This window comes from Crocinitomix algicola (assembly GCF_001661595.2).
Lineage (GTDB): Bacteria > Bacteroidota > Bacteroidia > Flavobacteriales_D > Crocinitomicaceae > Crocinitomix > Crocinitomix algicola.
In genome coordinates this window covers 1-57671 of record NZ_LYPF02000028.1, presented here as the reverse complement: position 1 = coordinate 57671, position 57671 = coordinate 1, and the positions used below count along the sequence as shown (strand labels likewise).

At 36.2% G+C, this 57671-nt stretch carries 53 protein-coding genes (1 of these 53 running past the window's edge); 23 read left to right on the top strand and 30 right to left on the bottom strand.

Annotated elements, in window-relative coordinates; genetic code table 11:
- The 3 genes from A8143_RS15460 to pth form a co-directional block, all read left to right on the top strand.
- Positions 1-735: the 3' portion of a ribose-phosphate diphosphokinase gene (locus A8143_RS15460; protein WP_066759860.1), read on the top strand. 198 nt of this gene lie to the left of the window's left edge; the window shows 735 of its 933 coding nt (coding positions 199-933); its start codon lies off the left edge, out of view; it ends in the stop codon at positions 733-735.
- Positions 736-779: 44 nt separating this feature from the next.
- On the top strand, positions 780-1394 hold the full coding sequence (locus tag A8143_RS15455) for a 50S ribosomal protein L25/general stress protein Ctc (RefSeq protein ID WP_066759858.1): 615 nt from the start codon (positions 780-782) through the stop codon (positions 1392-1394).
- Between the two features lie 87 nt (positions 1395-1481).
- Positions 1482-2045 carry an aminoacyl-tRNA hydrolase gene (gene pth, locus A8143_RS15450; protein ID WP_066759856.1) on the top strand — a complete coding sequence of 188 codons (564 nt, stop codon included), beginning with the start codon at positions 1482-1484 and terminating at the stop codon, positions 2043-2045.
- A gap of 167 nt (positions 2046-2212) precedes the next feature.
- On the opposite strand, the gene murA is transcribed toward pth, so the two are convergent.
- The 3 genes from murA to A8143_RS15435 form a co-directional block, all read right to left on the bottom strand.
- Positions 2213-3520, bottom strand: a complete 1308-nt coding sequence (gene murA / locus A8143_RS15445; protein ID WP_066759854.1) for a UDP-N-acetylglucosamine 1-carboxyvinyltransferase — start codon at positions 3518-3520, stop codon at positions 2213-2215.
- 5 nt (positions 3521-3525) lie between these two features.
- Positions 3526-4191: a DUF4290 domain-containing protein gene (locus A8143_RS15440; protein WP_066759852.1), complete on the bottom strand. Its 666-nt coding sequence runs from the start codon at positions 4189-4191 to the stop codon at positions 3526-3528.
- A 106-nt stretch (positions 4192-4297) separates the two neighbouring features.
- Positions 4298-6433 (bottom strand): thioredoxin domain-containing protein, encoded by a 2136-nt coding sequence (locus tag A8143_RS15435; RefSeq protein ID WP_083261417.1) that lies wholly within the window; start codon positions 6431-6433, stop codon positions 4298-4300.
- A gap of 97 nt (positions 6434-6530) precedes the next feature.
- On the opposite strand from A8143_RS15435, the gene A8143_RS15430 reads away from it, so the two are divergent.
- Positions 6531-9548, top strand: a complete 3018-nt coding sequence (locus A8143_RS15430; protein WP_066759851.1) for a M1 family metallopeptidase — start codon at positions 6531-6533, stop codon at positions 9546-9548.
- A gap of 1 nt (position 9549) precedes the next feature.
- On the opposite strand, the gene A8143_RS15425 is transcribed toward A8143_RS15430, so the two are convergent.
- Positions 9550-10125 (bottom strand): tetratricopeptide repeat protein, encoded by a 576-nt coding sequence (locus A8143_RS15425; RefSeq protein WP_066759845.1) that lies wholly within the window; start codon positions 10123-10125, stop codon positions 9550-9552.
- Positions 10126-10135: 10 nt separating this feature from the next.
- Positions 10136-10564, bottom strand: coding sequence for a RidA family protein (locus A8143_RS15420; protein ID WP_066759844.1), 429 nt, complete (start codon positions 10562-10564; stop codon positions 10136-10138).
- A 123-nt stretch (positions 10565-10687) separates the two neighbouring features.
- Between A8143_RS15420 and A8143_RS15415 the strand changes: the two genes are divergently transcribed.
- From A8143_RS15415 to A8143_RS15400, 4 genes are all read left to right on the top strand, one after another.
- The gene (locus A8143_RS15415; RefSeq protein ID WP_066759843.1) at positions 10688-11143 is read left to right on the top strand and encodes a hypothetical protein; all 456 of its coding nucleotides are present in this window, start codon (positions 10688-10690) and stop codon (positions 11141-11143) included.
- Between the two features lie 126 nt (positions 11144-11269).
- A complete protein-coding gene (locus A8143_RS15410; protein WP_066759842.1) occupies positions 11270-11956 on the top strand; it encodes an energy transducer TonB in 687 nt (228 codons plus the stop codon).
- Between the two features lie 307 nt (positions 11957-12263).
- Positions 12264-12614, top strand: a complete 351-nt coding sequence (locus A8143_RS15405) for a hypothetical protein (RefSeq protein ID WP_139134393.1) — start codon at positions 12264-12266, stop codon at positions 12612-12614.
- A 9-nt stretch (positions 12615-12623) separates the two neighbouring features.
- Positions 12624-15998: a PKD domain-containing protein gene (locus A8143_RS15400; protein ID WP_083261416.1), complete on the top strand. Its 3375-nt coding sequence runs from the start codon at positions 12624-12626 to the stop codon at positions 15996-15998.
- Between the two features lie 182 nt (positions 15999-16180).
- Here the strand turns inward: A8143_RS15400 and A8143_RS15395 are convergent, their stop codons facing one another.
- The 5 genes from A8143_RS15395 to kynU form a co-directional block, all read right to left on the bottom strand.
- Positions 16181-16561 carry a hypothetical protein gene (locus tag A8143_RS15395; protein WP_139134392.1) on the bottom strand — a complete coding sequence of 127 codons (381 nt, stop codon included), beginning with the start codon at positions 16559-16561 and terminating at the stop codon, positions 16181-16183.
- A 345-nt stretch (positions 16562-16906) separates the two neighbouring features.
- Positions 16907-17743 carry a hypothetical protein gene (locus tag A8143_RS15390; protein WP_139134391.1) on the bottom strand — a complete coding sequence of 279 codons (837 nt, stop codon included), beginning with the start codon at positions 17741-17743 and terminating at the stop codon, positions 16907-16909.
- Position 17744: 1 nt separating this feature from the next.
- The gene (locus A8143_RS15385) at positions 17745-19100 is read right to left on the bottom strand and encodes an FAD-dependent oxidoreductase (protein WP_066759835.1); all 1356 of its coding nucleotides are present in this window, start codon (positions 19098-19100) and stop codon (positions 17745-17747) included.
- A gap of 6 nt (positions 19101-19106) precedes the next feature.
- Positions 19107-19415 (bottom strand): hypothetical protein, encoded by a 309-nt coding sequence (locus A8143_RS15380; protein WP_066759827.1) that lies wholly within the window; start codon positions 19413-19415, stop codon positions 19107-19109.
- A gap of 1 nt (position 19416) precedes the next feature.
- A complete protein-coding gene (kynU, locus tag A8143_RS15375) occupies positions 19417-20700 on the bottom strand; it encodes a kynureninase (RefSeq protein ID WP_066759825.1) in 1284 nt (427 codons plus the stop codon).
- 64 nt (positions 20701-20764) lie between these two features.
- Here kynU and hemL point away from each other — a divergent pair, with 64 nt between their 5' ends.
- The gene (gene hemL / locus A8143_RS15370; protein ID WP_217494822.1) at positions 20765-22060 is read left to right on the top strand and encodes a glutamate-1-semialdehyde 2,1-aminomutase; all 1296 of its coding nucleotides are present in this window, start codon (positions 20765-20767) and stop codon (positions 22058-22060) included.
- Here hemL and A8143_RS15365 read toward each other — a convergent pair.
- A complete protein-coding gene (locus A8143_RS15365) occupies positions 22048-22884 on the bottom strand; it encodes a UbiA prenyltransferase family protein (RefSeq protein ID WP_066759823.1) in 837 nt (278 codons plus the stop codon). The genes hemL and A8143_RS15365 overlap by 13 nt on opposite strands.
- A gap of 4 nt (positions 22885-22888) precedes the next feature.
- Positions 22889-23578 carry a hypothetical protein gene (locus tag A8143_RS15360; protein WP_066759821.1) on the bottom strand — a complete coding sequence of 230 codons (690 nt, stop codon included), beginning with the start codon at positions 23576-23578 and terminating at the stop codon, positions 22889-22891.
- Positions 23579-23825: 247 nt separating this feature from the next.
- Between A8143_RS15360 and gcvP the strand changes: the two genes are divergently transcribed.
- Positions 23826-26699 carry an aminomethyl-transferring glycine dehydrogenase gene (gene gcvP, locus A8143_RS15355; protein WP_066759819.1) on the top strand — a complete coding sequence of 958 codons (2874 nt, stop codon included), beginning with the start codon at positions 23826-23828 and terminating at the stop codon, positions 26697-26699.
- A gap of 94 nt (positions 26700-26793) precedes the next feature.
- Here gcvP and A8143_RS15350 read toward each other — a convergent pair whose 3' ends face one another.
- The 3 genes from A8143_RS15350 to A8143_RS15340 form a co-directional block, all read right to left on the bottom strand.
- Positions 26794-27108, bottom strand: coding sequence for a DUF4296 domain-containing protein (locus A8143_RS15350; protein ID WP_066759812.1), 315 nt, complete (start codon positions 27106-27108; stop codon positions 26794-26796).
- A gap of 37 nt (positions 27109-27145) precedes the next feature.
- Positions 27146-28480 (bottom strand): dihydroorotase, encoded by a 1335-nt coding sequence (locus A8143_RS15345; RefSeq protein ID WP_066759806.1) that lies wholly within the window; start codon positions 28478-28480, stop codon positions 27146-27148.
- Between the two features lie 71 nt (positions 28481-28551).
- Positions 28552-29262 carry a polyprenol monophosphomannose synthase gene (locus A8143_RS15340; protein WP_083261415.1) on the bottom strand — a complete coding sequence of 237 codons (711 nt, stop codon included), beginning with the start codon at positions 29260-29262 and terminating at the stop codon, positions 28552-28554.
- Between the two features lie 194 nt (positions 29263-29456).
- Between A8143_RS15340 and A8143_RS15335 the strand changes: the two genes are divergently transcribed.
- On the top strand, positions 29457-30794 hold the full coding sequence (locus A8143_RS15335) for an LVIVD repeat-containing protein (RefSeq protein ID WP_139134390.1): 1338 nt from the start codon (positions 29457-29459) through the stop codon (positions 30792-30794).
- Between the two features lie 98 nt (positions 30795-30892).
- Positions 30893-31858: an OmpA family protein gene (locus A8143_RS15330; protein ID WP_066759803.1), complete on the top strand. Its 966-nt coding sequence runs from the start codon at positions 30893-30895 to the stop codon at positions 31856-31858.
- 153 nt (positions 31859-32011) lie between these two features.
- Here A8143_RS15330 and A8143_RS15325 read toward each other — a convergent pair whose 3' ends face one another.
- On the bottom strand, positions 32012-33997 hold the full coding sequence (locus tag A8143_RS15325) for a fibronectin type III domain-containing protein (RefSeq protein ID WP_066759802.1): 1986 nt from the start codon (positions 33995-33997) through the stop codon (positions 32012-32014).
- Positions 33997-36840, bottom strand: a complete 2844-nt coding sequence (locus tag A8143_RS15320) for a hypothetical protein (protein WP_066759801.1) — start codon at positions 36838-36840, stop codon at positions 33997-33999. Before A8143_RS15320 ends, A8143_RS15325 begins: the two co-directional genes overlap by 1 nt.
- A 29-nt stretch (positions 36841-36869) precedes the next feature.
- Here A8143_RS15320 and A8143_RS15315 point away from each other — a divergent pair, with 29 nt between their 5' ends.
- Together A8143_RS15315 and A8143_RS15310 are read left to right on the top strand one after the other, a co-directional pair.
- Positions 36870-40454: a hypothetical protein gene (locus A8143_RS15315; RefSeq protein WP_066759799.1), complete on the top strand. Its 3585-nt coding sequence runs from the start codon at positions 36870-36872 to the stop codon at positions 40452-40454.
- Positions 40454-42193 (top strand): hypothetical protein, encoded by a 1740-nt coding sequence (locus tag A8143_RS15310; protein ID WP_066759797.1) that lies wholly within the window; start codon positions 40454-40456, stop codon positions 42191-42193. The genes A8143_RS15315 and A8143_RS15310 overlap by 1 nt, the downstream gene beginning before the upstream one ends.
- 2 nt (positions 42194-42195) lie before the next feature.
- On the opposite strand, the gene A8143_RS15305 is transcribed toward A8143_RS15310, so the two are convergent.
- From A8143_RS15305 to A8143_RS15295, 3 genes are read right to left on the bottom strand one after another with little or no spacing between them, the layout of a single operon-like run.
- Positions 42196-42774 (bottom strand): NAD(P)H-dependent oxidoreductase, encoded by a 579-nt coding sequence (locus A8143_RS15305; protein WP_066759795.1) that lies wholly within the window; start codon positions 42772-42774, stop codon positions 42196-42198.
- A gap of 4 nt (positions 42775-42778) precedes the next feature.
- Positions 42779-43105: a hypothetical protein gene (locus A8143_RS15300; protein ID WP_066759867.1), complete on the bottom strand. Its 327-nt coding sequence runs from the start codon at positions 43103-43105 to the stop codon at positions 42779-42781.
- Positions 43106-43160: 55 nt separating this feature from the next.
- The gene (locus tag A8143_RS15295) at positions 43161-43742 is read right to left on the bottom strand and encodes a Crp/Fnr family transcriptional regulator (protein ID WP_066759793.1); all 582 of its coding nucleotides are present in this window, start codon (positions 43740-43742) and stop codon (positions 43161-43163) included.
- Between the two features lie 58 nt (positions 43743-43800).
- On the opposite strand from A8143_RS15295, the gene A8143_RS17400 reads away from it, so the two are divergent.
- The 5 genes from A8143_RS17400 (at position 43801) to A8143_RS15265 (ending at position 46597) form a co-directional block, all read left to right on the top strand.
- Positions 43801-44145, top strand: a complete 345-nt coding sequence (locus tag A8143_RS17400) for a DUF2490 domain-containing protein (RefSeq protein ID WP_394332120.1) — start codon at positions 43801-43803, stop codon at positions 44143-44145.
- A 51-nt stretch (positions 44146-44196) separates the two neighbouring features.
- Complete coding sequence (locus tag A8143_RS15285; RefSeq protein ID WP_066759790.1) at positions 44197-45084, top strand: alpha/beta hydrolase fold domain-containing protein; 888 nt, start codon at positions 44197-44199, stop codon at positions 45082-45084.
- 267 nt (positions 45085-45351) lie between these two features.
- A complete protein-coding gene (locus tag A8143_RS15275; RefSeq protein WP_217494821.1) occupies positions 45352-45609 on the top strand; it encodes a YcxB family protein in 258 nt (85 codons plus the stop codon).
- Entirely contained in the window at positions 45606-45848 is a 243-nt protein-coding gene (locus A8143_RS15270; protein WP_066759787.1) for a hypothetical protein, read from the top strand. Before A8143_RS15275 ends, A8143_RS15270 begins: the two co-directional genes overlap by 4 nt.
- Positions 45849-45922: 74 nt before the next feature.
- Positions 45923-46597: a hypothetical protein gene (locus A8143_RS15265; protein ID WP_066759785.1), complete on the top strand. Its 675-nt coding sequence runs from the start codon at positions 45923-45925 to the stop codon at positions 46595-46597.
- A 58-nt stretch (positions 46598-46655) separates the two neighbouring features.
- Here A8143_RS15265 and A8143_RS15260 read toward each other — a convergent pair whose 3' ends face one another.
- Positions 46656-46901 carry a hypothetical protein gene (locus tag A8143_RS15260; protein ID WP_066759783.1) on the bottom strand — a complete coding sequence of 82 codons (246 nt, stop codon included), beginning with the start codon at positions 46899-46901 and terminating at the stop codon, positions 46656-46658.
- Between the two features lie 193 nt (positions 46902-47094).
- On the opposite strand from A8143_RS15260, the gene A8143_RS15255 reads away from it, so the two are divergent.
- Complete coding sequence (locus A8143_RS15255; protein ID WP_066759781.1) at positions 47095-47574, top strand: hypothetical protein; 480 nt, start codon at positions 47095-47097, stop codon at positions 47572-47574.
- On the opposite strand, the gene A8143_RS15250 is transcribed toward A8143_RS15255, so the two are convergent.
- The 6 genes from A8143_RS15250 to A8143_RS15225 form a co-directional block, all read right to left on the bottom strand.
- Entirely contained in the window at positions 47575-48585 is a 1011-nt protein-coding gene (locus A8143_RS15250) for an LLM class flavin-dependent oxidoreductase (protein WP_066759779.1), read from the bottom strand. It abuts the gene before it with no gap.
- 53 nt (positions 48586-48638) lie between these two features.
- Positions 48639-48908, bottom strand: a complete 270-nt coding sequence (locus tag A8143_RS15245; protein WP_066759777.1) for an ArsR/SmtB family transcription factor — start codon at positions 48906-48908, stop codon at positions 48639-48641.
- A gap of 35 nt (positions 48909-48943) precedes the next feature.
- Positions 48944-49381 carry a DUF7793 family protein gene (locus A8143_RS15240; protein WP_066759775.1) on the bottom strand — a complete coding sequence of 146 codons (438 nt, stop codon included), beginning with the start codon at positions 49379-49381 and terminating at the stop codon, positions 48944-48946.
- Positions 49382-49398: 17 nt separating this feature from the next.
- Positions 49399-49719, bottom strand: a complete 321-nt coding sequence (locus A8143_RS15235; protein WP_066759769.1) for a hypothetical protein — start codon at positions 49717-49719, stop codon at positions 49399-49401.
- 110 nt (positions 49720-49829) lie between these two features.
- Positions 49830-51071 (bottom strand): hypothetical protein, encoded by a 1242-nt coding sequence (locus A8143_RS15230; protein WP_139134389.1) that lies wholly within the window; start codon positions 51069-51071, stop codon positions 49830-49832.
- A 97-nt stretch (positions 51072-51168) separates the two neighbouring features.
- The gene (locus tag A8143_RS15225; protein ID WP_066759766.1) at positions 51169-51717 is read right to left on the bottom strand and encodes a 5-formyltetrahydrofolate cyclo-ligase; all 549 of its coding nucleotides are present in this window, start codon (positions 51715-51717) and stop codon (positions 51169-51171) included.
- A gap of 93 nt (positions 51718-51810) precedes the next feature.
- On the opposite strand from A8143_RS15225, the gene A8143_RS15220 reads away from it, so the two are divergent.
- The 3 genes from A8143_RS15220 to A8143_RS15210 are packed head-to-tail and all read left to right on the top strand — an operon-like array spanning position 51811 to position 52938.
- Positions 51811-52245: an RrF2 family transcriptional regulator gene (locus A8143_RS15220; RefSeq protein WP_066759866.1), complete on the top strand. Its 435-nt coding sequence runs from the start codon at positions 51811-51813 to the stop codon at positions 52243-52245.
- Positions 52246-52291: 46 nt separating this feature from the next.
- Entirely contained in the window at positions 52292-52576 is a 285-nt protein-coding gene (locus A8143_RS15215; RefSeq protein WP_066759765.1) for a hypothetical protein, read from the top strand.
- On the top strand, positions 52573-52938 hold the full coding sequence (locus tag A8143_RS15210; protein ID WP_066759763.1) for a group III truncated hemoglobin: 366 nt from the start codon (positions 52573-52575) through the stop codon (positions 52936-52938). Before A8143_RS15215 ends, A8143_RS15210 begins: the two co-directional genes overlap by 4 nt.
- 71 nt (positions 52939-53009) lie before the next feature.
- Here the strand turns inward: A8143_RS15210 and A8143_RS15205 are convergent, their stop codons facing one another.
- The 3 genes from A8143_RS15205 to A8143_RS15195 all read right to left on the bottom strand — a co-directional run.
- Positions 53010-55280, bottom strand: a complete 2271-nt coding sequence (locus tag A8143_RS15205; protein ID WP_066759761.1) for an OmpA family protein — start codon at positions 55278-55280, stop codon at positions 53010-53012.
- A 9-nt stretch (positions 55281-55289) separates the two neighbouring features.
- On the bottom strand, positions 55290-56219 hold the full coding sequence (locus tag A8143_RS15200) for a PorP/SprF family type IX secretion system membrane protein (RefSeq protein ID WP_066759759.1): 930 nt from the start codon (positions 56217-56219) through the stop codon (positions 55290-55292).
- A 59-nt stretch (positions 56220-56278) separates the two neighbouring features.
- On the bottom strand, positions 56279-57671 hold a 1393-nt coding region (locus A8143_RS15195; RefSeq protein WP_139134388.1), incomplete at its 5' end, for a T9SS type B sorting domain-containing protein.

Below are 57671 nucleotides of genomic sequence, written 5' to 3'. Positions count from 1 at the left end.
TTATTTGAACTTCTACTGATGATTGACGCCGCAAAGCGCGCATCTGCGCGTTCAATCGTAGCTGTAATTCCTTATTTTGGATTTGCAAGACAAGATCGTAAGGATAAACCTCGTGTTGCAATTGGTTCGAAAATGGTGGCAGCGATGCTTGAAACTACTGGTGTAGATAGAATTATGACAATGGATTTGCACGCAGATCAAATTCAAGGTTTTTTTGAAAAACCAGTAGATCACCTTTATGCATCCACAATTTTTTTACCATATATTCAATCAATTGACACGGGTAATTTGATTATTGCTGCTCCTGATGCCGGAGGAGCAAAACGTGCTAATTCTTACTCGAAAAAATTGGATTTAGGTTTAGCGATATGTCATAAACAAAGAAAAGTGGCGAATCAAGTAGCTGAAATGACCGTAATTGGTGATGTTGCTGGAAAAGACGTAATTCTTGTTGATGATATGGTTGATACGGCAGGCACACTAACAAAAGCAGCTGATTTGTTTTTGTCAAAAGGAGCGAAATCAGTACGGGCAATTTGTACACATGCTGTATTATCGGGTCCAGCTTTCGAACGAATTGAAAATTCAGGTTTAACGGAATTGGTGGTTACAGACACTATACCACTTAAACAAGAATCAGATAAAATTAAAGTGTTAACTGTAGCAGAATTATATGCTGCTGTAATGAAAAGTTTAATTAGTCAAGAGTCGATTAGTAAACATTTTAATGTGTAAATAAACCGCGTGTAAAAATAACACACGCATAAATTAAATATATAATGAAAGAAGTATCATTGAGCGGTTCGCTTAGGTCGAACGTAGGGAAAAAAGATGCGAAGCAAATTAGAAATGCAGGTCAAGTACCTTGCGTAGTATATGGAACAGGTTCGCAAACTCACTTCAGCGTTTCACACGTTGATATGGAGAAATTGATTTATACTCCAAATGTCTACATCATTAATGTTGAAGTTGAAGGGAAAACAATTAAGTCAATCATTCAAGACATTCAATTTCACCCAGTAACTGATAAAATTATTCACGTTGATTTTATTGAATTACAAGATGACAAGAAAATTAAGGTTAACATTCCAGTTAACTTAGTTGGCCGTGCACCAGGTGTATTGAACGGTGGTAAATTGCAACAAATCTTTAGAAGATTAAAAGTGTATGCTTTACCAGGGGATTTACCAGATTCAATTGAAGTAGATATCTCAAAATTAAGAATTGGACAAGCGATTCGTGTAAGAGACGTAAATACAGATGAATTAAACATTCAGAATGCTGCAAGTGCGGTTATTTGTTCAGTTAAAATGGCAAGAGGTGCTGTTAATACTGATGAAGAGGAAGATGAAGCTGAAGAAGCTACTGAAGCTGCTGAAGGAGCAGAAGGATAGTCAAATCACAATTATAAATTTAAAGGGTTGTTCTAATTTCGGTTAGAGCAACCTTTTTTTATTGGTTATATTTACAGTTATTTTAAGATGAAATACCTCGTTGTTGGATTGGGAAATCCTGGATATAAATATGAAGAAACGCGCCACAATATTGGATTTAAAGTTGTGGAAGCATTGGCAAAAGAATATGATGCTTCGTTCTCAACGGAACGATTAGGGGAGTTAGCTACTGTGAAACATAAAGGGCGAACAGTATTGTTACTTAAACCCAATACTTTTATGAACCTAAGTGGGAAAGCGGTTAACTATTGGATGCAGCAAGAAAAAATTCCCGTTGACCGAATATTAATTATTACGGATGATATTGCCTTACCTTTTGGAAAATTAAGAATGAAGGGAAAAGGTAGTGATGGTGGACACAATGGTTTGAAAGACATTATTGCAGTTTTAAACTCAAAAGAGTATCCGCGTCTTCGATTTGGTGTTGGTAGCGACTTTTCGAAAGGACGTCAAGTTGATTATGTGCTTGGAGAGTGGTCTGAAGATGAAAAAAGCGCCATGGCTGAAAGACTAGAGGTTTGCAAAGAATTTATTAAGAGCTTTGTGACTATAGGTATTGAACGTACGATGAATTTTTGGAATAATAAATAGATTGCTCTTGCTTATTATTAAACGAGAAATCTTCTTTCGCGTTTATTACCCATCAATGTTTCAACGGCATTAAATACGCGTTTTAAGAACGTGTGTTTGTTTGCTAGATTATAAAGTCTAATATTAGCACAAGTTGTTAGCAGGAAATTGGATTAATATGTATATGATTAACCTATTCTTCTAATATCGGCACCCAAATTATTAAGCCTTACATCAATGTTTTCGTAACCTCTGTCAATTTGTTCAATATTATGTATTGTACTTTTTCCTTCAGCGGAAAGTGCAGCAATTAATAACGAAACACCGGCTCTAATATCAGGTGAGGTCATGCTAATTCCTCTCAATCGGTGTTCATGATTCATTCCAATTACAACAGCTCTATGCGGATCACAAAGAATTATTTGTGCCCCCATATCAATCAATTTATCCGTAAAAAATAAACGCGACTCAAACATTTTTTGGTGAATGAGTACAGAACCTTTTGCTTGAATGGCGGTTACTAAAACAATACTTAATAAATCAGGTGTAAAACCAGGCCATGGAGCATCAGAAACGTTTAAAATTGATCCATCGATGAATTTTTCAATTTCGTACGAATCTTGAGCTGGAATATACAAATCGTCCCCTTTGAGTTCCATTTTAATTCCTAACTTTCGGAAAATGCTTGGGATGATTCCTAAATCAGGGTAACTCACATCTTTTATTGTGATTTCTGACCGTGTCATTGCAGCTAATCCAATAAAAGATCCGATTTCAATCATGTCAGGTAAAATGCGATGGTAGCATCCTCCTAGTTCTTTTACGCCTTTTATTTTTAGCATATTAGAGCCAATACCTGTAATTTTTGCTCCCATGCTATTTAGCATCTTACACAATTGTTGTAAGTACGGTTCGCATGCCGCATTATAAATGGTAGTTTCACCTTTCGCGAGAACAGCCGCCATAACGATATTTGCAGTACCGGTTACTGATGCTTCATCGAGGTGAATATAAGTTCCAACCAGTTTTTTTGCTTCTACCGTATAGAAATAAGTTTTAGGGTCAAAATTAAATTTTGCACCTAAATAAGTAAAGCCTTCGAAGTGGGTGTCTAAGCGTCGTCGGCCAATTTTATCACCACCTGGTTTAGGCATATACGCTTTTCCAAATCTCGCCAAAAGTGGTCCAATAATCATGATTGAACCTCTTAAACCGGACGCCCTTTTTGTGAAATCCTCAGTTTTAAGGTATTCCAAATCAATCTTAGCGGCTTTGAAATTATAAGTGCCTTTTTCAATTTTTTCAACTTTTACACCCATTGCTTGTAGTAAGTTGATGAGTTTATTCACATCAATAATATCAGGAATATTACTAATAGTTACTTTTTCACTCGTCATTAAAACAGCACATAGTACTTGTAAAGCTTCATTTTTTGCACCTTGCGGAATTAATTCCCCTTTTAGCGGTTTTCCACCGTGAATTTCAAATGCCCCCATGTTAATTAATAGCGTTTACGGTTTTTATTTCGGTTTTTATTTCGATTCTTGTTCTGCTTCTTATTGTTGTTGTTGTTCGAATTTGTGTTTAAGCCGTGTGTTTTAATAATCGAACTGGTTGAAGGTAAAAAAGATAAATCGTCAATGATAATTTTACCGTTCGACAGTTTTCTCAAATGTTCACCAATCATATCATCTTCAATTGATGTCGAGTTAAACGTCAAGTAGAACTGCTTCATTAATGAGGCAATGGTTTTAATTAAGGCTTGGCGTTCTTCACCTTCTTCCATTTCACAAGCTTTGGCAATAAGTTTTTCAACACTTTTACCGTAGTGTCCAATTTTAATTCTAGATTGAGGATAATCGACTTTTTTTGGTTTTTCTTTCAAAACTTCACGATCAGGCAATGGATAGGGCGAATCAACGTCGAGCTTAAAATCAGACATGATGAACAAATGTGTCCAAAGTTTAGGCTTGTATTCTTCTGCATCACGTAATTCGGGCTTTAATTCACCCATTACTTTAATAATTGCTTGCGCGACTTTATTCCGCTCCTCTTTGGTTGATAATGAAACTGCATGATCAACCATCTTCTGTACATTACGACCGTATTCAGGAATTTGCATTTTTGGTCGGCCAGTATTGTACTCTAATGATTCTAATTCTGCCATATGCTCCAAATATACTATTTATTGAAGGATTATTGGCTCACTATTTAATTTGATATTAATAAGAAACTGTTAATTTTTCGAGTGCAAGGTATATTCATTGAATTCGCTACTCTTGCATTTGTTCAATGGCATCTTTGGCAGATTCAGTTGGCATTTTACATGCGCCTTCAATACAGACGAAGATCGTCGGTTGAGCTAAAAATTTACCTTCTAATATGGCCAAGTTACTCGTAGTATCTGCTCCCATATATAAACGATTAGGAATATAAAACTCATTTAAATCTTCTTGAAGATTTTTCCAGGTTTTTCCCGTAATAGCAACTTCATAGTACGGATGGGTCATATTCAGTGCTAAAATTCCCCAATTACTATAATTCCCAAGGAAATGAGGAATGTCTTTGTATACATTGGCTAACATCTGCTTTGCCTTCTCTTTATAGGAACGGTTATCCAGTAAAATTCCTAAATCAAATAAAACGCTAGCCATGGTTGAATTAGAACTTGGAATAACTTGGTCCGTTATTTCCATTTTTCGCGTTAATAATTCTGATTCATCTGATGAAAAGTAGAACATGCCATGTTTTTCGTTATAAAAATGAGCTATTGCATAGGATGCAAGTTGATCTGCTTTTGATAAATAACTTTCGTCAAAACTCACTTCGTATAATTTAATACAGGCTTCTATCGTAAAACAATAATCTTCTAAAAATCCATTTATAGTCGATTGGCCATCTTTAAAAGTATGCCATAAACCACCATCTTCTTTAATTTGTTGCTTGAATAGCCAATTCGCATTTTGTTCTGCAGCTCTTAAAAATAGAGGTTCCTTAAAAACTTGGTAGGCATCTAATAGACCGATTTGCATTAATGCATTCCAAGATGTTAAAGCTTTGTCGTCTAACCCTGGTTTTATTCTCTGGTTTCTATCTTGAAGTAATTTGCGATTGATTTTTGATATTGTTTTGGTTAATTCCTCATTTGTATAACCATTTTTCATAGCAAATTCTTGGTCTGACTCAGCTCTCGTTAAAATGTGTTTGCCCTCCCAAAGCGATTGCTTATTGATTTGATAATAATTTTTAACCAGTTGAAATTCTTCTTCTTCCAAAACTGTTTTTAGTTCTTCTTCTTTCCAAACATAAAATTTACCTTCTTCGCCTTCAGTATCGGCATCTAGGGCAGCATAAAAAGCTCCGTTAGAATGCATCATTTCCCGATAAGCCCATTCGATAGTGCGATAAACTACCTTTTTATAAGTTTCGTTTTTAGTTCTTTGATACGCCTTACTGTAAAGGGAAATCAGTTGGGCATTGTCATATAGCATTTTCTCAAAATGCGGTACACGCCATTGTGGATCTGTCGAATAGCGCGAAAAGCCACCTCCAACTTGATCAAAAATTCCGCCTAAAGCCATGTGTTTCAAGGTGAGGTCAACATGATTCATCACAACCGTGTCATTATTGTGATAAGCGTATTGCATCAAGAAATCAAGGTTATTTGGTAATGGAAATTTATTGGTGCGGAGATCTCCGCCAAATATTGTATCGAAAAAAGGAGTCCAGTTTCGAATTAAACTATCCAATACATTTTCTTCGAAATTCATGTCCGTGTCTGCAATTTCGATTAATTCGTTTTGTTCAATTCTATGCATAACATTGTCTGCATATTGTTCAAAACGTCGCGGGGATTTTTTATAGTTATAAGTTAAATTATTTAATAATTCGATCCATTGTTCTTTTTCAAAATATGTCCCTCCTTTAATCGGACGACCGTCGGGTAAAGTAAAACAATTTAGTGGCCATCCACCATTACCATTAGTCATAAACTGAACGGCGTCCATGTAAACTTGATCAACATCAGGTCGTTCTTCTCGGTCTACTTTTACACAAATGAAGTTTTCATTCATAATTGAAGCAACTTCCTCATCTTCAAAACTTTCATGCTCCATAACATGACACCAATGACATGACGAATAACCAACACTAATTAGCACGAGTTTATTCTCTTTTTTTGCAATTTCAAAGACCTCTTCACTCCAAGGCAACCAATTTACCGGGTTGTGAGCATGTTGCAATAAGTATGGGCTGGTTTCATTAATAAGGCCGTTGGTGTGTTTCGCTGTATCGTTAGCATTCAGTTCTGACTTACCTCCTCCGTTACTTGAACAACTAGAAGTATGACAACAGAGGATAAGAAGAAGCGTTATAAATGAAATTTGCTTGAAGATGAATTTACCGGTCATAAAAAAGTAGAAAATATTTTGAGTAAATATAACTATCTTCGAGCTGAATAGGATATAAATTTAAGGGTTCCTATTCATCATTTATCCAAAAAGCCATATGAAGTATTTAGTAGTATTCTTGTTTTTAGTTCTTGTTTTACCTTTAAAAGCACAGTCTTATTTTCAGCAACGTGTTGATTATAATATTGCTGTGCAATTATTTGATGAAGAGAATATGCTTCGTGGATTTGAGGCATTTAAATACACAAATAATTCTCCAGAAGAACTTGATTTTATTTACGTGCATTTATGGCCTAATGCTTATAAAAATAATGAAACAGCGTTGGCGAAGCAATTAAAAAGTATGGGGAATAAAAATTTAGCCGAAGCGAGTTCAGAAGAAATTGGTTTTATAGATTCGCTCGATTTCAAAGTGAATGGCATTGCGGTAAATTGGGAATATGACTCTGTTCACATCGATATTTGTAAATTAATTTTACCCAAACCCTTGAAACCCGGAGAATCTATGTTAGTAGAAACACCATTTCGCGTAAAAATACCATCAGGTAGTATCTCTCGATTGGGATTTGTTGAAGAGTCCTATCAAATTACTCAATGGTATCCTAAGCCAGCGGTGTTCGATCAGGATGGTTGGCACCAAATGCCTTATTTAACCCAAGGTGAATTCTATTCCGAATATGGTTCGTTTGATGTGAAAATTACACTACCAAAAAATTATGTTGTTGGAGCAACTGGTGATTTACAAACAGCTTCAGAAATAGACTTTCTTAATGCTAAAGCGAAGCTTACTGAGGAAAAATATGCAGATGCCTCTATCAGTGCGAATAGTGGTAAAAGATCAACAAAGTTTCCACCTTCTAGCGATACATTGAAAACGATCCGCTATACGCAAGATAATGTGCATGACTTTGGCTGGTTTGCTGATAAACGGTTCGAAGTTTTAAAAGGAGAGGTTCAATTACCCAATTCGAATCGAAAAGTTACATCTTGGTCAATGTTTGTGCCGCATCACGCTGAATTGTGGGAAAATTCGATTGAATATTTGAACGATGCAATTTATTATTATTCTAAATGGAACGGTAATTACCCTTATAATCAGGTTACAGCAGTTGATGGAACGATTAGTGCTGGTGGTGGGATGGAGTATCCAAATGTTACAGTAATTGGCAATACATCATCAAAAATGGAATTGGAAGTGGTTATCGTTCATGAAGTTGGACATAACTGGTTTTATGGTTTACTGGGTTCGAATGAAAGAGATCATGCATGGATGGATGAAGGATTGAATACCATGAATGAGATTCGTTATATGCAAACTAAGTACCCGAATAATAAAAGGATGTCTGACATGGCTAATGGGATTGTCGCCAAATTACACTTTGATCACCTAAACCACCATGACATGGCAGATTTAACTTATCAATTTACGGCAGGATACGGATTAGATCAACCGATTGAATTGCACTCCGCGGATTTTACTTCGCTTAATTATGGCGCAATTGTCTATTCAAAAACAGGACTGGTGTTTACTTATCTAAAAGATTATTTGGGGGATGAATTATACGACCAGGCCATGCAAACTTATTATGATAAATGGCATTACAAGCATCCGCAACCAGAGGATATAAAACAAGTGCTTGAAGAGGTTTCGGGTAAAGATTTACATTGGTTGTTCCACGATTTAATTGAAACGACTCACCAAATTGATTATAAAATACAATCGGTTAAGCGAAAAGGGGGCAAATCAATTGTAAAGGTACGAAATACAGGTCAAGTTAATGGCCCAATACGAGTGGACGCTCTGCGTCAAAACGAAATTGTGGATAGTGTATGGCTTGAGCCCGGAGATAAAATGAAGGAAGCGGTTTTTGATGCAACTGATTATGATCAGATTGTGATTGATTATAACCAGCAAATTCCTGATTTAAACCGTAATAATAATTATTGGTCAAGAAAAGGTCTGTTCAAGCGAGTTGAGCCTTTAAAAATGGAGTTTTTAGGGGGAGATAATGAACCGAATCGATGGAATAGTTATTGGTTGCCCATTTTAGGTGGTAATGTTTATGATGATTTCATGATTGGATTAATGTTTCATAATACGACCATTCCAAAAAATAAATTGGAATATGCACTTGCACCAATGTATTCTTTTGGGAGGAATGATTTGGCCGGATTCGCAAATATTAAATATTCTTGGGTTCCAAAGAAGCATTTTAAAATGATCAGTGTCGGTGTAAGGGGAAAAACTTTTGGAAATGGATTAAATGCACTATCGACAGAGGCAATAACAAAACCTACAACTTATTATGCCATTCAACCTTTTATTGACTTGATGATCGGCAAACCAATTGTTAAAAAACCCTACCGCCAAAAAGTTAGTGTTTCAGGTGGATATATTTCGGAACAAGGGAATGGAATAAGTAATGAAATGTTTGCCGGTTTCGCTACGTACGGACTTAGTTATGCGAAAGAACGACACGCCGCATCTTTTCAGGTGAGGACAGATTATTTTAATGCTGAAAACGGTTATAATTGGGCGGTATCTACGTCTGAAGTTCTTAATGCAAGTGTAGAAGGACAATACGGGTTTACCTATTTAAAGAAAAAGCGTAAACAAATAGCCTTGAGATTATTTTATGGACAAAATTTATTCAGTAATGGAGTAGAATCAAGTCGTTATGGTTTTGCGTTGGGAGGTCAAACAGGCACACAAGATGCGCATTATGAACAGTATATGTTTGGACGAAATCGCTCGTCTGGAATTTGGTCAAATCAACGAATTGAGAATCAGGGAGGCTTTAAAACAAATGCAATTCAAGTGGCAAATCAATCACTGTTTACAGCAAATATGATTGTCGATCTACCAGTTCTACCATTTGTAGTAGCTTATGCCGATTACGGGATGTTTCCCGCTGAGTCAACTAACTATGAAAGTGTTTATGATGCAGGTTTAGGTCTTCGATTAGGAGAGGTTTTTAGTATTTATTTTCCGCTTTACGAATCTCAATCACTCAAAGATATCTTTCCTGCTGGTGTAGATTATGCCGATAAAATAAGGTTTACCTTGAAACTCAATCAACTTTCTACAGATCAATTACTAGGAAGGTTTTTATAGATTAGCGCATTTTACCACGTCTGCCTTTGCTCATTTGAGCCATGCGCATTTGGTTTTGAGATGTAGCTCGCCCCATTTGTTTTCGGAGACTTTTAATGTGTTCTGTTAGCATGCCTTTTGAGTCTAGTTTTTTAGCTTCCTTTAGCAATACATCAGCTTCTCTTCTTCGCCCAGTTTGAAGGCATATTGCACCAATATTCATTTTTGCCATGGCTTGGTCATGCTCTTTTTTAAGGCCAATACTTAAGGCTTTTCTAAAAAGTGATTCCACTTGACCCATCGAGGTTGATGTTGATCCCGCTATTGCCGTTAAATAATAAAAATAGGCTCGTTGTCCCTTTAGCAAAAACTGAGGATGCTTAATTCTTCCCAAATATTTTTGCGCTTTTTCCATGTTTTGTTGACGCATTTGAAGAGCAGCAAGAATGAGGTTTTCATTCCTGAAGATGAACAAGCCAATTAAAGCGGTAACAAAAATGAATACTATTCCCCATCCCCATGAACCATCATAGAATAAGAAGATTGTAAAGAAAAGAGAAGAAAGTGTTAATATTGATTTTAGAATTAATCCAATCATGTTTTTTTATTTAATCGATGGTAGCAATACATTTTAATTCAATAGCAATAGGAGTCGGCAGTTTGTTGATTTCGACAGTAGTACGACAAGGTTGATTGTCTTTAAAATATTCTGCATACACCTTATTGTAAACGTGAAAATCTCTATTCATATTTACTAGAAATACTGTTACATCAACAAGGTTCTCCCACGATGACCCCGATGCTTCTAATATCGTTCTTACATTGTCAAAAACAGAACGACATTGTGCTTCAAAATCAAAAGCTTTAAAATTTCCGTTGTGATCAAGTTCTAAACCTGGCACGGCCGAATCATTAGCATTTGAACCAGCAACACGTGGTCCAACTCCAGACAAAAATAATAAGTTTCCTACTTTTCGCGCATGAGGGTAAAGGCCAACAGGTTTGGGTGCATTAGAAGCACTAATTTTTTCTGACATAACTAAAATTTGCTACAAATATATCGATTTACTAAAAGTTGTAAGGACTCACTAATTGTTTTTCTTTTAATTTTACGTTCAGCGGCACGAAGAAAGCAGCTTGAATAATTAAAAATAGGGGTTATGACCACGAATTTAAGACCAAAACATTTGATAATCGCAATTATCGCTTTTTTGCTCATACTCATTGCAGCTTATTTTGGAGCAAGTATTCACAATGCGAAAACAAATGACATAATTGACTACCTAAATGACATGGATAACATTCATTATTATGATGCGGAAATTATTCCTCAATTGAACTTTTCAGCTGCGTTGTTCAGTCTCCCTATCACACTAATTATTTTGGTTTTCGAATTAATTGTTTTACGACAAATTAAGCACAGGGCAGGTAAAAATATTGCTATCGGAACAGTGTTGGCAATTGCTATAATTCTCGTAATCTCATTACTCACATTGTGGCATCCCGAAGATTTTGATTTTAGTCAGTGGGGTTATTTATGGATTGCAATGGGGGCTATCATTCTGGTGGGTAATATTTTATCTTTATTTTTTCAAAGTCCGAAAGAAAAGGTTTAATTGCGCTTAAAGGTTTAACAAATATTTAACGAATACAACTGTTGTAAGTAGTAGTATAACAGCAGGTTAAAGTTTTGGCATAAGTCTTGCAATCACTGCAATATGTTTAATTAAAAACGTATTGAAATGATCGCAAAAAAAAATCGTAAAGTGGACTTGGAAAGAAAACGGTTCGCTTTTTTTCAAATTGGACTTATCGTATCAGGTTCGTTATGTTTAGCAGCATTCGAATACTCGACTATAACTCCAGACCAGAAGCAGGTAAAACGATTGGATGAGCCTGAAGTGCTTTATTTAGATGAACCATTATATGAGCCTGTATTCCATCAACCCAAACAAGAGAAACGATCAAGTATAATTACTCCGGACGATGAACTTATACTTGTTGATAAAGACCCTGTTGATGGCCAACAAATAACTGTTACAAATGAGACTATTGTGATAGGTGATGGAGAAGGCGAGGGAGAGGTAGAAGAAGGCTTTACTTATGTCGTTCCTTCAAATGAAATTTTACCAATATCTCAAGATCCACCAGAATTTCCAGGAGGGGATGCCGCAATGGCACATTTTATTCGCGACAATATTGATATTCCCGAATATGCGCAGTATGAAGAAGGCACCGTGTATGTGGGCTTTGTTGTCAATAGAGATGGTTCGATTGAACAAGTGGTGGTTGAAGGGAGTGTGAATGATGAATTGGATGCTGCTGCTACCGATGTAGTAAAGAAAATGCCGAAATGGAAGCCTGGTAAAAATGCGGGTAAACCAGTTCGTGTGAGATTTACAGTCCCGATTCGTATTAGATTCAGATAATAACCTAGAACACCCACTGAAAAGGTGTAACCTTCTGCGCAATGCAGGGGGTTTTTTTGTTTTACCACGTTAAAAATTCAACAGTTTACCAAACTTTTGTTCGCAAATCTTGAAACGCTTTGTTTTCAACTGTTATACATTAATTTTACGATTTATAAAGTAGGAGAAAATATAGATTTAAGAATTTTTTTACATTCAAGCAACTTTTGGTTGTAGTATGCAGTCTAACCTTATGAATAACGTAAATTCTCTTCGCATTGTAAACATGGATTCGTTGGAATGCGAAGGAGATAATAAAATAAAAACAATGAATAATTTGAAAAAAATCTTCCTAGTTCTGACGCTTGGAGTGGCTTCATTTTCATTTAGTCAGTCTTCTGATGTTGAATATGCTTCCGCGACAATTAATGAATCGTATTGTATCGAATTAGATAGCTCAATTGATTTAAAAGAGTTTTACAGTGCAGATGCTTCTGTTTTTGGATGGACGTCGGCAGTTGATGCTCGCAAACATTGTGGATACCATTCTAACAATTTAGTGACATTAACACCAGATTTCGATAATGGTTTGGTTTTAATTCAAATTCATGCAGATCGAGCAGCTGCGGCATACGATGTTACTTGGTGGAACGAGTATCTTCAATCAATCTGTAAATAATCTTAAAAAATGAGGAATATGTTTTTAGCAAATAAGTTAAAATCCATAATCACTTTGGGGGTTGGACTAATGTTTGGTTTTGCTTCTCACGGTCAGGTTATTGGAGGAAATGCTTACATCATTGGAGATTATGTAAATATTGCAATCGATGGAGCAAAAGGTAAAGAAGGAACGGCCACTGGAGGTGGATTCCACTATAGAGGTGGTGCTCCTGGTACCCCATGTGGATTCGTATCGGATCCGGGTGATACAGGTTGGGATCCGGCTTTACATGATGGGGACTTCTTTACACCGGGTTCTCCAGAGAATGGGTATGGAGTAGAGATTGATGGGGTAAATTATAATAACAATGCAGGCGGTGCTGATGATGATATTGTGCCACATGCAGGTTATCCGCTTTATAGTGAAGAAGGTGATTGTATGTCGGTAGAGTGGCAAGGTGAAGTTGCTGGTGTTGTTGTCAATGTAAAGTATCATTTGGTTAAACATGAATTGTTTTATACCACAGAAATTACAATGTACAACGGATCAGGGAGTGATTTAACAGATGTTTATTATTATCGAAATGTTGACCCGGATAACAACCAATCAATTGGAGGTACTTTCGTAACTACAAATACGATTGTTTCTCAGCCAAGTGGTGATTGTCAAAAATCATTAGTTTCTGCAGAGCAATTCACGCCGCACGATAGTTATTTAGGATTTGGTGCTTTAGGCGATAAATTTAGAGTTTCGCATAAAGGATTTGCGAACAGAAGCGGTTCTGATATATGGAACGCAGCCGGTATTTTAGAGGGAGCAGTAGGAGCAGTTGATGTGGGAGATAGAGCGATTTCTATTGCATACAAAACGGATATTCCTGATAATGATACAGTTAATTTCACCTATGCAATTGTACTGAGTGGAGATGCTGTAGAAGGAGCTTTCTCGAGTTTATATTATATTGACTATGAATCTGCAGGTGGAGTTGGAGGTGGTGTTATCAGCCAATGTAACCCCGTGGTGGATACGGCTCAGTCTTGTCAAGGTAATCCAGTAACTTTAACTGTAGATGGTCCAAATGCAGATGATTATGAATGGGAATGGTCTTCTGATCCGTTTGATCCAGATTTAGAGACAGAAGGGCATACGGTGGTTGTTACGCCAAATGAAACGACAGCGTATACTGTTGTTGGTACACCTATTTCAGATTGTTTGACTGAGTCGATTACAAAAACAATTATTGTGGAGTTTACAGAAGGACCGCAGATTGAAATAGAGGATCCAGGATCATTCTGTGAAGAGTTCGATATTAATGATTTAGTTTTTGAGGATATTAATGGCATTGATAATACGGTGACTTATTTCTTCTCTGAAATGCCGGATAGTGCGAAACAAACTGAACCAATCTTTGAAGGCCCTTTAATGGGACCAGATGATGAAGTTTGGTTGATGATTGGTGATACTGCTGGAGGTTGTTTTGATGCTGTCCTTTTAGAAATTGACTTCGGAGGATTAGGCGCTGCTGGAAATGACACTGCGATCTCACTTTGTGGTACAGATGGAACCTTAATTGATTTACATGATTTAATTACACCTGGTGCTAACCCATTAGGAAGTTTTGAAGAAGAGACTTTCTCAGGGCAATTTAATGAAGCAACAGGCGTATTTGACGTGACTGGATTAGCTGGCGTGTATGAATTTACCTATACAGTGCTTGGTACAGGTGAATGTCCTGATGATTTTGCCACGTTTATTGTTGAAGTATATCCGCAACCTGAAGCTAATTTTGAGTATGAAGTTGATGGTATTTCATCCGCTGAAGGATTGGGTAGTACATGTATCATTAATGAGGTTGATTTTGTAAACTTCTCTACTATCCCTGCTGGTGCTATAGATGATTACTCATGGGATTTTGGTGATGGTTCTACTTCTGCTGCCGAAAATCCTTCACATTTATATTCAGAAGTTGGTGAGTATACGATAACCTTGACGGTAACAACAGATGAAGGTTGTACAAGTACATTTACAAAAGAAATCATCATTTATACTGAACCGATTTTGGACGTGATATTTAATGAGCCAAGTTGCTTTGGATTTAGCGATGGTTCAATCACAGCATTTATCGCTGGAGGAAGTGGAACATTCGATATCGAAATTAAAGATGCTGACGGAACAGTGTTAAACGAAGAAGGTTCAACAACAGCGAATACTCTAGAATCAGGAGTATATTTTATCGAGGTAATGGATGGTTCTGGTTGTTCAGCTTCAGCTACTATTGTACTTAATGATCCTCCTCAATTAGAGGCGTTTTACCGAATTGTAGAGCCGTTGTGTTTTGGTGAATTAGGTCACGTTGTTATTGACTCTGTAAAAGGTGAAGACATTAATAATCCAATGTATTATTTCTGGGCACCTGAGGCAGACGTTGTGAACGGACCTGATGCAGATACAGTGAATATTCCAGCAGGTGATTATGTATTAACCATTAATGATTCAAGAGGATGTTCAAATGTAATTGACATAACAATGAATGAGCCGGATTCGTTATACTTCAATAGTGATACAGGTTATGACCCTGCTTACTGTAGAGTATACGGTTACCAAAATGGAAATGGGCAAGTTTTTGCTTCTGCTTCTGGTGGGACACCTGATTATGATTACTTATGGACTGAAGTTGAAACAGGGAATACTTCTACTGGAACGACATGGGGTGGACGAAATCCTGGTGATTATATTATTACAGCAACTGATAATAATGGATGTGTAATTACAAGAACCATTACAGTTGATTCATTGAATCCAATTGCTGATTTTGACGTAATTTCTGATCAATTAAATGCGGATTTAAAAGGAACAGCACCAGTTGAAGTTTCATTTGAAAACAAGTCATTGTATTTCGCGAATCCTTTGAATCCTTTAGCAGATACAACATTCTTCTGGTCATTGGATACACCGGGTTCAGGTTGGTATTTGTCACATAATTATTTCGAAATTATGGATACGACTTATGAAGCAAGAGGAGAGTCTTATTTAGTAGATGTTTGTTTAGTTGCACAAAATAAAAATGGATGTTCAGATACGACGTGTAAGATTATCGAAGTATTTGAGCCAATAAGATTTGTGGATGTTAATACATTCTCACCGAATGGTGACGGTATAAACGACGTGTTTACCTTCTCATTTAATTCTGCATCTATTTCATCTTTTGAATGTGTGATTGTGAACAGATGGGGTGTAGAAGTTGGTCGAATTACAAATATAAACGATGGATGGGATGGAACTGATAAATCAGGGTCACCTTGTAAAAATGGTGTTTACTTCTATTCATATTCTGCAGTAACAGATAACGGTGAAGAGTTTGCCGGACAAGGTAACTTACACATTGTAGGAACCGAAGAATAAAGAAACCTATAAACAAATAATTAAGGGCTGTTCATTACTAAATGGACAGTCCTTTTTTTGTGCTAATTTTCTTTAAATGGTGGTAAGAAGTAGTATTTCGTTTTAGTGAAGTGTATAAATAAGGATGCCTTAACTACGAACGTTGACTGAGCAAAGTAACATTTGTTGAGACGAGTAATGTCCTAAGGTTCTACTTCTGTTATCCACTTTAGTTCGCGGTTGGTTTTACTCACGGAAAGGTAGAAAACGGGATTTTCAGATCCTGATCCACGGTATTTGAATAGCACCGCAGTTTCCTGATCCTCATAAAGAATACAATATCCAGGAGAACCTATTTCCCTTATATCAATTAAATGGATATTATTCATTGAGTCAGTTAAATGAATGCATTCGTAAATAGTGTTATGGGATAGTGTTAAAATGTTTCCAGAAGTCAAAGTGTCCTGACTAGCAATAATACTAGCATAATTCTTATTGAACATGTTGGTGTTGGCTGGCCATTGACTATAGCTAAAATTAAAGTATAAGACTTGAAAACAGCAATACAATATAGTACGTTTCATATTGCAATTTAAACAGCATTTTTATAGCATTAATACATGTATGTATCAGGAAAGGGTATTATCTATTATTCGTTTCGATAGAAGTAAAATTTGCTCATGACATCAGTAAGGGTGAATGCTAAGGCAATTCCATTTTTACATGAAATTAAAAGTGTTGAAAATTGAGATTAGGTATGAATGAATAAGACGTTTAAATTACCGTAGCTCGCTATTAAATCCTGCGTTAGAGATTGGAGTGGATAGCCCGCAAACGTTGCAGACGTTGAGGACTATGAGCGGAAAGCTCGCCGATTTTTGCATCCGTTATCGGTGCAAAAACGGAACGCCCATAAAGAATAAAAAGACTTATTCCATTTGAAACTGATCTGATTGCCTTTGACCGTCAACGCTAAACACTTTAGGGCAACCTGATTTTGGCCACAACCATGCCATTTTTAAAGAAACAATTAACGGTTGGTAGCGACTGTTAAACCACTTATGAGATGGATTAAAATCATTAAACTCCAGTACAGTTAAAATTGGGGTTTGGATGGTTGGCACAAAAAACAATCCGTCTTTTACTTTAAAACCAAAACCAAAGGTGTAGTGCAGTTGCCCAACGAGTTTACTTTGATTATCCGAAGGTAAGGGGGATAAGTATTTACCGGTTGCCTGATGGTCTTTACCACCATAGATTCGATAGTCTAGATTAATACCGATGGATTGATCAATAAAATTCCATTTTGACAATTGCCAAACGTTATGAATGCCACCTCGAACGAAAACTGAACCGAAATTAAAACTGCCACGATCGACGATAGGGTCTAGGTTGAACTTTTCTTGCCCCCCGAAATGCTTAATACCAATACCCCAATCAACGTAATGAGCTGCTTTTCTTATTTTACGAAACAAATGTTCCATTCCACCTTCGAGATAATAACCGGGTAATCCTGTAGGTGTTAAATCATAAAGTTGGTCTTTATCGTTCGGGTTATTACCGATCATGTAGGTAACTCCAGCGTTAACGTGCCAACCAATTGGTCGGTAATGACTATTGCTATGACTGTAAATAGCGTCTTGTCGGTTGGCGCTCCACTGGTTGCCGCTATTTCTTTCTTTATGTCTCTTTTCAATACCTCCGCCTATTTGACTGAAGGTAGGGGCGGAACAGAGTATTGCTAAAAGTAAATAAAGACTTTTCATGTTAGGCATCGATTAGGTTTAATATTGCATTTTCAATTTCTTGACTGTCCCAAACCTCATTGATATCTGCTCTATTCATGACTTTTTTCATGATTTCATCTTGTTTGACACCAGCATTCCAAGCATCCGAATAACGGATGTTTGAAAAGGAAACTTGGCTGTATAACGGCATCCATTTGTTTGGGTACAATTGACTGAAACGAGCTTCAATTTTTTTCTGCAATAAAAAGAGTGGGTCGGCGACATAATCTCGCATAACGTAGTAATTATGTTTTGATAATTCTTGAAGCGCATCCCCATCTGGTTTACGGTTTATTTGATATTCTTTAAAAACAAGAGGCCAGTCAATTTGACCATCTTTTTGGTGTTTTTCCATGAGCTGATTCATCACCGTGCAATCTTCGAATCCTCCGTTCATACCTTGTCCATAGAAAGGTACTGTTCCATGAGCGGCATCCCCCATCAAGGCAAATTTTCCTTTTGTCCATGGGTAACACCTTACTATTGATAAAGAAGATAGTGGATTTTGATGCCAGCTTTCTAATAAGTTGGGGCAGAGTTCATAGAAATCGGGAAAAGTTTCTTTGAAAAAGTCAATTACTGCTTCGTCGTTTGTTAATGTTTCAAATGATTTTTCGCCCTCAAATGGCATAAAAAGTGTACAGGTAAAACTACCGTCTTCGTTTGGTAGCGCTATTAGCATAAATCGACCTCTAGGCCAGATGTGCAATGCATTTTTTTCTAATTTATAGGTGCCATCTTCGTTGGCTGGCAACAGTAACTCTTTATAACCATCATCAATAAAATCTTGACTATAGTCAAAGCGATCGGTTTTTTGCATGGCTTGGTAACGAACGGCCGAAAATGCTCCGTCACAGGCGAATACAACATCAGCTTGATCTTGAAATTTTTCACCTGTTTCTGTGTTTTCAAGGTATACAATACCGGCCGCTAAATCAGCACCAATACACTTGGCGTTGTATTGAATTTTGGTGTTCCCTTTTTCTTCAGCAATATCCATCATTCGAGCGTTTAATCCACCTCGAGAGACTGAATAAATGGCTTGGTCCTCTTTTCCATAGGGCTGATAAGTAGTGTCACCATCAACTGCGTGCATAATACGACCAGACATAGGAATAGCAATTTCATCGACTGCATCTTCAATACCTGCTCCTTTTAAAGCGGTCCAACCGCGAACAGATAAGGCTAAATTAATCGACTTTCCTGCTGATATCTCAGCTTTTCGTATGTCTGAACGGCGTTCGTATATTCTTATTTTATAACCTGCTTTTGCAAGGTATACAGCCCAAAGTGAACCTACTAAACCTGCTCCAACAATAATGGCATTTTTTTCCATGCGTTTTTATTTTTTTCTCCAATGCTTTTGAAAACGTGAATCACTAAACATGTCTTGTCGTTTACTTACATTTCTACGACTAAAGACTGCGCTAATTCGCCATAAAAAAATTCCTACAAAAAGTATAGCAACAACTTGCATCATGAGCTTCATCATTGGCATTGCTTCACTAGCTGTTCCACTTAAGTATTGGCGAATTACTTCGGGATCATAAGACAAATTTTCTTGCGCTAAGGTGTCCAGTTCAATTGCAAAACTATTTGACATCCCTCCTAAAACAAAGAAAACAGCGATATGTTTAATTTTTAATCTCAAATTATTGGTTTATTGCTTTTTCTAAACATTCGGAAAAACGATAAACATCTTCAAATGAATTGTAAAGTGGTACAGGGGCAATACGAATTACATTTGGTTCACGCCAATCTGCAATAACCCCCATTTTGGTAATGGCATCAAACAAGGGTTTACCCATGCCATGTGCTAAAATAGAGAGCTGTGCTCCGCGTTGAGTTTCGTTTTTTGGTGTGATAATTTCAAACGTACAGGCATCACCTAATCGATCAGATATATCATTGATTAAAAATTCGAGATAATTGGTGAGGTCTTTTCTTTTTTCAATTAATGCATCCATTCCAACTTCATCAAAAATATCAAGTGAAGCCAAATGTGCAGCCATTCCAAGAACGGGAGCATTACTTAATTGCCAACCTTCTGCACCAGGAATAGGTTGGAAGCCAGGTTCCATCAAAAATCGAGTTTCTTTATCGTGTCCCCACCAACCTGCAAATCGCGGTAGTTCTTTATTATGAGCATGTTTTTCGTGAACAAATAAGCCAGAAACACCACCAGGGCTTGAGTTTAGGTATTTATAAGAGCACCATGCTGCAAAATCAACACCCCATTTGTGGAGCTCTAACTTTACATTACCAGCTGCATGAGCCAAGTCAAATCCTACAAAAGCGCCAACATTATGCCCGGCTTTCGTAATTTTCTCCATGTCAAATAATTGGCCCGTATAATAATTTACACCACCAATCATTACCATAGCAAGACTTTCGCCAGCCTCATTAATTGCCGCGATAATATCCTCTTCATGAATAAGGTGCTCCCCTTCTCTTGGTCCTACTTCAATGATGGCTTCTTCAGGTTTGCGTCCGTGAAATTTTGCTTGAGATTCTAACGCGTATTGATCCGAAGGAAAGGCTTTTTTCTCACAAATGATTTTGTATCGTGTCTCCGTAGGTTGATAAAACGAAGCCATTAATAAATGCAAATTTGTGGTCAAACTATGTGTAATAACAACTTCTAAAGGTTGAGCACCAACAATTTTCGCAGCCTTTTCGGTCAAAAATTCGTGATAAGAAAACCAAGGTTTCTCAGCTTCGAAATGTCCTTCAACACCCCAGTTTTTCCATGCTTCTAATTCTTTATCAATATATTCTTTCGTAGATTTAGGTTGTAGTCCTAAAGAGTTTCCAGTGAAGTAAATAGTTTCTATTCCGTTAATTACTGGAATATGAAATTTAGAACGATAAGGATTTAAAGGGTCTTTTTTATCTTTTTCTTTCGCGAATTCTAGCGAATTTTTGTATGCTACCATTGTTTGTACTAGTTTTGCAATTGCAATTTATTCAAAGATACTAACATTGATAAAAAAGGCTATGATATCTCGTAACAAATCTGAACAACTATTCGAAAATGCAAAAGAACTTTTCCCAGGTGGTGTAAATTCTCCTGTTCGTGCTTTTAAGTCGGTAGACGGCGCTCCATTATTCATTAAAAAAGGAGATGGCTGTAGAATTTGGGATGAGGATGACAATGAATTTATCGATTTTTGTTGCAGTTGGGGACCTTTAATTTTGGGTCATAATAATTCGGCTGTTCGAACTAAAATAGAGGAGGTTTTACAGAACGGGACTTCTTTTGGAGCGCCAACTGTATTGGAGAATGAATTGGGTAAATTGATCATTGATAATAACCCATTTATCGATAAAATTAGATTTGTAAGTTCAGGAACAGAAGCAGTAATGTCTGGGATTCGTTTAGCGCGTGGCTATACGGGGAGAGATAAAGTTGTAAAATTTGAAGGTTGCTATCATGGACATGTTGATTCGATGCTGGTTAAAGCCGGTTCGGGCCTTGTAACTTTTGGCACATCTTCTTCGGCGGGTGTACCGGAAAGTTTTTCACAAGAAACTATTGTATTGCCACTTAATGATGAGGAAGCAGTTAAGAATTGCATTGCGGAACATGGTAAAGATATTGCGTGTATTATCATAGAACCAATACCTGCTAACAACGGTTTGCTACTTCAAGAGAAATCGTTTTTGAAATTTCTTCGTTCAATCTGCACAGCGCATGATATTTTGTTGTTTTTTGATGAAGTAATAAGTGGATTTAGAGTAGCATTTGCGGGTGCGGCAGAATATTATGGGATTCAACCTGATATTATGACGTATGGAAAAATTATAGGAGGAGGTTTACCGGTAGGGGCCTATGCAGCTTCTAATAAAATTATGGGACATGTTTCTCCGTTAGGAGATGTTTATCAAGCTGGAACCTTGAGTGGTAATCCAGTAGCAATGGCGGCCGGAATAGCTCAAATTAAAGCTTGTTTGGCAGATGGTTTTTACGAAGATCAAGAAGAGCGCACCAAATATTTTACGGGTACAATTAACGATTATGCTAAATCAAATGATTATCCTTTCGAGCTTGTTTCTATTGGATCAATTTTTTGGTTGACTTTTGGTGAACATGATGCGATAAGAAAGGCGGATCAAATAGATCCTGCGACCATGGTTGATTTTAAAACAATCCATAGTTTATTGTTGGATAATGGGGTTTATATCGGACCGAGCGGTTATGAAGTTGGATTTGTTTCAAAAGCTCATACAATGGATGATTTAAAACAGGCGGCGTCAATTTTCTGTGCTGTTTTAGATCAGGTCTATAAACCGTAAAGCGCCAAGTATAACAAGAGCGGTTGTAGGATAAGTAAACCGTCTATCAAAAATGAAAAATAAAGGTCTTTTCGTGGTTTGATACTGCCAATTAGCAAAATCGTTGCCATGATACTGTTAATGCCCAATAACCAAATAGAATGGTTGGTGACAGATAGAAGCAGGAGAAGGTTGAATAAAACCAGTAGAATTGCAAGTCCAATCGCAGGTTTAATTCCGATTAATTGAGGAATGGTTTTTTTATTCGTTTCGTCTAATTGAATGTCCCGTATGTCAAAGGGAATTGTAATTCCGATGACATACAAAAGGTTTGCGAAAAATAGGGTCTCAGGAAATTTTAATGTTGAGGAATTAAGATTTAAATAAGGCAGTACCGTTGTAATGCTTACCCAAACTAATCCAATTAAAAATATTTTAATTCCAGGAACATCTCTAAGGTTCGTATTCGTTTTACCAGGTAATTTTACAATATAGAAAACTGAAATTAGGCCTGCAAAGATTAAAAGTAGGTAGGTGGATGGTTGAACGTTTAGGGCAGTAATGATTAATCCAATTGCTGAGCTAATGATGATAATTTTCACGGTTGTTGGATGAGATTGCATCCAAATTAGGCGATTGTTATTGAGCTTAGTTTGTTGAATTATTTTTACAGAGCGCTGAAAAGTGTAGGTAAGAATTGTACCGAAAAAAGCGAATAGAATGATATTTAAGTTTGGTTTTAGCTCGTAGATAAGGTAGAATTGCCACGAAAAACATGCCGACCCAAATCCAATCCATAAATTTGAATAAACTAGAAATTGTATGAATTGTTGGAGTGATCGCAAGTCGTTACGGTTTAAAAACGGCGTAAGTTACCATGCCTGCAGCAATACCTAACACACTACCTTTAAGTGCACCCAACATTCTTTTTTGTTTTGCGATACGATGAAAACCGCGATAATAATCAACATCATTTAGTAGGTGTTTTTGAATCATGTCCTTTTCTTTTACCTTAAAGCTTGGAAAAGACCAACCTACAGAGAGTATTACCGGAGCAAGCACTGGGAATAGACTGGGTTTAGATTTAAAAAAGCCACCAGATGTATGAGGACCGATGTATGCCTCATTATCGATTGATTTTTGTAGTAAATAAGTGTCCCAAATACTCGCTGTTAAGCCCAATGCAAAACTCGACCAAAAAACGAAATGTGGTTTAAAGTTTTGTCTGGCATCATAGCTTCCTAAACTGACATGCTTTGCTTCTTTTACAGTGAGGAAATTGTTGAATTCATCATTCTGTTGATAGACCACTGTTTCCATTCCGCCTTGTGTGTATGAAAAAACACGGTATTTTTCGATTTTAGTATCGTATACGCGCCCCTTTTTATCAAGCTCTTTCAGGTTGATAAAGTCGACGTCTGCACCTTTTATTTCACCGCGAATCACTTTACCATTGAGTAAAATCAACGAATCTTGCTCTTGTGAATAGGCATTGAATACTAAAACAGTAAAAAGAAAAGTGGTTAAAAAAACTTTCATGAGGACAAATATTGATTTTATTCAAATTTAGTCTAAAGTTCTGAATTTATCTCTAAGGTTAGTAATACTGTTTAAATCCCATGAGTGAATTTATTAACAAGGATGCGCATTTTTGTGAGCAATATAGTAGACGACATGCTAAATAAATTATCCCTTGCATTATCAACCTAAAATTAAAACAAAATCAATCCGATATGGTTATATTTGTACCGCCTTTTTTGGGCTTTATTTTTAAAACTAGAAACACATGATATTTCAAGACAGACATGTTGGTCCTAATGCTTCTGAGAAAAAAGAAATGTTAGCGGCTATTGGAGTTAATTCTATTGATGAATTGGTAGAAAAAACAGTTCCAAATCAAATTCGTTTAAAGGCGCCATTGGATTTAAAACCGGCAATGTCTGAGAATGAATATTTGGCACACATGAAATCAAAAGGTGCTGAAAATAAGGTTTTCACAAATTTTATTGGTCAAGGTTATTATGGGACAATTGTACCAAGTGTTAACCTTCGAAATATTTTTGAGAATCCAGGATGGTATACTGCTTATACTCCCTATCAGGCTGAAATTGCTCAAGGGCGTTTAGAGGCTTTATTGAATTTCCAAACAATGGTGGCTGATTTAACCAAAATGGATTTAGCCAATGCATCTTTATTGGATGAAGGAACTGCGGCAGCAGAGGCAATGATTATGTTTTACAACCTCAGGTCGCGAGATCAGAAGAAAGCGGATGTAAATAAGTTTTTCTTGTCTAAAAATGCGTATGCGCAAACCATTGATGTTGTTTTAGGCCGTGCCGAAGGAATGGGGATTGAAGTCGTTTTGGATGACCCTTCAAATTTTACAGCAAGTGCTGATTATTTTGGAGCAATTGTTCAATACCCAGACGCCAATGGTAAGGTGAAAGATTTGTCTGGTTTTATTGAATCAGCTCATGCTATGGATATAAAGGTAGGTGTTGCAGCAGATATCATGTCACTTGTTGTTCTTCAAGCACCAGGTGAGTGGGGTGCTGATGCCGTTTTCGGTAATACGCAACGATTTGGTGTACCCATGGGTTATGGAGGACCACACGCTGCTTATTTCGCAACTCGCGAAGAGTATAAACGTCAAATTCCAGGTCGAATTATTGGAATTTCAGTTGATGCGGATGGTAATCAAGCATTGAGAATGGCATTGCAAACGAGAGAGCAACACATTAAGCGTGATAAAGCGACATCTAATATTTGTACAGCACAAGCGTTGTTGGCGATTATGGCAAGTATGTATGCCGTTTATCATGGTCCAAAACATTTGAAAAAAATTGCAATTGATATGCACTTGAAAGCGGTGCATATTGAAGGTAAATTAAAAGAATTAGGTTATGCTTCATTGAATGATTCGTATTTTGATACGCTACACATTCAAATGCCAGATGGGGTATCCACTACCAAAATCCGTTCGGTAGCGGAAAGTAAAGGAGTTAATCTGCGCTATATCGATGAAAAAGAATTGACAATTTCAATTGATGAAACAATTGACGAGGCAGCATTATCAAATTTAGTGGCGATATTTGCTGAGGTAAGTGGTAAAGAGGCCAAGCAAATTACTTCGGAATGGCAGAAAGAAAAATGTCCTTTAGCGGCAAATCTTCATCGCTCAGATAAAATATTAGATTTTCCTGTTTTCCAATCGTATCACTCTGAAACAAAAATGATGCGCTATATTAAAGGACTTGAAAACAAAGATGTTTCCTTAGTTCATTCTATGATTTCTTTAGGATCTTGTACGATGAAACTAAATGCAGCTTCTGAGTTGATTCCGTTGTCTTGGCCAGAATTTGCCAATATTCACCCGCACGCTCCTCAAGCTCAAACTGCAGGTTATGATGCAATTTTATCGGAGTTAGCATCTGACCTTTGTGAGATAACTGGTTTTGCAGGCATGTCCATGCAGCCAAATTCTGGTGCTCAAGGTGAATATGCTGGCTTAATGGTTATTCGCGCCTATCACGAAGCAAATGGAGATCACCAAAGAAATATTTGTTTGATTCCTTCATCCGCACATGGAACAAATCCTGCTTCTGCTGTAATGGCAGGAATGAAGGTGGTGGTTACCAAATGCGACGAGAATGGAAATATTGATGTAGAGGATTTACGCGCTAAAGCCGAAAAGCATAAAGAAAATTTATCTGCTTTAATGGTTACCTACCCATCAACACATGGTGTTTACGAAGAATCGATTATCGAAATAACTTCAATAATCCATGAAAATGGTGGACAGGTTTATATGGACGGAGCAAATATGAATGCCCAAGTTGGATTAACTAATCCAGGTAATATTGGTGCAGATGTTTGTCACTTGAATTTACATAAAACCTTTGCCATTCCTCATGGAGGTGGTGGACCAGGTATGGGACCAATTGGTGTGGCAGCGCATCTTGTTCCGTTTTTACCGGGTAACCCAAATGCAAATCCTGCTGATGCTGCTAAAGAAATTAAATCGATTTCAGCGGCAAAGTATGGAAGTGCACTTGTGTCATTAATCTCTTACGGTTATATTAAAATGCTCGGTGCTGAAGGGTTGAAAGACGCAACAGAAACAGCGATTTTAAACGCTAATTATTTACGTGTAAAATTATCAGATCATTATCCAATTCTTTACACAGGACAAAATGGAACTGTTGCCCACGAAATGATTGCAGATTGCCGCGAATTTAAGAAAACTGCCGGAGTAGAAGTAGCTGACATCGCAAAACGTTTAATCGATTACGGATTCCATGCCCCTACAGTATCTTTTCCGGTGGCTGGAACGTTAATGATTGAGCCAACTGAAAGTGAAGATAAAGCGGAATTGGATCGTTTTGTAGAAGCGATGATCGCTATCCGAAAAGAAATCGAGAATATTGAAACATTAGGATTAGATCAATCGAATAATTTATTGCACAACGCTCCGCATACAGCTGCTTGTTTGATAGCGGATAATTGGGATTATCCTTATTCTAGACAAGAAGCCGCTTACCCTGCATCGTATTTGCAATCATCCAAATACTTTGCTCCGGTTAGAAGAGTCGATAATGCCTATGGAGACAGAAATTTAGTTTGTAGCTGTCTGCCAATTGATGCTTATGTAGAAGCTTAATTATTAAACTTATTCTCTAAAAAGGCTGCCCCTTAAGGCAGCCTTTTTTGTTGACTAAAAATAAAGTGCAAATTAAATTGTTTTAGTGATAGAATTATTGGCCTCCGTCTATTTGGTAATTGATAGAGTCCAATGCAGCTTCATAAATTAAATAAAGGGTGTCCGGATTTCCAGCGTAATAGTTAAAAGCTGAATCGAACTGAACCTTACTAATCTGATGCGATTCAAAAATGGATTGAGAAGAAGAATCGAGGGCATCTCTATATAGTTCCTGTCGTTTAAAAGTACGTTGAAAGTGCGATTCCAACACTTGTAAATCAATCAGTACCGAAATCACCTTTTCTTTGGGAAGAATGGTTGCTGGTTTTTCCTCTGTTTTATTGGCGGAACATCCAACCAATAAACCCATTAATGCTATGTAGGCAATTTTATAAATGAAGTTAAATTTAGTTTGAAAACGTCATTCTTTGACCAATGTTGCCTTCAATGACTTGATTATTTTGATAAACAATTTGACCGTTTACAAATGTGGTATCAATGCGGTGTTTAAATTGATGTCCTTCAAATGGAGACCATCCGCACTTGGCTAAAATATTCGACTTATTAACGGTTAAGCCTTCTTTTTCATCAACAATAATCAAATCGGCAAAATAACCTTCACGAATGAATCCTCTTTCCTCCACATTGAAACAAATTGCCGGCGAATGACTCATTTTTTCAACGGCTTTCTCGAGACTAATTTTGCCTTTAGAGGCTTGCTCTAGGATTGCGAGAACTGCATGTTGAACCAGTGGGCCACCCGATGGAGCATTAAAATAATTATTCGATTTTTCCGCTATGGTATGTGGGGCGTGGTCGGTTGCTAAAATGTCTATTCTATCGTCGTTTACAGCCCGCCAAATTTCATCTTGATCTGCTTGCGTTTTTACAGCAGGGTTCCACTTTATAAATGTCCCTTTTTCATCATAATCCTTGTCAGAAAACCATAGGTGGTGAACACAAGCTTCAGCAGTGATTCTTTTCTCTGACAATGGAATATCATTTCTGAATAAATGGGTTTCCTTTCCTGTTGAAATGTGCAATATATGGAGTCTCGTATCGTATTTTTTCGCCAATTCAACCGCCATTGAAGAAGAAAGGTAACAAGCTTCTTCACTTCTAATTTCAGGATGATATTTTACCGGCATATCCTCACCATATTTCTCTTGGTAAGTAGCTAAGTTTTTTCTTACGGTTGCTTCATCTTCACAATGCGTGGCAATAAGCATTGGGCATTGTGAAAAAATTCCGGTTAAGGTTTTTTCATTATCAACTAACATATTTCCAGTTGAAGATCCCATAAATACTTTTACACCACATACATTTTTAGGGTCGGTTTTTAACACCTCTTCAATATTATCATTTGAAGCACCCATAAAAAATGAATAATTGGCAATTGAATTCTTTGCGGCAATATCATATTTGTCTTGAAGCAGTTCTTGCGTTAATGCATTAGGCTTTGTATTTGGCATCTCCATAAATGAAGTAATACCTCCCGCAACTGCAGCACGTGATTCAGAATAAATATTTCCCTTGTGCGTAAGACCTGGCTCTCTAAAATGCACTTGATCGTCAATCATACCAGGAAGCAATAATTTTCCAGCAAGATCAATAACCTCTGCGGTTGAATCACTAATTGCTGTCGCAATCTTACTAATGCGTTCTCCGTCAATTAGTAGGTCTGCCTCAATTGTTTTTCCTTCGTTAACTATGCGTGCGTTTTTTAGTAGATATTTCCCCATTTTTGCAATTTTTCAAGCAAATTTAAGGATTATAAATCCGTAAGAAGAAGAAGTTGAAATGAAAATGTGAATTAGAGTTTCAATCCTCGCATTTTCCAAACACCAAAAATTGCTTCTTTGAAGATACCTGTACTCATTTTTGACGTTCCAAACTCTCGATCAATAAATGTAATGGGAACTTCAACAACTTTGAAACCGTGTTTTAATGCCGCATATTTCATGCAAATTTGAAATGCATAGCCCTTGAATGTAACAGCATCAAAATTTATTTTTTCCAAAACACTGCGATGATAACATTTGAACCCTGCAGTAGTGTCTTTGATTTTAATCCATAAAATTGTGCGAACGTACCATGAAGCAAAATAGGAAAGTAATAACCGTTTTTTATCCCAGTTTGCCACTTTTCCTCCCTTGACATAACGCGAACCAATGGCGAGATCCGCCCCTTTTTTGCAAGCGGCCAAAAGTCGTTCTAAGTCATCTGGATTGTGTGAAAAATCTGCATCCATTTCTATGAAATACTCATAGTCACGCGCCAATCCCCAATTAAAACCATGTAAATATGCAGTGCCTAAACCTAATTTTCCAGCGCGCTCTTCAATATGTAATCTTTCAGGAAATTCTTGCTGAAGCTCCTTTACAATAGCTGCTGTTCCGTCAGGCGATCCGTCGTCAACAATTAAGAGATGAAATTTTTCCTCTAACGAGAATACCTTGCGAATCATCTTTTCAATGTTCTCCTTCTCGTTGTAGGTTGGTATGATTACTAGGTTCTTCAAAATTTCTTACAGGTTTGCTAAGATAAGTTATTTTTATTAATCGTTTATTAGGGGACTAATTTAGTAGTTTTTTAACGAATATGTGAATGCAATTTAACGGCAATTCATTCGTTAATATTTTCTAAAACTCAAGGAATTTGGATAAACGGTATGTTTCCATATTAAAAAAGGCCTTAATTTTGCAAGAAATAAAAATTTTGAAGTATTTAACCCTCTTTCTTTTTATGCTTCATTTTAATGGAGTTTTCGCTCAGGATCAACGAAATGTAACGCTATTGGATCACTGGACGGACAAGACCTTACCTATGGGGTCTGAGGATGCCATATATAATGATGTATGGGGGTTTTATCAAAACGGTAGACAGTATTGTGTTATTGGTTCTAATATGGGAACCCATTTTTTTGAGATTGTAAAAAACCAATTGGTGGAATTGCATTTTGAACCCGGCGCCTTTCAAAGCCCTTATGTCGTACATCGCGATTATAAAATCTATAAAAACTTTTTATACGGCGTATGTGATGAAGGAACCAGCAGCTTGCAAATTTTTGACTTGAGTTATTTGCCTGATTCGGTCCATAAAGTGTATGACGAACCTCATTTTTTTCAAATCTGTCACAATATTTATATCGATACCTTGCAAGCAAAATTATACGCCTGTGGAGCAAATAATACGGGCATGCAAATTCTAAATATTGCCAACCCAACACTGCCTGTACTTGATTATACTTTTACGGAGAAAACATACGTACACGATGCTTATGTGAGAAATGATACGGCTTATTTAAATTGTGCGTTTGACGGTTTACATGTTTATGATTTTAGCGATGATACCCCTAAACAATTAGGAATTTTAGATTTTTATCCGGCACAGGGATACAATCACAGTGGATGGCTTTCGCCTGATGGAAGAACCTATGCTTTTATTGATGAAACAAAAGGAACTCGTATAAAAATTTGCCGTTGGACCGGTGATTTAAGCACCATTTCAATTGTTGGCTATTGCACGTCGAAAGGTTATCAAGATTATGTGCCACACAATATCATACTTTTGGATAACCTCGCTTTTGTATCCTACTATAATTTGGGCTTAAGAATTTACGATATTTCCCGCGGGCCTTTCAAAGAAATTGGACATTACGATACGTTTGAACAAGAAACCAAGTATCGCTTGAACGGTGCATGGGGGGTTTATGTTTTCCCCGAAAAAGATCAAATCCTTATCTCTGATCGACAAAATGGGTTATACTTATTTTCATTTCCTATTGAAACCCTCAATTCGGCGAACCAAAAAACCTATGTTTCTTCTACGCCTTTCATCAATGAAAAAAGTATTTTAGTACCACGAACGCATTTAGGGGATAAAGATTTATCCTTCTCTGTCACCACAATTGACGGAAAAATTATCTACGACCAAGCCAATTATAAAAACTTTGTAAACATCCCACTTGACCTTGCTGCAGGCACTTATATTTATGTCATTTTAGACGAATTTAACGACCTTCTAGAGTCGGGGAAATTTGTAAAAGCCAATTAATTTTGGAAATCAAAAGTTTACTGTTCATAACTCCAAATTGACCCCTTTAAATTAAGGCGGTATTTTAAGCATCTTTGTAAGTATTGAAATTTGCATAAATGAAGCAGCTAGTAATATTCATAGTTTTGGGAGGTTTGTTAGGTTGTGTACCCATTAAAAAGTACAAAGACCTGGAGGCAAAATATGCACAATGTCAAGAAGAACAAGCATCCTATAAATCGCGAGCAATTGATTTTGAAAATCAGTTAAAGGAATTAAATGTCCAAACTGAAGTCATGCGCAAAGGCTTTGAAACCTTACAAGCCGATACCGCTCGGTTAGGAGATGAATACCGTCAACTGGCCGTTGACCTTTATAAAACCAAAGAACTCAATAAAGTTTTAGAAGATAAATATGCCAAATTGCTCAAATCAGGTTCGGCCTCTAATGCCTCACTTTTGCAAGATTTAGAAGCAACCCGAATTGAATTACAAGCCAAAGAAGACCGGTTAAACAAATTGGAAAAAGAGCTCAACACCCGCGAGCGCGCCTTGTCACAAAAAGAAGCACGCATTAAAGAATTAGAAAGCATGCTCCGCAATAAAGACGAAGCCTCAAAATTATTGAAAGAAAAAATTGCCTCTGCTTTACGCGGATTTACGGATAAAGGAATTTCTGTTGAAGAACGCGATGGGAAAATTTATGTAAGCATGGAAGCCCAATTATTGTTTCCTTCTGGAAGCACAGCAGTTAATCCACAAGGTAAAAAAGCCATCATAGATTTAGCCGCGGTATTAGAAGCTCAAGAAGACATTGATATTTTAGTTGAAGGGCATACCGATAGCGACGCCTTGCGCAGTGCTGTGCATCCAAAAGACAATTGGGAACTCAGCGTATTGCGTGCAACATCTGTGGTAAAAATAATGCTGGGCAATAGCGAAATGAATCCCCTGCACATATCGGCTTCCGGACGATCAGAATACCAACCTGTTGATCCGCACGATAAAGCCAAAAACAGAAGAATTGAAATTATTATCACACCAGATTTAAGCGAATTGTTCGAATTGATTTCAAATGACGAATAGTATTTATTGAATAAGGGCTTTAAATACCGTTAATCAATTCCGAACATCTCTGCCCTAGGGCAAAACAACAACAAACCAAAATGACTCCGCGAGTCGCAACCCTCTCAGCTACCAAGGAGAGGGTTTTTTTATGGAACAATTACAACTCCCTCCCTAATACTGCACTACCACCCCCTCGCTTAAAACCGACGAATGACCCGACTGATACTTGATTTGAATTTTGTAGGTATAGGTGTTGTTGGGTGATAATTGATTATCGATGTACATGTCTGTGGGGTTAAAGATTGTTGTATGGAGCTTAAGTTCGCTTTCATTTTTAGCACGATAAATATTTATAGAATAAATGGATTCTCTTTCATCTAATTTCCAGCTCAATTCAATTGTTTTATCGACTCGATTGGCAATACCGCTTAGTCCTTTAACACTTTTTCTAACACCGTTTTCAAAAGTAAGTTTTAAAGTGTTTGAAGTTGATGTATTCTTGGACTTGTCAGAAGCATAGAGCATATAAGTATAAGTTTTTCCATTTATTGCAGTAGTATCGATAAAAGTAGAATCTTGATTTTGCACCATTAATAATGTATCGATTCTATTTTTATTTGACCTGAGTAAACCTTGTTCATTGATATCCGAACTTAATGAATTAGACCATTTTAAAAATATACCATTTGTCTGGATTTTATATGACTTGAATACGGGTGGGACAGGAGAAATAGTATCAGGTTTTAGCAAAAGAACAGGCTCACTTATTGGAGAGTTATTGTGGTTTTGGTCTACAGACCGAATACTATAATAGATGTTAGAACTTAAATTGTCTAGTCTTAAGGTATCTATATAAAATGGATTTTCAGCTAGTCTAGTTGTCACTTCTTTATACTCTTCTTCTAAACTGTTTTGCCGATAAAGTCGGTAGCCTTTAATATCGTCATCTGATGGAGGATTCCAATTTAGCTTAACGAAACCGCTATCAGTAATAAAACCATTCAATTCTGTTGGAACACCTGGAGGTTCTTGGTCATAAGAAAAATGATAGGCAGCAAAAGAAAATACAGTGTCTTCATCTACTGAAAGAGCACCGACTTTAAAGTATTGTCGATCACCAGTTTTTACATCAGAAGTGTATTCAAATTGATAATTCCAATTGGTCGTTTTAAATTCATCAATTAATTCAAACCCTTTGTCAACGTCGCTTGAACGAAATAGAAGAAATGATTTTATTTCATCGTTATTTAGACTGATGTATTCTCCTTGTATAATTCTTTTATATTCTGCTCGATAAATGGTGTCAATTTTGCAAATACCTGATAATCGTTTTTGGATATAAACTTCAGCTATATTAGAAACAGACCCTAGCTCTCCAAAATGATTGATGGGTTGTATCTGATAATAATATGTTCCTCCTTCAACTACAGCGGTATCGACATAATCAACTATTCTTTTATTCGGTTCATATTCAGATGTCAAATAATAAACTGGAGTTCTATTTAAACGACTAAAATTGATTTTATCAGTGGATTTTAGTATCCAATAAGCGCTGTAGTCATTTATTTGACTAATTGCTTCCCAACTTAAATAGGCCTCTTTCAAATCGATTCGAGAGATACCTGTTAGGTTCGAACAAGGAGGGTTGCTGTCTTTTTTTTTGGGATTGACTACAATTTGATCTTGAACTTTATTTATTCCATTAATTCTCAACTCATAAGTTAATTCGGTTTTAATTATAGTTGTGTCCTCAGCATAAAGGCCACATAAATTGGCAAGTTCTTTATTGCTACCAGCGGCCAAAACTAGGCCAAAAAAAGGCAAGGATTTCTGTAAATTATTTTCAAAACTATTTTTGGAATATTCAGTTAAAAAGTCCAACATTAGCAAGATACTGCTGTCTTTGGATGAAGCATAAAGGTGTTTTCGATTTTGGAATGGAGGAATATCGATAATTTTTTTAGTTCCTGTTTTGTTTTCAATTCTCGTAATTTGATAACCATTGTTTAAACCTTGAATAAACAAGTCAGGATTTGTACTTGCCCATCTTAATTGAATGAGATCTTTTTTGACAAAAGATTTAAGTATAATATCATTGCCTTGAGTTAAGGATAAGGTACTTGAAAGTAATATGGATAGAAAAAAAATAATCTTCATTAGTCTAAAATTGTGCAATTATCACCAACTTCGAATTCGAAAGTTTCATTAACGGTAAGCATTCCTAATACTCTAGCGCTTACATTGATTCCGCCGTATACATAAGTTGGTTTTGGTAGTTTTCCTTGCAGTAACATGGCCATTGAAGCATCGATAAAAGGAAAATCAAAATCTTTACCACTTAAGGTACCAGTTACTCCTACACTTAAACCGCCGTAGGCGTATAATTGTCCATTTAGGTACCAATAATTTGCTCCAAAACCGTCACCAGATTCGGAACAATAGGCGGATGGTGAATATTTATAGAGGGTCATATCAAAGCCAGCTCCTAAGTAACCTGCACCATAAATTGAAAATTTTTTAAACCCAATAGATTCGTCAAATCCGATGTGTAAATTCATTCCAGTTGCGATGCCATTACCTGAAGCTATGGATTCAGTGTCCCTTCCGTCACTAACTGCACCTAGTTCTTCCGACACTTGAGGAGGCGGAGGAGGCATTGGAGGTAAATTTTGGCCAAACATAAAATAGGCGCTTGCAGTCGCAAAATTATATAAGTTAGCAGAGCATCTGTTATCAGGATGACCTAAATGCGTGTACCAGAGGTCTGGACTTATGTAGATTTGAGACCATATATTTGCGGTGAATGCTTGTTTAAAACTAGCTTCTAAATCGAATCGTGCATCAAATATTTTATTCACATTATCAAATGACATAGCGACTAATCCACGAGCATAACTCGTTGCGCTTTCTCTGTTTGAACGACTTGTGAGCATATAGGCTGAACCAGCAAAAAGTATATCGCGTAGGCCCCCGTGTTCATTGAATTCGAGTGCGAGCATCAACTCTCCATTAAGCAATGTTTCGGGAGTCATTTTATAACCAACTCCTGCTCTCAAACCAAAACCTACGCTTTGGTTAGGAACATAAGCTGTAGACATGGTTTCTGAAGTACTGCCTATCTCACTAGCGTCAGCTAGTATATCCTCAGTTGAAAGCGTGTTTTCCACGTGATAAGAAATACCACCAGATAATTGATCAATCGCAATATTTCCAACAACAGGAATTGAAACAGGTACAGTAGCATCAATAGCCCAATATTTATAGGAAGGCATTTTCCCAAACATACCAAACATGGTTGTTTTTGGAAGAAAAGTTCCAACTTCAAGCGCAAGTCTTCCTGAAAATCCATCTCCATAAATAGGATCATCCTCTCTAAAGTCAACAAACCCTTCTAAACTGAAAGAACTTACACTTACATCAATATCTATACGATGCATGCTAAATCGGTCAAATTCCCATTGTAGTTTATCCGATATTGGATTTCGTTCGACTTCTGAAAGAAAACTGAATTTGCCCGAAACGGAGATATTATTGGGATTATCCGATTTACCAAAGTTTAGGCTCATTTGTGTTTGAATAGTTGGTTTATCATCCATACTTCCTAAACCTATATGGTCAATGGAAATGGGAAATAAGGCGGCTTGTCCACTGCTGCTCGGATTGAGTGAAAAAATACCTGAACTAATATATGGGGATGTGGTATGGAGATTTACATTTTGGAATTCAACTCCAGAAAACTTAGCTTTATCATGTTTAACCTTCCATTTTCCGTTTAAATTTATTGACGGTTTGAATTTTTTTTCTTCAATACTCATTCCAATTGTGGTAGTGGGATATAACGTTAATTCAGAAAAGAAACTAGGAGCGTTGATAGGTCGTGAAGGATTTAGCGTAAATAAATAATTTGCGTCATTACGATTATTCCCTTTTGAAATGATTGCGCCATACTGTATTGCTTGATTGTCAAAAAAAGGAACTTCAATCTTACCACTCATTTCACCAGAATTTAGGTTGTTTGTTACAAGTCCAATTTCAATTAAATCTACGGATAATCCCCAGTTGCCATCTGTTTTCCCCGCGCCTATAGAAAGTACATTTGTTGCGCCAAAAAGTCCGGTCACTCCGGCATCATCAATAAACATATTTTGCGCATAGATTTTTGAACGCTCTCCTTCTGAACTAATTTTTTCAGGTAATTTTATGGTGAAGTTTTTTAAATAAAATCCTCTCCATAGTGAAATATTTTCTGGATATAATGAATGATAGACTTCAGGCATAGGAGCGCTTGGAGGGTTGATATAATCACTTAGATCTACAAACGCAGAAGATACATTTACTTCGAAATCATTTAAACCCTTGATTTTAAATGGAGAAAAGTCTACAACGGTCATCATGTTATTCAAATCCGCTACATTAACTTCAAATGAAGCTTCAACTTTTTCTCGATAATCAGCAGGTATAATTAATTCTTCATCAAAAGTAAAGTTGCCTTTTAAATTGACTGACTGAAATCCATTGCAATTCCAATTAACGTAGTTACTGCCATCTCCCCTTAACTCCATTGTGATGTGTGGTCCTATTCTAATTTGGTGAGTACTGACCAACATTAGTCTGGCTTGATCGCCGCCAAGTACTCCTTTGGGGTTGAATTTAATGTTCTTGGCAGCAAAAGCAATTTTTTTATCAGATTGTGGAAACTCTATGGCCATATAAGCTGAAAAATATGCTGCATCATTCAGCCAATAAGCACTATCAATTGCAATTATATATTTATTTCCACCTATTTCTTTGACCAATCCTATCGGTAAATTAGGACTACTTTCTGGATTAAATTCACCGACTTGTTTATCCGGATCTTCAACGGCCGAAGTTATAGCGATAACCTTTTGGTAAGTGGTGTTTCCTAGCGTATCTAACTGGGAATGAGTAAAAAAAATCGGCATAAAAAATTGCAGAACGAAAAATTTTACCAATATTTGTGTATTGATTAACCCTTTCATAAGTATTTATCTTTTTAAGACATTTTGGGATGCCCAATATACTAAAATATCTTAGTTTAAGTGCGTTATTGTTTTTAATATCATCGAGTTACGCTCAAAAACTAATTAATGCCAACTTCGACTTAAACCCCGGAGGAGTGGTAAGGGATATTGCCTATGACAAATTCAATGATGTTTATTACTTCGTCGGAGATTTTACAAGCTTTAATGGTGTAGAATGCCCTAATTTTGCCGTGGTGAACGGGAATGATTTTTCGGTAAACACTTCCTATTTATTTAATGTAATTGATGAAATTGATGGGGCAATTAATTCGATCGAAGTTTATCAGGATTCGGTCTGGGGCTGGGATATTGGCTGGTCATATCGTTTCTATATATTTATTGGAGGTGAATTTACAACTGTGAATGGGAGTGAAAAGAATGGTATTTTTAAACTTAATCATGTAAATTTTTCCGAATCAGTATTGACTGCCCCTTATTTGTTAAATGAGTGGAACCCATTATTGGAAAGCGTTCAGCACGTAGTTCCTATCGTGTATGATATTTTATTAAAGGGAGATACCTTAGTGGTTGGAGGTGATTTCCAATTTCCGGATCCCTTCCGTATGGGGCTTATTGCATATAATGCACATAATCAATTTTTAAATGACAATTATCCGCGTGAATCAGTTGAATTGATATCAATGTCTTTCCCTCAAGCTAGTCAGCTCGAATTGTATAATTCTGATTTGTTTGTTACCTCATATCATGAAGATATGAAAGGTAGGATTGGAAAATTTAAATCTGATGGATATTTTGATCATGATTTTTCCATAGTGTATGGCGGAGCTCAAAATTATTTTAATTGTATTGGATTTGACGATTCGCTGCTTGTTTATTTATTTTCACTCCCTGGTGGAGGAGGTGTATCAACTATTGGTAATTATATGGCAGTAGCGGATATCAACACTGGTGAAGATCTTCCTGAACATTCTCTTTATAGGCCACCTGGCCCCACTGGTACAGGTGAGGGGGAGACTGCATATCAATTGGCTATGTATAAAGATTATGTTTTTTCAATGTTAACAAGAATGGCACCGATAAATAACATTTATTCTGTTAAAAAGCGGCCTTATGGAGTTCCAATACTGGGGTCAAATTGGGAGTCTAATTCAAGTTTTAGTTTAAATACGGATTGGAGAGAACATTTGTTTGTCACAAATAATATTTTGTTTGCCTCTTTTGATAATCTAACAGAAGCAGAAGGGGAGTCAAGAATTGGGTTAATGGCATATTGTTTAGAGCCAATGGATTTGAAGGAGTTTACCGAATTTGACACATTGGTTTGTCAAAATGAATTAGTCACTTTTACTGTTGAACAAGCAGAGTTTGCGGATGGTTATATTTGGGAATATACAGGGTCCGGAATTGATATAGGGAATACTGGGTTGGTAGAGAATACGATTGATACTTTATCGAATTTTACAGGAAATGCTTGGTCCACCGAAATTCGAATAACTCCAACTTTTACTCCAGGAGAACTAATAGTTACACCATTTGCTACATGTGGAGAATTTGGAATAGAAAAGGAAGATATGTTACTGGGTAAATCCATTTCGATTTCTATTGCTTCCAACCCCCTTCCTAATGCCGTTGCGGGTGATGATTTTGCGCTAACTTGTTCCATAACTGAGGCTACTTTGCACGGTCATTCAGATACTTTAGGTGTTACATATTCTTGGATGCCAGTAGGAGGAATTCCCGAATTAGACATGCATGCAGGACAAGACACTACAATCACGGCAGCTGATACTTATGTGCTTTCTGTAACAAATGAAATTGGCTGTATGAATTTTGACTCTATCACAGTATTTATGGATACAATTCGACCAAATTTTGATCCAATTGAGGGCCCTTTTGATTTGACTTGTGCTGATTCAACAAGAACTTATACCGGGTTTTGTAATAACTTAATAGACACGACAAGTTTTTGGGTTGCATTAGCTACGAATGATACTATGACCAATCCTCTAGAAGTTGACTTACCTGGCCAATATAATTTTTATACCATTAATAATGAAAATGAATGTATAGACAGTTTACCTTCCCCAATTTTGGTCTATTTAAATCAACCCAGTCCAAATATTGAAGTTCTTGGCTATACAGGGGCCGATATTGGTTATCCGATTGACACGCTTAATTGTTACGATTGGTCGTTTACCCTAACGGCATATTCAGATACTCTGGAAACTATTTTAAATTGGGTAAACGCGGATAGTACAGAACCAATAGGGGATATCATAAATATTACTGAATCAGGTAATTATTACGTTTTGGCGGAGAATACGGAAAATGGATGTAAGAATTTTAAAGGCTATAATATAGCTGCTGATTTTTCGAAACCAAATGTGATTTTACCGGATGTAAATAATCTAAATTGTTCTTATGATTCCCTAAAACTTGAAGGTGGGACAATTTTTTTAGATACATTACTTTCTTGGACGGGTGGGGAATTTGTGGACGCTCCAAATCCTATCGTAGTCAATGAACCAGGCTGGTATTTTTTGACAGTTACTAAGAATGAAAATGGTTGCTCAGAAACGGATAGTATGGAAGTGATTGCAACCAATTTTATTGATGTCTCTCTCGGAGATGATGCCGTACTTTGTGACGGCGATTTACTTTATTTAACTGCAAATTATGTTGGAGAGATTTCTGGTATTTCGTATTTATGGAACGATGGTTCAACAGATGGTTCAACATTCTTTACCGCCGGAGTAGATGAGTTTGCAATAGTTGAGGTCTTTGGTGATGATGGTTGCTATGGAACTGACACCTTAGCTATAAATATACCGCCAGTTCCTGAGATTAAAATTGAGACTTTTCGACCTTGTTCTGGAGAGAATGGAGGAGGTTCCATTGTGATTACACCTGAATCAGGATTTTTTCCATTTGAATATTCTATTGATAATGGGGAAAGTTTTCAAGTTGAGCCCACGTTTTCCGAATTAGCATTTGGGACTTATCATATTTGGGTAAAAGACTCGCTCAATTGTTTTTATGAATTTGATGCTGTAATTGACGAAAAAAGTAAACTTCCAGAGCCCTTATTCGTTTTCTCCACGTATAATTTTGAGATGGATACTGTAATTGTAATTGACATAAGTAATCCTCCAACAGACAGCGTTCAATGGGTGTTTTCAGAAGAGCTTGAATGGGTAGGAGATAGCGATGGCTCCCCTTTAATTAAGTTACCAGAAACTGGAAGCTTTTTTATCACTATGAATGGTTATTATGGAGATTGCTTGGTTAGTTCTACAAAGGAAATTTTTGTCTCAGAATTTGATTCCACATTCGCAAATCTAAATAACCAAAATGGAATTAAATCTTTGGAGTTATATCCTAATCCTACTACGGGTAATTTTACAGCGAACATTAATTTTCATAAAAAACAACGAGTACAAATCGCTATACAAGACATGACTGGATACATTTATGAAACTCGAACTTATTTAGAAGTGGATGAAATAGAGGATGATTTTGAAATGGATGGGGCGGCTATTAATGGTACGTACGTTTTAAGGATTGTTGCAGAATTTGATGCCGCCTATATTACCTTTGTTTTAAGTCGCTGATGAAATGGTGGCTTGTCATAATAGCAATAACGCAAACATTCTATATTCAGGCGCAAAACTTTGATAAAATTGGGTCAGGAGAAGAAGTTAAAGTCACAGGGATGTTAGCATTTAGTTCCATTGCTTATGCCCACAATGGTCTGGTTTACCCAAGTAGAGAACCGTTTACCTGGTATGCATCGGGTAATGTAAATCTTTCCATTTTGGACGTTTCTTTACCTTTTACTTACACGTATTCTAATCAAGGTGGTAAATTTACCCAACCGTTTAATCGAACGTCTTTTAATCCATCCTATAAATGGGCCAAAGCTTACATAGGAATTACTTCTATGAATTTTTCGCGTTACACGTTGTCAGGTCATCTATTCGCTGGTGCTGGCCTTGAACTTTCACCTGGTAATTGGAAGATTCAAATTATGTCGGGGAGATTGAACAAAGCAATTGATTATGATGTGGAATCAGATAACCTCAACGAGATTGTTTATAAACGATTTGGGTATGGTTTAAAAATAGGATACCAAAAAAATAAATTTGGTGGATCGGTTACACTTTTCAAGGCGAATGATGTAGCTAAATCATTAACTTACATTCCACTTAATACACTAGTTAAACCTCAAGATAATTTAGTTATTAGTCTAGATGGTAAAGCTGAATTGTTCTCTGGATTAATCCTTGAAGGTGAGTATGCGATTTCTGGATTAACTCAAAATACGCTTCTTGAAAACGAGTTGACAAAAGACTCAAGAAAACCTGTTTATGCCTTGATTAACGGAAATGAAAGTACTGGTTATTTCAACGCTTATAAAACCTCATTGAAATACAATTTGTCATTTATGAGCCTTGCTTTTCAATTTGAGCATATTGATCCAGGTTATAAAACACTTGGAGGTTATTTTTTCAACAATGATTTAGAGAACTATACTTTTGCTCCAAGCTTTTCTTTATTTAAGAAAAAGTTGAGTTTAGCTTTAAATACAGGATATCAGTTAAATAATTTATCTAATGACAAGGCAGGAACTACTAAAAGATGGGTGGGTAGTATTAATGGAAGTTTTACACCAAATCAAAACGTAGTAGTGAATGGTAACTATTCTAATTTCAGCACATTTACTAAAAATCGTCCAACAACTGATCCATTCTATTTTGTCGGTGCGGACACAATGAATTTTTATCAGGTTGCTCAAACTGCGTCAGGAATGATTTCATATAATTTCGGAACAGATAGTATAAGACATGGTTTACAAGGGCTTTATACCTATCAGGTTGCAACAAATCTTACTGGGGCTATAGAAACCGCAGGAGCCTTTGGCACAAATTTATCTTTTGGAGGAGAAAAAGTGCCGACAAAAACGCAGATCACCAATCTTTCCTATGCTTGCCAGTTCATACCGATGAAAGCTGGAATGACAATTGCCGGAAACCTGAATCAAACCATTTTTAACGATCAACTTATGCGTTTCTTTGGGCCAACCCTAAGTCTTCAAAAAGCTTTATGGAATAAACTTGCAAACTTGAGCATTGGAACGACGTATAATAGGCAATTTTCAAACGGCAGTATTCAATCAAATATTTTAAATCACCGTATTGGCTTCACGCTAAATCCAAAATCCAAGAATTCAAAAAAAGGCAAAGCCACTTTCTCTGCAAACGCCAATTATTTGCAACGTTTTGCAATACAAGCGGGTGAATCCAATATCAATGAGTTTAACTTATTTTTGAACTTAAACTTCAGCATTTAATTTTATTTTTGAAAGGCACCTAATTTTTCAATTTTTTTTAACCATTTGGCTCTAAATTCATCCTTCGACAAACGCACCGGTCCAATAGCGGTGATTTTGACAGATTTAATTCCTATAAAATTCAAGGTTAATTTTTTCATGGCTTTATGACTTGGTCTACCATAAAACCACCTATAATACCAGGTAGGCTGGTCCATTGTGCAAATAATTCTTGAAGTTTTGTACTTGAAAAGTTTATCCCACCAAAGAGAGTCCTTGCGTTTTGCAAATGCGAAACCCGGTAATAAAACCCGATCTAGAAATCCTTTCATAATCGCAGGAATTGATCCCCACCAAACAGGGTAGACCCACACAATATGATCGGCCCATTTTAAGAACTCTTGTGCCTTTAGTAAATCGGGTTCTAATTCAGTTCTTTTCCGATAACCAAATTCGAGGTTTGGATTAAAATTTAAATCGCGAATATCGATTGTTTTTATTTCGGACTTAGTTTTTTTAACTCCTTTTAAATAGGCTTTAGAAAGGGCCGCGTTAAAACTTTCTTTATCGGGATGACCGTTAATGATTAAGATATTTTTCATGGTGTTAGAAAAAGGTTTTAAGTTTTTGTTCAAAGGTGTTAGATTCAAGAGTGTGGTTTTTAAAATACCTGAATAAGGCTATTGAACCCGGAACAGTTAAGAAGAAAAAACAAATGATAAAAGTTAAACAACTCAGTAAAATGGCTAAAATTAAAGCCCAATGAATCCCTAAATTATCCCCTTGACTTATAAAATAGTCATACACCGGATTAGAATAGTCGTAAAAACGAATTGTTGTTTCATAACAAAACCAGGTCGGGTAGAACCATTTTCTGAAGGATGCCCAATGTTTGCCCCAAATTGATTGTCGCTTAGTATGTTTAACTTCCATAAGATTATTTTTTGACAAAGTTTGGTCTAATGGAAGTGGATTCATTTGATTTAAATCAAATTCGCATTGTCTTACTACGAATTCGACTTAACGTCTCTAACGTTATACCCAAATAAGAAGCGATATGGGTTAAAGGCATTCTTTGAGTGATGTCAGGATGAATGCGCAGCAAGTGTAAATAACGTTCCTCAGCTTTGGAGAATTGAATAATATGCAGTCGTTCACAAAGTCCCAACATTGTTTCGGTAACCACCTTTCCAATGAGGCGTTCGAAATCGTGATATTTTTCGGAAAGGCGATTTACGGTATCTTTAGAAAACTCAATTGCGACAGCGTCTTCAATAAACTCGACATAATGAGGGCTAGGCTCATTGCTAAAAAAGCTAATTATAGAAGCCATAAATTGATGTTCAAAAGTAAACCAATCAGATATGTCTTTTCCATCTTTGATGTAATACGCTCGTGAACATCCTTTTATAATCAGAAAAGCTTTTTTAGAGAATTGTCCTTCCCGAACGACAATTTCTCCTTTTTCAAATGTTTTTATTGCTGAACTCTCAATAAATTCTTGTCGGCATGCTTTGTTAATCGGACAATAAGACTGCTCAATTTTATCTAAAATTTCTTCTAAGTTCACTTATTAATTGGTTTTGAAGTATTCATGCAGTAAATAACGAAAATAATTAAAAACCCTTTTGAGATTAAGCCATTTGAATTTTATTTTGGTAAACAATAGCGCGAAATCCGTTATTACAAATCGAATGCGATTAAAGTTTTCTATTAAACGACCGCTCAACAATTATTTTTCTATATCCTGTTCAAATACTGTTTTTTTAAATTTCGGAAAGGTAGTGAACAATAGGTTTTTTAACCAGAATAGAGGTTATTTTGGGATGGAGTTTCGAATTTCTCAAAATTTTATTTTTACTACTGGCTATTTAAATCAATTTTTAGTGCTGAATGAAAAGCAAATAGAAAACAATCACACCTTAATTATTGGACTTAAACATCGTGTAGCAATCGATAATACAAAAAAATAGAACATTATTATCCCGCTAAATTTCTGTACATTAGGATAAATAAATTAACCAATGAAACAGAGCTTATCGTATTATTTAACCCTTTTGGTGATTCGTATGAAAGGGATTAAAAAGAATTTTTCAAGAGATCCAGTAGATTACAAGCGCATTCGTAAGGACGATGTAATCGTTCCTAAGGGGAAATTTTTTAAAGAATATGGAACTAAAAAATTTGAGGTATTAGGAAGTACAATTCATGAAGTAGCGATGCACAAAGCGTCCAAAAAGCTTGTTATTTTTGTGCATGGGGGCGCTTTTATTTCTGGTCCGGCTCAACACCATTGGGACGCAGTTGAAACCATAGCTGAAGAAACATCTTGCCGTATTTGGTTATGTAATTATCCGAAAGCGCCAGCGTCGCAAATCGAAGAAATTTCGGCCAATATTGATGCTATTTATAATAAAGCTTTAGAAGGTTTTGATGCTGGAAATATTATTTTTTTAGGAGATTCGGTTGGGGCCACCTTGTTAATCGCATTAACACAGCGATTAATTAAGCATGGAAAACCCTTGCCTAAAAAGCTAGTTTTAATCTCGCCAGTCATGGATGCAAGCTTAAGAAATCCAGAAATCAAGGAACGCGAAAAAAGAGACCCTATGCTGGCAATAGCAGGAATTTTAAGTGCTAAAAGGATGTGTGCCGGAGATATTTCGCTAACAGACCCCATGATATCACCCATTTATGGTAGTTTTCAAAGTTTTCCATCAGTAATTTTATTTATAGGAGGTAGGGATATTATGGCTCCAGATGAGTATATTGCCATGGAAAAAATGAAGGCGGCAAAGGTAAAGCTGGTTTTAATTGAGGAGGAAAATATGCCTCATATTTGGCCCATTTTACCAGTAATGAAAGAGGCAAAGCAAGCCATGGTCCGAATCATAAAAGCGTTAAACAGTTGAAGGATTTAGAATTAAATTTTAAGTTTGAAATTAAGGATTGGTTGGCTTTTCAGCGCTCTTTTTTGGAGCATTCCAAGTCCTTTAAAAGAACCAAACTATTGGTGACATGGATGATGCCAATTTTCTTTTTAGTCATTTTTGGAATTGACTTTTTGAACGGTAGACTAACAGTGTTTGGGATTAGTTTCGGAATAATTTTTTCGATTTTATGGGTGCTTTTTTTACCCTAAAAGGATGATGAAACTAACGTTGAAAAAGGTAAAAAAAATGATGGAAGAAGGAAAAAATAAAAATCTCCTGGGAAATCATTTAATTGAGTTTAGTGAGGATGGTATTGTTCAAAGACTTGAGGCGAGTGAATCTAAAATGAGCTGGGAAGGTCTTGAAAAGATTGTAGAAACAGAGGGTTATTATTTTTTATACAACACCAATTTAAGCGCAATAATAATCCCGAAGGAGAAAGTTGTTGATGAGCTAATCGAATTAGATAAGATCTTAACTAACAAAAAAGATAGATTTGAATGAAAGAACAAGAATTAAAAGAGCTGACTGACAGTGAACTTGAATTAGAATTGAAACGATCTAAAAAAGTGGATGTTTTGCAAGCGCTTATTGTAGGATTTATGATTGGTATAATTATTTACAGTGTAATTGCTAATACATGGGGTTTGGTAACGCTTATTCCTTTAATTCTAATATTTAAACTAACGCGGGACCAGAGTCAAACAAAAGTGTTACAAGCTGAAATGGAGCGGCGTCGTTAATCGAATAAATTAGCTTTATTAAAAAAAAAGGAGTATTTTTCTAATACAATTTAACAAACAAAAAAAGACACAAGATGAAAAGTATATTGTTTTTAATTCTTCCTTTTTTACTTGTTGCAACTATTTCGAATGCACAGGAAAAAGGCAAGATAAAAGGAAAAGTTGAACAGAATCAAAAACAGGAAAATCCAACATCAAAGAAGGGGAGAGTCATTAAGAATGACAAAGAAGATGGTGCTGAAAAAGATGAGGATAAAGGGAGGGTTATCAAGAATAGTAAAAATGAAAAAAAAGAAAGTACTGAAACCGGAGTGAAAGTAATCAAGAAAGATAAAGAGGAGGAGGTTGAATTAGAAAAAGATAATAATTCAAGTAAAAAAGTAAAAAATAACAAATCGAATAACGGTAAAGGTAACGCATATGGAAAGAATAAGGGTGATTTAAGTGGGAAGGAATTCGGTCATGATAGGGCAGCACAGGCAAAAGAACAAGCTGCTGAAAAAAAACGTGAAGCAGAAGCTCAAATTAAAGAGCAAGAAAAAAAGATCAAGGATTCTGAAGAAAAAATAAAACAAGCAAAAGAAAAACTGAAAAGGCAAAAAGAAAATGGTGAACTTTCGACACAAGACGAGAAGGTAAAGAATGACAATATAAAAATGGCGGAAGAGAAAGTTAAAAAAATGCGCGAAATGCTAAATCAGCAAAAACAGGAAGTGGAAGAGCTTGAAAAGAAAATTGAAAAAAAATAAAGAATTACAAAAGGGGGATTGTACTCTCCTTTATTCTTTAACAAAGAGTAGAAACTAATCAATCCTCCTCGTTTATTTCTTTCATGATTTCCGCAAAATAATTATATGATTTTATACGGTCGTTGTAATCAGAGGTGTTTGTAACGGCAATAAGTTCATTAACCTGTGTTGTATATAGAAACTCTTTAATTTCCCGTTTAACGGTAGCTTTACTTCCGATAAATGAATATTTAAGCATGTTTTGAACCGAAGGGTGATTCATCATCTCTCGGAGTTCAGGAGTCATTTCTGCTGCGGGTTCCATAAAACCTCTCTTTCCCGTTAAGAGACTGATTATGATTGGTATAATTATTTACAGTGTAATTGCTAATACATGGGGTTTGGTAACGCTTATTCCTTTAATTCTAATATTTAAACTAACGCGGGACCAGAGTCAAACAAAAGTGTTACAAACTGAAATGGAGCGGCGTCATTAACAAAATAAAAAATTTAGTACTATGGAGATAGATAAAATCAAAAAGAATCTCAAAGAAGCAGGAATTTATCATGCTGAGGTTTTATTAGATGATTATAATGCTATTGTTGGATATGAAAAGAAATTTAAATGGTCTTGGATGGCTACTCAGCTAAATACGTTTATTGTAGCGGTGGACTTGGACAATCAGGAGGTAAATGTTCCGATGCTCGAGTCTTATTTAAAGCGTTCATTTAAATATGCTGAAAAGCACTACACTGGTTGGCCTAGAGGCTTGCAATCTGGATTAGCAGTTATACTTGTATTAATATCCACTAACGTTACAGAAGAAGCTAAAACATATTGTTTAAAGTTAAAATCTGGAAAAAAATGGGCTGGATTTTCAATTCCGATTGTTCATGACGCAGGTTCATCTCAGACATTTAAATTTGAAAAAAAACCAATGTGGGGTAGCATTTACTATCCCCATATCAATCGGCTTATTTCAATGTTAAGTGCATAATCAATCCTCCTCGTTTATTTCTTTCATGATTTCCGCAAAATAATTATATGATTTTATACGGTCGTTGTAATCATAGGTGTTTGTAACGGCAATAAGTTCATTAACCTGTGTTGTATTTAGAAACTCTTTAATTTCTCGTTTAACGGTAGTTTTACTTCCGATAAATGAATATTTAAGCATGTTTTGAACCGAAGGGTGATTCTTCATCTCCCGGAGTTGAGGAGTCATTTCTGCTGCGGGTTCCATAAAACCTCTCTTTCCTGTTAAGAGGCTGATAATCATTTTGTATAAAGTAGTAGAAATTCTTTCGGCTTCTTCATCGGTATCGGCAACAATGATATTTACACCCGCTAAAGTATAAGGAGCTGATAAGATTTTCGATGGTTGAAATTCTCGGTGATAGGTCTCCATGGCATTCATTAAATGTTGTGTCGCAAAATGACTTGCAAAAGCGTAGGGTAAACCTTTTTTAGCGGCCAAATGTGCGCTATCCAAGCTCGAACCAAGAATATAAATCGGTACATTCACGCCCTCTGCAACATTGGCCCGAACTTTCACATTGTCCATTTGCGGAGCAAAGTAGTGTTCGATTTTTTCTACTTCTTGAGGGAAAGACATTGCGGCTTGATAGAAATCGGATTTTATTGCGCGAGCAGTTTCCTGATCTGTTCCAGGTGCTCTGCCTAAACCTAAATCGATTCTATTGGGGTAAAGTGTGCCCAATGTTCCAAATTGCTCAGCAATTATCAATGGAGAATGATTGGGGAGCATTATTCCACCGGAGCCTACACGAATGGTTTTCGTATGGTCTGCCACTTTTCCAATTAATATCGATGTAGCGCTACTTCCAATTGCTTTGGAATTGTGATGTTCTGCCAACCAAAAGCGTTTGTAGCCAGCTTTTTCAGCTGATTTCGCAAGTTCGACAGTATGAGCTAAGGTACTTGCTAATGATTTATTTTCTCCGATAATAGCTAGTTCTAAAACCGAGTAGGAAATATCTTTTTTCATGTATCAATTCATTTATATATTTAAAACTTTCAATGTATTTAGGTAAAAAAAAGCTATAGTTCGGTCAGTGATTTTTGGTATTTATCCCAAACCTTTTGATTGAGCGAATAGTTATAATTCCGGCCAACTTTATGCTGTAAGATTAAATCAGCCTCTACTAATTTTTTGATGTGATGACTTATTGATGGTTGAGCAAGCGTTAATAATTTACAGGCCTGTGTGCATTCCACCTTACCGTTATGCTTTTGCATATAACGCAAAATTTTCAATCGATTTACATCACCAAGCGCTTTCGATATTTTCTCAATTTGCTTTAAATTCATGCATGAAAATACATTGATACATGCAAATGTATTAATTATTTTTCCTTCTTGTCATTTTTTAACAAAAGGCTAACTTCATAATTTTCTTTCAACATTTCAAGCCAAGCTAAAGCGGCTGTTTCAGATTTGAACATTTTTGTAGGGAATTTTGGTTTGAATACTTTAATAAAAAAGTTCGTTAATAAACGTATGGCTAGGTTGTCAAGAACAATAGCCGAGCCATGCATTCGCTCGGTTATTTCTGCTTCATTTGCTAAAAATTTTTGTGCTTCATCCGAAAATTTAAGACTTCTTCCGGTCGTCAGCATAATGCTATAAATTGGTTCTCCTTCTGATAATTCGATATAGGCTTTCTCTACCTCTTTAACATCCTCGAGGTTAATCATCTCATGTTTGTTATAAATAATTCGAATAAAGCCTTGTGAAAGATTTTCAACCGTAGCACAATTTAACACGATTCGCTTTTCACTCATTGTAGGTTTTTAGTAGGTTAGAGCAACTCAGCCCGCGATCGCTCTTTGAGTTGCTTAATTAATTCATCATTTTGATTTTTCGCGTAGCTGTAGTTCATTACCAGTGTTCCTTTTGTTCCGTTTTCAGCCTCTATAGCAAATAAAGTGGCTTGATCGGCAGGATTTGTATCACCTTCAAAACGATAGGTGCCAAGAATTTTTAAATTTTCAGGGCGGTAGGATTTTTTAGTGTAGATGCCCTGAAAATATTTTTCTTTTGCAATAAAACTCTCGTTGAATCCAGCGTAAGCTAATTCATTAATTAGTTCTGATAATGTTTTTTGTGCAGAGGGAGCCATAAATAACAATTTGTAGGATTATAAATAATAACGCATTCTTGCCTTAATTTAACAAAAAACATCTAATATTTCAAGTTTTTTATCGAAAAGTATTTAAAAGTAATGTAAAATTAGACGTTATTCTTAATAACAAAAGTGATTAAAAAAGAAAAAACTGTACCGAGTAAAAAGAATAAAAGTAACAATAGATAATTTTGTTGAGAAGGTGAATCCGTGACGAGAGCAGTGCTTCCAGATTGTTGATCTCTGTTTTTTTCCTTCGCTTGCAAAGGAGCAAGAACTTTCTGCATGACGGTATCTTTTTTAGTGTGACATTTTTCAATTAAATTAAGGAAATGGACAGGACCAAGTTTATTCATTTCATTTTTATTCCAAAAGTACATTTCAGGTTCTTCTTCGACTATATTCACTTTATAATTGTGGTGATCATCTTCAATTAATTCGCCGTTTGCATCCAATACCTCTTCTGTGTATGTTCTGGTTTTAATCATTAAATTTGATATGGGAACTCCAACTTTATCGGGATATGGATATCCTACTTTGTCTTCAAAATTCTTGGTCTGCATTAACATCCCGTCAGGAACTAATTGAATTTCACCGTTTTTTAGTTTTACCGGGAGGTAATTAGTTTCACTATCAAACAAATTGGCTTCTCCTGAAGAATGGGAATTCGATATGGGCGTAAAACCGTGTTGATGAATACCAATCACGTGTAAACTTAAGGTGCCTGGGCAACTCATTCTGAAGGTCTCATAAATTAAAAATGAAGAACAATTGGTTAAAGCTAGATCCTTTCTAATTGTAAACCTTTTTCCATGAAGATAGGGTAGTTTTATTTCGTCAATTGATTCAAGTTGTTTTTGATTGGAAGAAACAAGTTTCAAATTAAACGTTCTTTCATGACTTGTTTGGTATAATTTGGCAACTGCTGGAATGTCCGGAATATATTCATCCGCTAAATCAGCTTTTAAAACATATCCAAATTGTGAAAAATTTGTTTGATAAGATATCTTAACCCATTCAACTCGTCGATTATATTCTCTATAACTCACTTTATTATTCAGCACTTGTTTAATTGAGTCTGTATAAAGAACGGTTACATCTTCTAAACAATTCAATTTGGTGTTAAATGGTAAGTGGCCAACTTTTTCACTTTTCAAGTGAGGACTGCAATACACCCAACTTCTTTCTGCATAGGTATGTACCAGCCGGTGTTCGTCGAGAGGAATGATTTGAAGCATGGAATCGTTCAAAATTGAATCACATGCGGTGTTGTAATATTTTTGACTAAAGCTAGGATGGGATATCCATAAAATTAATGTGACGAGTATGAGTGCAGGTCTAAACTTCATAGTTCAATACTACATTAATCGCCAATAGACAGCAATAATTGGAAAAGGTTTAAGAAACGAATTTATTATCCGTTAAAGAAGAACAAGAATTTGTTGTTTAATCATGGATTACCACTACGTCAAGCGGAATATCATGAGGTTCTGTTGGTACCTGTTCAACACATTGAAATGGATAATAAATTCCAACTTTAAAAGCGTTCGGATATTTCGCTAAAAATGTGTCATAATAGCCGCCACCATATCCTAAGCGATAAGCATTTTTATCAATCGCCAAACCGGGTATTACAACAAGATCAATGGATCCTGTATAAGGTGTTGAATTTTTTGGATGAACTGTTCCAAAAACACCTTTTTCTAAATCGTTTAATGAACTAAGCACACGATTTTCAAGTATAGGCTTTGCTAACGTTTTAGGGGCTATTACTTTAATGTTATTGTTAAGTAAATACTGAATAAAAGGGATAATGTTAATTTCAGATCCCATTGGGATATAGACATGCACCACTTTACATTCACGATTCTCAACGAGTTTAATCAGCGCCTCACAAATCTTTTGATCGTAAGACGATTTTTCATTATGGTTGAGGTGATCTCGTTGCGTTTGCATTTCTTTTCGAAGTAATGATTTAGCTTTAACAATATCCATGATGAGTTTTTTTTTCAAAGATAATTTTTATTTCGGATAAAAATGTCCTTTATTTAATATTTCCATTATATTTGTAGCAAGAAAGTTGAAATGATTTTTTCAAAAGCTTGTGAATATGGTATTCGTGCGACAGTTTTAATTGCGCAACATTCGTTGAACGGCGAACGTGTCGGATTGAAGGTGATTGCTAAAGAGATAGCATCACCAGAAGCATTCACAGCAAAGATTTTGCAAACATTATCGCGTAATAAAATTGTTTCATCAATTAAAGGGCCACGAGGGGGATTTGAAATTCCTATTGTAAACATGGAAAATTTGAGATTGTATCAAATCGTAAAAGCAATTGACGGAGAGGAGTTGATGGAAGAATGCGGATTGGGCTTGAAGGCATGTAATCCCGAAAAACCTTGTCCAATCCATCATCAATTCAAAGATATTCGAACGAATTTGGTGAAGATGTTACGTGAAACTACGGTGCATGATTTGGCGATTGGGATGAAGGACGGGGCTACTTTTTTAAAGGTGTAAAAAAATTTAAACAATTAAAAGATAAAAAGGTCTTAATATATTAATTATGGAAAATCAAGTAAAAATGGAGAATCAAAATTTTATGACGAAATATGCTTATGCAACACAGGCATTCATATTGGTTTTTGGAAGTTGTATTGCTTCAATTGCGGCAATGCACGTGTTAAAATATTCTGAAAACATTCTGTTACTAAGTCTAACTGCTGCGGCAGCCATGGTAACGAACGCTTTATGTATTGCCCAAGCAGACATCAAAATTACCTTAAAAGTGTTTTACGGATCATTAATTCTTAATATCGCCATTATAATGTTTGAATTACTGGCAGCATGAAACGGGTAATTAAGAGTCGGGATGAGATTAAAGATTTGGTCGATTTGTTTTATTCGGCTGTTCGAAAAGACCAGTCAATCGGCCCGATCTTTAATCAAATTATCGGTAATAATTGGTCGACTCATTTAGAGCGGATGTATCAATTTTGGGAGACGTTATTATTTGCTAGCGGAGGATTTAAAGGAAGTCCATATCAAGTACATGAAAAGCTTCCTTTAACCGAAAACCATTTTAATCGTTGGTTACAATTATTTGAAAAAACTTTAGCGGATAATTTTGAGGGAGATAAAGCAGATGAAGCGCTTTCAAAAGCTGAAAATATTGCCTTAATTTTTCAGTATAAATTAGGCTTAAAACAATAAAGTTCCGGTATAAAATAAAAAACTCCAGTAGTAAATTCTACTGGAGTTTTAAGGTTTAGAACATAAGGACTTTACATCTTAATAATGATAAATTCAGTTCTACGATTATATTGATGATATTTATCGAATAATGATTTGTTTTTTCCTTTGAATGCATTGATAAAATCTTCTGTCAATACTTGTTCAGCATCACCTCCGTCTGCCGTTGCATCCACAGTATTTGGTTTTGATTCCCCATATCCTTTTCCGTAAATACGCTCGGGATTAGTAATTCGCTCAGCAATATATGCAGCAGAGGCTTTGGCTCGTTTAGCTGATAGGGAAGCATTCGAGGATTCACTACCTCTCGAATCAGTATGTGAACCGAGCTCAATAACCATTTCTGGGTTTTCATTCATTACTTTTACAATTTTATCAAGTTCAATTGCGGCATCAGGACGAATTGCATATTTCCCCAGGTCAAAATAGATAGGGTTAATGTCAATAATTTTGGAGAGATCTCCACCAACCTCGATGGGCTCCATTGCTAAATCTAAATATTGAGATACATTATATTGTCCCTCTTTATCAAAACTCATTTTAAATGTTCCCGACTTTGAAAGGTATCCTGATTTGTTAATGGTTATGGCATAATCCCCTTTGTCACCTAACCTTTTTTCGGTTAATGGGTAGAGGAAGTCTCCACTTTCTTTCGTTTCAAATTTTACGATTTCACCATTCAAATTATCGGTTAAGAAAATTTGAGCACCCTCAATAGGGTTTTCCGTTGATTTATCTTTTATGAGTGTATAAAGTGAGATACCTGGATCTTTAACAGCAAGAAACTCAACTTCAATTTCATTCTCTTCTGATATCGAATCATCAAACTTAGCAACCACATCAAAATAACCTTCTTTCGTTGCTTTAACATCATATTCTGTATTGTCTAAAATACTCATATTAAAAGGAAGGTCGTCACTCGTAATTCCTTCTAATACAACTGATCCATCAGGCCCAATTACTTTAAAAGAAAACTCGTTAATCACATTACCTTCTTTGTCAACAAAGATTCCTTTCATAGTTTTTCCAAAGACGAAAGGAGCATTCATTGTGAATGAATAGATATCATCACTCCCTTTTCCACCAGCTCTATTCGAAGCAAAATACCCTTCTGTTTGATCTTCGTTGAGAATAAAAGAGAAGTCATCACGGTTCGAATTTATTGGAGCTCCGGGATTAATAGTTTTTCCGAAAGTACCATCTTTGTTTATTTGAGTGACGAAAACATCTAAACCACCTAAACCAAACTTACCATTTGAGGCATACACAAACAGTTCGTTCGAATTATGTATAAAGGGGAACATTTCATCACCCTCAGTGTTAATTGCATCGCCAAGGTTTATTGCCGGCCCATAGGTGCCATCAGCTTTTATTTCTGCTTTATATAAATCAACTCCGCCAATTCCTCCTGGCATGTCAGATGCAAAATAGAGCCATTTTCCATCTTTACTAATGCTGGGTTGACCAACTGAGTGTTCTGGGGAGTTGAAAGGAAGCGATTTTAAATTTATCCATTCACCACTACTTGAATCTTTTTCAACGCTAAACAATTTCAGTCTAATTTTTTTATCAGATGCTTTTTCAGAATAATTATTGCGTGTAAAAATCATTTTTGTTCCGTCAAAATTAAAAGCAACAGGTCCTTCGTGAAATTTTTTATTGATTTGTTTGTTGAGTAGACTGACATTTTCGAGCTCATTTGTGTTCGTACGGTCAGCCGTATAGATATCTAGAAAAGGGAGTTGATTCCAGTTCCAACGACGGATAATCGGTTTGTCCTTCTCACGACTGGATGCAAAAACAATTTGATCTTTATAAATCGCCGCACCAAAGTCTTGGTGTTTAGAATTTATTTCAAGATTTTTAACAGCAAATTGAGGATTATTTTTTCTCAAATCTCCGAGGGTACTTCTTTTTGATTGAAACTCTACACTTCTCAATTCATTTGGGTGAGCAGTTGCAAATTTTTCAAGCCAAATATTTGCCTTGTCATATTTTTCTTCTTCCTTTAGGATTTGACCATAGTTGTATTCGTCTTGAGCGTTATGCTCATTCATTTTAACGATGATTGCGAAAACAGAATCGGCTTTTTCAAGATTATTTGATTTCCAGTAGCTCATTGCTAAATTTCTTTTCGCTTCAATGGATGAGCTTTGCAGATCTTCATATCGTCCTATTGCACGGTCATAAGAAAATTGTTCGTAATTGGTTTCAGCTTTTTTTAATTTTCCACCACTTATTTCTTGCGCAAATCCTACAGAAAAGAAAAACAGGGTATAAATAGGTAATAATATCCTTTTCATAATTATCAATTAAAAATAACGAGGTGAGTAAATATTTCCTTTGTTTTTAAATACAAAATCGTATCGTAACATGAGCTCATGTGAACCGGCGTTGTATGCACCAGTAATATTAGCGTAAGACCAGTCGAAAGAATAACCTAGACCAAATTGATCAGTTATGTTAATTCCTGCCAATACACCAAGCGCATCAGTTGATCTCCACATTGGTCCAACCCAATATTTATCTTTAACATAAACAAGAGCGGTCAAATCTAACTCAACGGGAGCAGCTTCAGTAACTTTGAAAAAAGTGGTTGGTTTTAATTTAATAGTTCCTGTTTTATTCAGGTTGAAAATTGTACCTGCAATTAAGAAATAATGTCTCTTCAATTCTGAAGCTGTAGAAACCAAATTAGAATTTAGGTCATTTTCAAGTAATCTTGGGGTTGAAATTCCGACATACATTTTGGGGTTCGAATAATACAATCCAAATCCAAAATTTGGGAGTAAGTCTGTGCGTACATCGCTTCCGAACGCTTGATCTCCAGGATCATTTACTTGAACTTCAGAAGCTAAATCGCTACTTCTCATATTTAAACCTCCTTTTAAGCCAAAAGCTAATTTTCCTGTTGCGCCAACTTGTATTTTATAAGCTAAATCGATGTTAAAGCCTGTCATATTTGTTGGTCCAATTTTATCATTTAGCAGCGAGAAACCAATTCCCATTTTTTGTTCCAAAATAGGCGCATGTGCTGTAATTGTTTGTGTAATTGGTGCTCCGGGAAAACTAATCCATTGTGATCGGTGTAAGCCAGTTACTGTTAAGGCATCTCTACTTCCAGCATAACCAGCATTTACAGCTAAGGTGTTAAAAGAGTAGTGAGTAAACATAGCGTCCTGTTGACTAAACGCGGGAAGTCCGAGTAAAGCCATTACAATTATTAATACTTTCTTTTTCATCGGTTTTATTTTGATGTTCTTAAGCAGACCGGCAACGAGACCGGTCTGTTTATTGAATATTATCGTTCTAACTGTAAATAATTTTTGATGATTTCACTTCCATCGCCTAAATCAATCACATAGAAATATGTTCCCGCTGGCAGTTCTCTTGAACCAGCAGTCATTCCAAATTGATTTGTACCATCCCAATCATTTTCATATGCACTTGATTCATAAACTTTACTTCCCCATCTATTAAAAATTGTTATGCTAACAGTTTGATTTGGAGAAACTCCGTTGATGACAAAAAAGTCATTTAAACCATCGTTATTTGGAGAGAAACCTGTTGGAATAAATACGGAACAGGCATCAATATCTAAATAATCAGGTGTTCCATCTTCATCACAATCATCTAAAACGCCATCTCCATCTTCATCTCCTTCATCAATGGAAAGAATTCCGTCATTGTCATCATCATTGTCTTGATAATCCGGAATTCCGTCATTATCCGAATCGTCTGGTCCATTACCATCTCCATTAGGATCATTTTCAACTTCATCCAGAATTTCATCGTTATCCGAATCAATATCTTGATAGTCGTCAATTCCGTCTCCGTCAGAATCAGGCGGTTGAACACCATCGTTATCATCTAGACCATCTCCATTCTCATCGTTGAAATCATCAATTACACCATCACCGTTGATATCTGTACCGCCTCCTTCTATAATATCGTCGATTCCGTCGTTATCGCTGTCCAAGTCATTATCATCAGGTGTACCATCATCATCAGTATCTGTTTGTTCAGTTGTCTGATTGTTATCATCCCAACCATCACCATCTTCATCGGTGAAATCATCCACTCTACCATCACCGTTCTCATCAGGAACGCCATTTTCTTCTGCGTCAGTTATACCGTCGTTGTCAGCATCTACATCTTCATGATCCGGTATTCCATCTCCATCAATATCGTCCAGCCCATCTGTCATATTAGTATCATCAGCACCATCACCATTCTCGTCAGTGAAATCATCCACCTTTCCATCACCATTTGAATCAGATCCTCCATCTTCGATTATATCTGGTGTTCCGTCATTGTCAGAGTCTAAATCTACTCGATCTGTAACACCATCATTGTCGGTATCTTCTTGACCATCCGTTTTGTCATCGTCGTCCCAACCGTTTCCATCAACGTCTTCGTCAAAATCATCCGAAATACCATCCCCGTCAGAATCTTCACCTATTTGTAATGTATCATCTATTCCATCACCATCAACATCGGGTCCTCCAGTAGCATCTGCGTCTGCGTAATCAGGAATGCCATCACCATCAGAATCAGTCCAATCGTCTACAATACCATCGTTGTTTTCATCAATTCCACCATCTTCGACAATGTCATAAATACCATCATTATCAGAATCTAAGTCTTTTGAATCAACAATTCCATCACCATCTGAATCAGGATTTCCAAGAGGT

Coding starts and splice junctions, on each gene's coding strand:
- A8143_RS15265 (WP_066759785.1), top strand. CDS start 45,923: ATGAAAAGTATATTGTTTTTAATTCTTCCTTTTTTACTTGTTGCAACT.
- A8143_RS15455 (WP_066759858.1), top strand. CDS start 780: ATGAAAGAAGTATCATTGAGCGGTTCGCTTAGGTCGAACGTAGGGAAA.
- A8143_RS15330 (WP_066759803.1), top strand. CDS start 30,893: ATGAAGCAGCTAGTAATATTCATAGTTTTGGGAGGTTTGTTAGGTTGT.
- A8143_RS15405 (WP_139134393.1), top strand. CDS start 12,264: ATGAATAATTTGAAAAAAATCTTCCTAGTTCTGACGCTTGGAGTGGCT.
- A8143_RS15235 (WP_066759769.1), bottom strand. CDS start 49,719: ATGGCTCCCTCTGCACAAAAAACATTATCAGAACTAATTAATGAATTA.
- A8143_RS15440 (WP_066759852.1), bottom strand. CDS start 4,191: ATGGCAGAATTAGAATCATTAGAGTACAATACTGGCCGACCAAAAATG.
- gcvP (WP_066759819.1), top strand. CDS start 23,826: ATGATATTTCAAGACAGACATGTTGGTCCTAATGCTTCTGAGAAAAAA.
- A8143_RS15255 (WP_066759781.1), top strand. CDS start 47,095: ATGGAGATAGATAAAATCAAAAAGAATCTCAAAGAAGCAGGAATTTAT.
- A8143_RS15410 (WP_066759842.1), top strand. CDS start 11,270: ATGATCGCAAAAAAAAATCGTAAAGTGGACTTGGAAAGAAAACGGTTC.
- A8143_RS15240 (WP_066759775.1), bottom strand. CDS start 49,381: ATGAGTGAAAAGCGAATCGTGTTAAATTGTGCTACGGTTGAAAATCTT.
- A8143_RS15260 (WP_066759783.1), bottom strand. CDS start 46,901: ATGGAACCCGCAGCAGAAATGACTCCTGAACTCCGAGAGATGATGAAT.
- A8143_RS15320 (WP_066759801.1), bottom strand. CDS start 36,840: ATGAAAGGGTTAATCAATACACAAATATTGGTAAAATTTTTCGTTCTG.
- A8143_RS15425 (WP_066759845.1), bottom strand. CDS start 10,125: ATGATTGGATTAATTCTAAAATCAATATTAACACTTTCTTCTCTTTTC.
- A8143_RS15350 (WP_066759812.1), bottom strand. CDS start 27,108: ATGGGTTTATTGGTTGGATGTTCCGCCAATAAAACAGAGGAAAAACCA.
- A8143_RS15400 (WP_083261416.1), top strand. CDS start 12,624: ATGAGGAATATGTTTTTAGCAAATAAGTTAAAATCCATAATCACTTTG.
- A8143_RS15415 (WP_066759843.1), top strand. CDS start 10,688: ATGACCACGAATTTAAGACCAAAACATTTGATAATCGCAATTATCGCT.
- A8143_RS15215 (WP_066759765.1), top strand. CDS start 52,292: ATGGAAAATCAAGTAAAAATGGAGAATCAAAATTTTATGACGAAATAT.
- A8143_RS15315 (WP_066759799.1), top strand. CDS start 36,870: ATGCCCAATATACTAAAATATCTTAGTTTAAGTGCGTTATTGTTTTTA.
- A8143_RS15200 (WP_066759759.1), bottom strand. CDS start 56,219: ATGAAAAAGAAAGTATTAATAATTGTAATGGCTTTACTCGGACTTCCC.
- murA (WP_066759854.1), bottom strand. CDS start 3,520: ATGGGGGCATTTGAAATTCACGGTGGAAAACCGCTAAAAGGGGAATTA.
- A8143_RS15305 (WP_066759795.1), bottom strand. CDS start 42,774: ATGAAAAATATCTTAATCATTAACGGTCATCCCGATAAAGAAAGTTTT.
- A8143_RS15275 (WP_217494821.1), top strand. CDS start 45,352: ATGATGGAAGAAGGAAAAAATAAAAATCTCCTGGGAAATCATTTAATT.
- A8143_RS15435 (WP_083261417.1), bottom strand. CDS start 6,433: ATGACCGGTAAATTCATCTTCAAGCAAATTTCATTTATAACGCTTCTT.
- A8143_RS15325 (WP_066759802.1), bottom strand. CDS start 33,997: ATGAAGATTATTTTTTTTCTATCCATATTACTTTCAAGTACCTTATCC.
- A8143_RS15300 (WP_066759867.1), bottom strand. CDS start 43,105: ATGGAAGTTAAACATACTAAGCGACAATCAATTTGGGGCAAACATTGG.
- A8143_RS15285 (WP_066759790.1), top strand. CDS start 44,197: ATGAAACAGAGCTTATCGTATTATTTAACCCTTTTGGTGATTCGTATG.
- A8143_RS15390 (WP_139134391.1), bottom strand. CDS start 17,743: ATGAAAAGTCTTTATTTACTTTTAGCAATACTCTGTTCCGCCCCTACC.
- A8143_RS15245 (WP_066759777.1), bottom strand. CDS start 48,908: ATGAATTTAAAGCAAATTGAGAAAATATCGAAAGCGCTTGGTGATGTA.
- A8143_RS15360 (WP_066759821.1), bottom strand. CDS start 23,578: ATGAAAGTTTTTTTAACCACTTTTCTTTTTACTGTTTTAGTATTCAAT.
- A8143_RS15430 (WP_066759851.1), top strand. CDS start 6,531: ATGAAGTATTTAGTAGTATTCTTGTTTTTAGTTCTTGTTTTACCTTTA.
- A8143_RS15230 (WP_139134389.1), bottom strand. CDS start 51,071: ATGAAGTTTAGACCTGCACTCATACTCGTCACATTAATTTTATGGATA.
- A8143_RS15310 (WP_066759797.1), top strand. CDS start 40,454: ATGAAATGGTGGCTTGTCATAATAGCAATAACGCAAACATTCTATATT.
- A8143_RS15345 (WP_066759806.1), bottom strand. CDS start 28,480: ATGGGGAAATATCTACTAAAAAACGCACGCATAGTTAACGAAGGAAAA.
- A8143_RS15420 (WP_066759844.1), bottom strand. CDS start 10,564: ATGTCAGAAAAAATTAGTGCTTCTAATGCACCCAAACCTGTTGGCCTT.
- kynU (WP_066759825.1), bottom strand. CDS start 20,700: ATGGTAGCATACAAAAATTCGCTAGAATTCGCGAAAGAAAAAGATAAA.
- A8143_RS15395 (WP_139134392.1), bottom strand. CDS start 16,561: ATGAAACGTACTATATTGTATTGCTGTTTTCAAGTCTTATACTTTAAT.
- A8143_RS15205 (WP_066759761.1), bottom strand. CDS start 55,280: ATGAAAAGGATATTATTACCTATTTATACCCTGTTTTTCTTTTCTGTA.
- pth (WP_066759856.1), top strand. CDS start 1,482: ATGAAATACCTCGTTGTTGGATTGGGAAATCCTGGATATAAATATGAA.
- A8143_RS15385 (WP_066759835.1), bottom strand. CDS start 19,100: ATGGAAAAAAATGCCATTATTGTTGGAGCAGGTTTAGTAGGTTCACTT.
- A8143_RS15270 (WP_066759787.1), top strand. CDS start 45,606: ATGAAAGAACAAGAATTAAAAGAGCTGACTGACAGTGAACTTGAATTA.
- A8143_RS15225 (WP_066759766.1), bottom strand. CDS start 51,717: ATGGATATTGTTAAAGCTAAATCATTACTTCGAAAAGAAATGCAAACG.
- A8143_RS15250 (WP_066759779.1), bottom strand. CDS start 48,585: ATGAAAAAAGATATTTCCTACTCGGTTTTAGAACTAGCTATTATCGGA.
- A8143_RS15210 (WP_066759763.1), top strand. CDS start 52,573: ATGAAACGGGTAATTAAGAGTCGGGATGAGATTAAAGATTTGGTCGAT.